This window comes from Microvirga sp. CF3016 (genome assembly GCF_036314085.1).
Classification (GTDB): Bacteria; Pseudomonadota; Alphaproteobacteria; order Rhizobiales; family Beijerinckiaceae; genus Microvirga.
In genome coordinates, this window is sequence record NZ_JAYGGM010000004.1 from 225126 (window position 1) to 280170 (window position 55045).

The 55045-nt window shown below is 62.6% G+C and carries 62 protein-coding genes and 2 tRNA genes (2 of these 64 only partly in view); 26 read left to right on the forward strand and 38 right to left on the reverse strand.

The annotated features are described in order from the left end of the window. The 6 genes from VB672_RS07520 to VB672_RS07545 all read left to right on the forward strand — a co-directional run. On the forward strand, positions 1-18 hold the 3' end of the coding sequence (locus VB672_RS07520; protein ID WP_329783556.1) for a DNA-binding protein. Its footprint begins 186 nt before the window's first position; 18 of the gene's 204 nt are visible here — the last part of the coding sequence; its start codon lies off the left edge, out of view; the stop codon is at positions 16-18. A 15-nt stretch (positions 19-33) separates the two neighbouring features. Further along, complete coding sequence (locus tag VB672_RS07525; RefSeq protein ID WP_329783557.1) at positions 34-951, forward strand: hypothetical protein; 918 nt, start codon at positions 34-36, stop codon at positions 949-951. 199 nt (positions 952-1150) lie between these two features. Then, positions 1151-1456 carry a DUF6074 family protein gene (locus tag VB672_RS07530; RefSeq protein WP_329783558.1) on the forward strand — a complete coding sequence of 102 codons (306 nt, stop codon included), beginning with the start codon at positions 1151-1153 and terminating at the stop codon, positions 1454-1456. Then, positions 1453-1860, forward strand: a complete 408-nt coding sequence (locus VB672_RS07535) for a helix-turn-helix domain-containing protein (RefSeq protein WP_329783559.1) — start codon at positions 1453-1455, stop codon at positions 1858-1860. Before VB672_RS07530 ends, VB672_RS07535 begins: the two co-directional genes overlap by 4 nt. A gap of 546 nt (positions 1861-2406) precedes the next feature. Further along, complete coding sequence (locus tag VB672_RS07540; protein WP_329783560.1) at positions 2407-2685, forward strand: hypothetical protein; 279 nt, start codon at positions 2407-2409, stop codon at positions 2683-2685. A gap of 140 nt (positions 2686-2825) precedes the next feature. After that, on the forward strand, positions 2826-3089 hold the full coding sequence (locus VB672_RS07545; protein ID WP_329783561.1) for a hypothetical protein: 264 nt from the start codon (positions 2826-2828) through the stop codon (positions 3087-3089). 72 nt (positions 3090-3161) lie between these two features. Here VB672_RS07545 and VB672_RS07550 read toward each other — a convergent pair whose 3' ends face one another. Continuing rightward, on the reverse strand, positions 3162-3317 hold the full coding sequence (locus tag VB672_RS07550; RefSeq protein ID WP_329783562.1) for a hypothetical protein: 156 nt from the start codon (positions 3315-3317) through the stop codon (positions 3162-3164). Between the two features lie 390 nt (positions 3318-3707). Further along, positions 3708-4409 (reverse strand): hypothetical protein, encoded by a 702-nt coding sequence (locus tag VB672_RS07555; protein ID WP_329783563.1) that lies wholly within the window; start codon positions 4407-4409, stop codon positions 3708-3710. Between the two features lie 492 nt (positions 4410-4901). On the opposite strand from VB672_RS07555, the gene VB672_RS07560 reads away from it, so the two are divergent. Further along, positions 4902-5225, forward strand: a complete 324-nt coding sequence (locus VB672_RS07560; protein ID WP_329783564.1) for a hypothetical protein — start codon at positions 4902-4904, stop codon at positions 5223-5225. Between the two features lie 359 nt (positions 5226-5584). Here VB672_RS07560 and VB672_RS07565 read toward each other — a convergent pair whose 3' ends face one another. The 7 genes from VB672_RS07565 to VB672_RS07595 all read right to left on the reverse strand — a co-directional run bounded on the left by VB672_RS07565 (position 5585) and on the right by VB672_RS07595 (position 9676). Further along, on the reverse strand, positions 5585-6139 hold the full coding sequence (locus VB672_RS07565) for a hypothetical protein (RefSeq protein WP_329783565.1): 555 nt from the start codon (positions 6137-6139) through the stop codon (positions 5585-5587). A 127-nt stretch (positions 6140-6266) separates the two neighbouring features. Continuing rightward, positions 6267-6557 (reverse strand): hypothetical protein, encoded by a 291-nt coding sequence (locus VB672_RS07570; RefSeq protein WP_329783566.1) that lies wholly within the window; start codon positions 6555-6557, stop codon positions 6267-6269. A 690-nt stretch (positions 6558-7247) separates the two neighbouring features. Continuing rightward, positions 7248-7670, reverse strand: a complete 423-nt coding sequence (locus tag VB672_RS07575) for a hypothetical protein (protein WP_329783567.1) — start codon at positions 7668-7670, stop codon at positions 7248-7250. Between the two features lie 89 nt (positions 7671-7759). Further along, positions 7760-8188: a hypothetical protein gene (locus VB672_RS07580; protein ID WP_329783568.1), complete on the reverse strand. Its 429-nt coding sequence runs from the start codon at positions 8186-8188 to the stop codon at positions 7760-7762. 68 nt (positions 8189-8256) lie between these two features. Next, positions 8257-8721, reverse strand: coding sequence for a hypothetical protein (locus VB672_RS07585; RefSeq protein ID WP_329783569.1), 465 nt, complete (start codon positions 8719-8721; stop codon positions 8257-8259). Between the two features lie 246 nt (positions 8722-8967). After that, positions 8968-9333, reverse strand: coding sequence for a hypothetical protein (locus VB672_RS07590; protein ID WP_329783570.1), 366 nt, complete (start codon positions 9331-9333; stop codon positions 8968-8970). 55 nt (positions 9334-9388) lie between these two features. After that, on the reverse strand, positions 9389-9676 hold the full coding sequence (locus VB672_RS07595; protein WP_329783571.1) for a hypothetical protein: 288 nt from the start codon (positions 9674-9676) through the stop codon (positions 9389-9391). Positions 9677-10815: 1139 nt separating this feature from the next. Here VB672_RS07595 and VB672_RS07600 point away from each other — a divergent pair. The 3 genes from VB672_RS07600 to VB672_RS07610 all read left to right on the forward strand — a co-directional run bounded on the left by VB672_RS07600 (position 10816) and on the right by VB672_RS07610 (position 12787). Next, positions 10816-11046 carry a helix-turn-helix transcriptional regulator gene (locus VB672_RS07600; protein WP_329783572.1) on the forward strand — a complete coding sequence of 77 codons (231 nt, stop codon included), beginning with the start codon at positions 10816-10818 and terminating at the stop codon, positions 11044-11046. Positions 11047-11056: 10 nt separating this feature from the next. Beyond that, positions 11057-11644 (forward strand): hypothetical protein, encoded by a 588-nt coding sequence (locus VB672_RS07605; protein WP_329783573.1) that lies wholly within the window; start codon positions 11057-11059, stop codon positions 11642-11644. 348 nt (positions 11645-11992) lie between these two features. Continuing rightward, a complete protein-coding gene (locus VB672_RS07610) occupies positions 11993-12787 on the forward strand; it encodes a hypothetical protein (RefSeq protein ID WP_329783574.1) in 795 nt (264 codons plus the stop codon). A 17-nt stretch (positions 12788-12804) separates the two neighbouring features. Here the strand turns inward: VB672_RS07610 and VB672_RS07615 are convergent, their stop codons facing one another. Then, complete coding sequence (locus VB672_RS07615) at positions 12805-12972, reverse strand: hypothetical protein (protein ID WP_329783575.1); 168 nt, start codon at positions 12970-12972, stop codon at positions 12805-12807. Positions 12973-12992: 20 nt separating this feature from the next. Between VB672_RS07615 and VB672_RS07620 the strand changes: the two genes are divergently transcribed. Next, positions 12993-13229 (forward strand): hypothetical protein, encoded by a 237-nt coding sequence (locus VB672_RS07620; RefSeq protein ID WP_329783576.1) that lies wholly within the window; start codon positions 12993-12995, stop codon positions 13227-13229. An 890-nt stretch (positions 13230-14119) separates the two neighbouring features. Here the strand turns inward: VB672_RS07620 and VB672_RS07625 are convergent. The 4 genes from VB672_RS07625 to VB672_RS07640 form a co-directional block, all read right to left on the reverse strand. Further along, positions 14120-15544: a pentapeptide repeat-containing protein gene (locus VB672_RS07625; protein WP_329783577.1), complete on the reverse strand. Its 1425-nt coding sequence runs from the start codon at positions 15542-15544 to the stop codon at positions 14120-14122. Positions 15545-15573: 29 nt separating this feature from the next. Continuing rightward, on the reverse strand, positions 15574-16218 hold the full coding sequence (locus VB672_RS07630; protein ID WP_329783578.1) for a hypothetical protein: 645 nt from the start codon (positions 16216-16218) through the stop codon (positions 15574-15576). 68 nt (positions 16219-16286) lie between these two features. Next, positions 16287-16637: a hypothetical protein gene (locus tag VB672_RS07635; protein ID WP_329783579.1), complete on the reverse strand. Its 351-nt coding sequence runs from the start codon at positions 16635-16637 to the stop codon at positions 16287-16289. Between the two features lie 523 nt (positions 16638-17160). Next, positions 17161-18006, reverse strand: a complete 846-nt coding sequence (locus tag VB672_RS07640) for an AbiU2 domain-containing protein (protein ID WP_329783580.1) — start codon at positions 18004-18006, stop codon at positions 17161-17163. A 587-nt stretch (positions 18007-18593) separates the two neighbouring features. Here VB672_RS07640 and VB672_RS07645 point away from each other — a divergent pair. Beyond that, positions 18594-19400: a DUF1828 domain-containing protein gene (locus VB672_RS07645; protein ID WP_329783581.1), complete on the forward strand. Its 807-nt coding sequence runs from the start codon at positions 18594-18596 to the stop codon at positions 19398-19400. Between the two features lie 132 nt (positions 19401-19532). Here VB672_RS07645 and VB672_RS07650 read toward each other — a convergent pair. From VB672_RS07650 to VB672_RS07680, 7 genes are all read right to left on the reverse strand, one after another. Beyond that, positions 19533-19608 (reverse strand) — tRNA-Phe (locus tag VB672_RS07650). Between the two features lie 102 nt (positions 19609-19710). Continuing rightward, positions 19711-19914 carry a DNA gyrase inhibitor YacG gene (gene yacG, locus VB672_RS07655; RefSeq protein ID WP_329783582.1) on the reverse strand — a complete coding sequence of 68 codons (204 nt, stop codon included), beginning with the start codon at positions 19912-19914 and terminating at the stop codon, positions 19711-19713. An 82-nt stretch (positions 19915-19996) separates the two neighbouring features. Continuing rightward, positions 19997-20647 (reverse strand): Maf-like protein, encoded by a 651-nt coding sequence (locus VB672_RS07660; RefSeq protein ID WP_329783583.1) that lies wholly within the window; start codon positions 20645-20647, stop codon positions 19997-19999. A 107-nt stretch (positions 20648-20754) separates the two neighbouring features. Next, the gene (locus VB672_RS07665) at positions 20755-21606 is read right to left on the reverse strand and encodes a CDP-alcohol phosphatidyltransferase family protein (RefSeq protein WP_329783584.1); all 852 of its coding nucleotides are present in this window, start codon (positions 21604-21606) and stop codon (positions 20755-20757) included. A gap of 138 nt (positions 21607-21744) precedes the next feature. Continuing rightward, positions 21745-22446 (reverse strand): phosphatidylserine decarboxylase, encoded by a 702-nt coding sequence (locus VB672_RS07670; protein WP_329783585.1) that lies wholly within the window; start codon positions 22444-22446, stop codon positions 21745-21747. Positions 22447-22500: 54 nt separating this feature from the next. Further along, on the reverse strand, positions 22501-24411 hold the full coding sequence (locus VB672_RS07675) for an ABCB family ABC transporter ATP-binding protein/permease (RefSeq protein WP_329783586.1): 1911 nt from the start codon (positions 24409-24411) through the stop codon (positions 22501-22503). Positions 24412-24751: 340 nt separating this feature from the next. Beyond that, the gene (locus VB672_RS07680; RefSeq protein ID WP_329783587.1) at positions 24752-26041 is read right to left on the reverse strand and encodes a LysM peptidoglycan-binding domain-containing protein; all 1290 of its coding nucleotides are present in this window, start codon (positions 26039-26041) and stop codon (positions 24752-24754) included. 126 nt (positions 26042-26167) lie between these two features. Between VB672_RS07680 and VB672_RS07685 the strand changes: the two genes are divergently transcribed. Continuing rightward, the gene (locus tag VB672_RS07685) at positions 26168-26776 is read left to right on the forward strand and encodes a TIGR00730 family Rossman fold protein (RefSeq protein ID WP_329783588.1); all 609 of its coding nucleotides are present in this window, start codon (positions 26168-26170) and stop codon (positions 26774-26776) included. Positions 26777-26786: 10 nt separating this feature from the next. Here the strand turns inward: VB672_RS07685 and VB672_RS07690 are convergent, their stop codons facing one another. From VB672_RS07690 to cysS, 4 genes are all read right to left on the reverse strand, one after another. Continuing rightward, the gene (locus tag VB672_RS07690; RefSeq protein ID WP_329783589.1) at positions 26787-27281 is read right to left on the reverse strand and encodes a DMT family transporter; all 495 of its coding nucleotides are present in this window, start codon (positions 27279-27281) and stop codon (positions 26787-26789) included. 210 nt (positions 27282-27491) lie between these two features. Continuing rightward, positions 27492-29087 carry a citramalate synthase gene (gene cimA, locus VB672_RS07695; RefSeq protein WP_329783590.1) on the reverse strand — a complete coding sequence of 532 codons (1596 nt, stop codon included), beginning with the start codon at positions 29085-29087 and terminating at the stop codon, positions 27492-27494. Then, positions 29084-29593, reverse strand: coding sequence for a GNAT family N-acetyltransferase (locus tag VB672_RS07700; RefSeq protein WP_329783591.1), 510 nt, complete (start codon positions 29591-29593; stop codon positions 29084-29086). The genes cimA and VB672_RS07700 overlap by 4 nt, the downstream gene beginning before the upstream one ends. Further along, on the reverse strand, positions 29593-31062 hold the full coding sequence (cysS, locus tag VB672_RS07705; RefSeq protein ID WP_329783592.1) for a cysteine--tRNA ligase: 1470 nt from the start codon (positions 31060-31062) through the stop codon (positions 29593-29595). The genes VB672_RS07700 and cysS overlap by 1 nt, the downstream gene beginning before the upstream one ends. Before the next feature lie 293 nt (positions 31063-31355). Between cysS and VB672_RS07710 the strand changes: the two genes are divergently transcribed. Next, a complete protein-coding gene (locus VB672_RS07710; RefSeq protein WP_329783593.1) occupies positions 31356-31679 on the forward strand; it encodes a hypothetical protein in 324 nt (107 codons plus the stop codon). Between the two features lie 13 nt (positions 31680-31692). On the opposite strand, the gene VB672_RS07715 is transcribed toward VB672_RS07710, so the two are convergent. Then, complete coding sequence (locus VB672_RS07715; protein ID WP_329783594.1) at positions 31693-32583, reverse strand: LysR family transcriptional regulator ArgP; 891 nt, start codon at positions 32581-32583, stop codon at positions 31693-31695. A gap of 93 nt (positions 32584-32676) precedes the next feature. Between VB672_RS07715 and VB672_RS07720 the strand changes: the two genes are divergently transcribed. Beyond that, positions 32677-33288, forward strand: coding sequence for a LysE/ArgO family amino acid transporter (locus VB672_RS07720; RefSeq protein ID WP_329783595.1), 612 nt, complete (start codon positions 32677-32679; stop codon positions 33286-33288). A gap of 12 nt (positions 33289-33300) precedes the next feature. Here the strand turns inward: VB672_RS07720 and VB672_RS07725 are convergent, their stop codons facing one another. Beyond that, entirely contained in the window at positions 33301-33807 is a 507-nt protein-coding gene (locus VB672_RS07725) for a CreA family protein (RefSeq protein ID WP_329783596.1), read from the reverse strand. Positions 33808-33870: 63 nt separating this feature from the next. After that, positions 33871-34254 (reverse strand): VOC family protein, encoded by a 384-nt coding sequence (locus VB672_RS07730; RefSeq protein WP_329783597.1) that lies wholly within the window; start codon positions 34252-34254, stop codon positions 33871-33873. 157 nt (positions 34255-34411) lie between these two features. Between VB672_RS07730 and VB672_RS07735 the strand changes: the two genes are divergently transcribed. From VB672_RS07735 to VB672_RS07745, 3 genes are all read left to right on the forward strand, one after another. Then, the gene (locus VB672_RS07735; RefSeq protein ID WP_329783598.1) at positions 34412-35533 is read left to right on the forward strand and encodes a DUF2865 domain-containing protein; all 1122 of its coding nucleotides are present in this window, start codon (positions 34412-34414) and stop codon (positions 35531-35533) included. 237 nt (positions 35534-35770) lie between these two features. Further along, entirely contained in the window at positions 35771-36742 is a 972-nt protein-coding gene (locus VB672_RS07740; RefSeq protein ID WP_329783599.1) for an ABC transporter ATP-binding protein, read from the forward strand. Continuing rightward, positions 36739-37500: an ABC transporter permease gene (locus VB672_RS07745; RefSeq protein WP_329783600.1), complete on the forward strand. Its 762-nt coding sequence runs from the start codon at positions 36739-36741 to the stop codon at positions 37498-37500. The genes VB672_RS07740 and VB672_RS07745 overlap by 4 nt, the downstream gene beginning before the upstream one ends. A 142-nt stretch (positions 37501-37642) precedes the next feature. On the opposite strand, the gene gltX is transcribed toward VB672_RS07745, so the two are convergent. The 5 genes from gltX to gor form a co-directional block, all read right to left on the reverse strand. Further along, positions 37643-38983 carry a glutamate--tRNA ligase gene (gene gltX, locus VB672_RS07750; protein ID WP_329783601.1) on the reverse strand — a complete coding sequence of 447 codons (1341 nt, stop codon included), beginning with the start codon at positions 38981-38983 and terminating at the stop codon, positions 37643-37645. A gap of 244 nt (positions 38984-39227) precedes the next feature. Next, positions 39228-40961 carry an NAD+ synthase gene (locus VB672_RS07755; RefSeq protein ID WP_329783602.1) on the reverse strand — a complete coding sequence of 578 codons (1734 nt, stop codon included), beginning with the start codon at positions 40959-40961 and terminating at the stop codon, positions 39228-39230. A 385-nt stretch (positions 40962-41346) separates the two neighbouring features. Continuing rightward, complete coding sequence (locus VB672_RS07760) at positions 41347-42732, reverse strand: class II 3-deoxy-7-phosphoheptulonate synthase (protein ID WP_329783603.1); 1386 nt, start codon at positions 42730-42732, stop codon at positions 41347-41349. 321 nt (positions 42733-43053) lie between these two features. Beyond that, positions 43054-43596, reverse strand: coding sequence for a hypothetical protein (locus VB672_RS07765; RefSeq protein ID WP_329783604.1), 543 nt, complete (start codon positions 43594-43596; stop codon positions 43054-43056). Positions 43597-43900: 304 nt separating this feature from the next. Further along, entirely contained in the window at positions 43901-45286 is a 1386-nt protein-coding gene (gene gor, locus VB672_RS07770) for a glutathione-disulfide reductase (RefSeq protein WP_329783605.1), read from the reverse strand. Positions 45287-45517: 231 nt separating this feature from the next. Here gor and VB672_RS07775 point away from each other — a divergent pair, with 231 nt between their 5' ends. The 3 genes from VB672_RS07775 (at position 45518) to VB672_RS07785 (ending at position 48541) form a co-directional block, all read left to right on the forward strand. After that, positions 45518-46489: a Bug family tripartite tricarboxylate transporter substrate binding protein gene (locus VB672_RS07775; RefSeq protein ID WP_329783606.1), complete on the forward strand. Its 972-nt coding sequence runs from the start codon at positions 45518-45520 to the stop codon at positions 46487-46489. Between the two features lie 68 nt (positions 46490-46557). Then, positions 46558-47031: a tripartite tricarboxylate transporter TctB family protein gene (locus tag VB672_RS07780; protein WP_329783607.1), complete on the forward strand. Its 474-nt coding sequence runs from the start codon at positions 46558-46560 to the stop codon at positions 47029-47031. 10 nt (positions 47032-47041) lie between these two features. After that, complete coding sequence (locus VB672_RS07785) at positions 47042-48541, forward strand: tripartite tricarboxylate transporter permease (RefSeq protein WP_329783608.1); 1500 nt, start codon at positions 47042-47044, stop codon at positions 48539-48541. 73 nt (positions 48542-48614) lie between these two features. Here VB672_RS07785 and VB672_RS07790 read toward each other — a convergent pair whose 3' ends face one another. The 3 genes from VB672_RS07790 to VB672_RS07800 form a co-directional block, all read right to left on the reverse strand. Further along, positions 48615-49121, reverse strand: a complete 507-nt coding sequence (locus tag VB672_RS07790) for a DUF2059 domain-containing protein (RefSeq protein WP_329783609.1) — start codon at positions 49119-49121, stop codon at positions 48615-48617. Positions 49122-49152: 31 nt separating this feature from the next. Then, positions 49153-49848, reverse strand: a complete 696-nt coding sequence (rpiA, locus tag VB672_RS07795; protein WP_329783610.1) for a ribose-5-phosphate isomerase RpiA — start codon at positions 49846-49848, stop codon at positions 49153-49155. Between the two features lie 128 nt (positions 49849-49976). Then, entirely contained in the window at positions 49977-50432 is a 456-nt protein-coding gene (locus VB672_RS07800; protein ID WP_329783611.1) for a hypothetical protein, read from the reverse strand. Between the two features lie 90 nt (positions 50433-50522). Between VB672_RS07800 and VB672_RS07805 the strand changes: the two genes are divergently transcribed. After that, positions 50523-51224, forward strand: coding sequence for an HAD family hydrolase (locus tag VB672_RS07805; protein ID WP_329783612.1), 702 nt, complete (start codon positions 50523-50525; stop codon positions 51222-51224). A 67-nt stretch (positions 51225-51291) separates the two neighbouring features. Here VB672_RS07805 and VB672_RS07810 read toward each other — a convergent pair. After that, positions 51292-51366 (reverse strand) — tRNA-Val (locus VB672_RS07810). 247 nt (positions 51367-51613) lie between these two features. Here VB672_RS07810 and VB672_RS07815 point away from each other — a divergent pair. Next, positions 51614-52198 (forward strand): L,D-transpeptidase, encoded by a 585-nt coding sequence (locus VB672_RS07815; protein WP_329783613.1) that lies wholly within the window; start codon positions 51614-51616, stop codon positions 52196-52198. 278 nt (positions 52199-52476) lie between these two features. On the opposite strand, the gene VB672_RS07820 is transcribed toward VB672_RS07815, so the two are convergent. Next, on the reverse strand, positions 52477-52845 hold the full coding sequence (locus VB672_RS07820) for a DUF971 domain-containing protein (protein WP_329783614.1): 369 nt from the start codon (positions 52843-52845) through the stop codon (positions 52477-52479). 93 nt (positions 52846-52938) lie between these two features. On the opposite strand from VB672_RS07820, the gene moaA reads away from it, so the two are divergent. From moaA to VB672_RS07835, 3 genes are all read left to right on the forward strand, one after another. Then, positions 52939-53976 carry a GTP 3',8-cyclase MoaA gene (gene moaA, locus VB672_RS07825; RefSeq protein ID WP_329783732.1) on the forward strand — a complete coding sequence of 346 codons (1038 nt, stop codon included), beginning with the start codon at positions 52939-52941 and terminating at the stop codon, positions 53974-53976. Positions 53977-53986: 10 nt separating this feature from the next. Continuing rightward, positions 53987-54787, forward strand: a complete 801-nt coding sequence (locus VB672_RS07830; protein WP_329783615.1) for a transporter substrate-binding domain-containing protein — start codon at positions 53987-53989, stop codon at positions 54785-54787. 200 nt (positions 54788-54987) lie between these two features. Then, on the forward strand, positions 54988-55045 hold the 5' end (the start) of the coding sequence (locus VB672_RS07835) for an NAD(P)-dependent oxidoreductase (protein WP_329783733.1). The gene runs 875 nt beyond the window's last position; the window shows 58 of its 933 coding nt (coding positions 1-58); the start codon lies at positions 54988-54990; the stop codon falls past the right edge of the window.

Genomic DNA, 55045 nt, shown 5'->3' on the forward strand with positions numbered 1-55045 from the left:
AGCGGCCGCGCAGCGTAACGGGAGAGACGACAGATGAAGAACTCCATTAAGTCCGCAGTGAAGGCCGTAGCGGCCGCCGTCACAGGCAAGCGCGGGAGCGCAGAGATCGAGGTCGAGCTCCACGCGGCGATCAAGGATCGGGATGCGAAGGCTTCGCGCCTAACGAACCTCACAGGCGATAAAGAGACCGCGTTCCGCCGTCTCGATCGCGAGCGCGTCGAGGAGCTCGACGCCGAGATCAAGGCGCTCGAGAAAGATCTCAATTACGCTAACCAAGCCGTCGCGAACCTCGAGGCAGAGGAACGCGAGGCGCTCGCTCGAGAGATCGTCGAGCGTTGGAACCAGAAGCGCGACGAGGTCCTCGCTCGGAAAGACCGAACCCGTAAGATCTTTCTCGAGAACGTTCCGGAGCTCTCGCGCGGCATCGTGCTTGCGGTTCGCGAAAAGGCCGAGACCGATATCGCGATCGAGGAGCTCAACGCGTCACGCCCCGACGGCGTCGAGCCGATCGCGACGATCGAGGAGGAGCTCACCAGGCGCTCGCTCCCTCGCGTTGTTCTCAGCGAGGAGCGCGTCGAGCTCTGGACCCATCCCACCGGCCAGATCCTCCCCGACGAGGCTCAGAAGCAAGTGCAGGACAACGGCGACGGAACGGGGACGCTCCCGGCCTCGCCCGATCGGTCGGAGCGGAAGCTCTATCGGCGTCGGTTTGTCCGCCGGAAGTTCCTCCCCGCGGTAAGCGCCGGCCTGATTGCTGATTACGAGACGGAGCTCCACCTCCCCGGAGTCGGAGACCAGCCTCCGTTCTTTGAGCCACTCCATAGCGGCGACTCCCGATCGGTCCTCGAGGCTCTCGCACGGCTTGAGGCTTACGCGAAGGCCGCGCCAGGTCGGACGCCACAGGTCGAGATCGTCCCCGTCGAGGACGAGCTCCCCGACGCGGCGGAGTAGCTCAATGAAATTGCGCGGCGAGATTTCCAGAGTTCCCCTTGCCGCGCCAGGCGCCGGCCTTCGGTCCTTGGGTGGAAACCCATGTGGCCGGCGCCTCTCTCCCTTCGGGAGTGGAGCGGCAAAGCCGCTCTCTCGCTCGGCGGCGGGGGCCAGGGCCATGCGGTCCCCGCCGTTTCCTTTCCCTCTAACGAGAAACCGCATGAGAACCGACCGAACCGATTTGGCGCCGAGGTCCTTCCCACGCCAGGCAAAGGCGAGCGTTTATCCATTCCCGCTCGCGCTCAATCGCAAGCTCGTCGAGCGCCTGGTCGACCGCTTCCTGGCGATCCCGCCGAGTGACGAGCGAGCCAACCTGTTCCGGAGGAGAGAGCTCGGCCCTCTCAAGAAAAAGCGCCTCCGCCAAGGGATTCCGCTCGAGCTCGTCGCCCTCGAGCTTAAAGCGGTCGAGCAAGCGATCGCGGTCCGCCTGGCGGCGATCTTCTCCGAGGAAGGGAGCAAGGCATGAAACCCGCCGCTCTCCTCAACGCTGATCCCATTCTGGATATCGACGAGTTCACCAAAGCCCCAGCGCCGTCGGCAACGGCCGGCAGGGCTCGAGCTCGAAAGCCCTCGGCCAAGCCGGCTCCGTTCAAGGTTCGCTGGTTGCTCCGGATCGCCGGCGAGAGAAACCTCACCGCTCTGGCCGTCCAGGCGGCGATCATCCTCGCCGACCACTACGACGAGGAAAAGGGCTGCGCCTGGCCGTCTCAAGAGCGGCTCTCGACCTTGCTCAACGCGAGCCGAGCCGGCGTCCGCCAGGCGATTAAGCGCCTCGAGGAGACCCGTTACGTCGAGTACATTCCGGAGAAGGGACGGACCAAAACAAACCGCTACTTTCTCCGCTTTCCGGACACCGAAAATGGCTACTAGCCTAGCCATTTTTCACGCCGGCTTTCCCCGCTGGAAAATGGCTACTCTGAGTAGCCACTACCCACTTACTATACAAACCTCCCAACCTCGCCGCTTTATGACGAGCGTTCCTGTCGGGATCATTCCGCCGACGTCTCTCGAGCTCGCGGGATGGGGGGCGCCCCTCAAGGGCGCGCCCCGCACCTCCCGTACCGCCGGAGAGGCTCCGAACGATCCAACGCTCTCCGCTTCACCTTCACCGACTGAGACTGTCCGCCAGGTCGAGCAATGACCTGGAATAGGGAGCGAGACGGACGCTCCTCGTCCTCATCATCAGCAGGAGCGCCATATGAGCACCGATTTAAGGTCGAGCCTCCACGCGCGAGACCGCGTCGAGCTCGGCCCCATACACCGCGACCAGGTCCTCGTCGCCGAGCGTCGCCTGGTTGAGATCGACGGTGAGGTCCTCCCTCTCCGTCTCCTCACAATCGAAACCGATCGCCCCCGGGGCGAACGATCGGCCGGCCTCCGTTCGAGGCCTAATCCCACCGCCCCCAGGAGAAAACCATGACCGCCAACGCTTCCATTCAGGCCGAGAACGAACGTCTCCGCCGCGTGATGAGCGACCCTCGTATCCTTGGCCTCGAGGTCGCGGCCGCAACACTGGCCCTCGGCTCTCCGTCCCTCTCGGCCGAGCAAGTCGTCGAGAGTGTCGCGAACGCCGCAGCGGCCAATGGATTCAACAGGACGGCCGGCCTCTCGGCAGCAATCGACGACGTGATCGCGAAGCATGGGACAAGGAGCTTAAGACAAGCTCAAGGCGATCTTTTTGAAGGAATGCATTAGCTCGGAACGCGGCGCGCTGACCGCGCCCCATCCCTTTAGGGACCGTACAAACGCCCTCGAGGGGTGCGGGCGCGCGCAACCCCGATAGTTGAGCGTATCTCGGTTTCCGATTTTCGGCTTTCGTTTCGTCGGAGGGCGCCATGAGCGAGGCCTCTAAACCGCTCCCTCGGCTCGTCTCAAGCGTCGGCGCGCGGAACATTCTTGACCTCCATCCTCAGACATTCGACAGGCTCCTCCGCGCCGGCGTCTTTCGCCAGGTTGGAGGCGCTCTCGAGGCCGCCTCTCTTAAGGAAAACTACGCCCGGGCGATCGAGATCGAGGCCGAGGCGAAAGCGCAGATCAACGCGATTAAAGACGAGACCCGCCGGCGCCTAGCCGTGATTGGAGAAGGCCTCGAGAATTGAGTAGGGGATGGTCGCGGAAGCCTCTGAGAATGCCAGGGGCCGGTCAATGATTTCGACCGGCCCCTTACGTGGTTAGTATCCAAGATCTTTACGCAGACGTTCGATCATCTCCTCGAGTCGCTTCCTTCTTTCGGGATCGCGTTCTGTTCGAAGCATATCTTCGAGCTCCGCCAGCTTGCGCATGAGTTTCAGGTCGAGAAGTTCGCTCGGATCTCTATAGAACGGCATGCTATTCTCCCAGAGAAAAAAGCCCGGCACTTGGCCGGGCTTTAGAAGGGAAGGAGTCCGCTTATTTGGTCGGGCCGCAAACGATAATGACACGGCAGCAGAAGTTGCACGAAGCCGCTTGGGCTGCCCCGAGGGGAAGCGCCGTGGTCGAGGCGAGAACCAGAGCCCCGAGGACGAGGGCGCTTACCTTTTTGGGAAGAGACTTGAAGATCATATTCAGTTTCCTTGTAGATGGTGGTTGATGATTACGCGCTCGCGGTTTCCCGCTTTGCGTACGGTGGTGGTCAGAGGAAGTGTCTCCATCAACATAGGGTTGACGGAGAGGAGACGGCGGACGGGCTGACTTGTTACAGGTAGTGAAACCCAGCTTTCGTATTAAGGAAAGCGATCCTACATGGATGGCGGGGGCGCCGGATTGCGGCCGAGGTGCTTCCTCAGCTCGTCGTCGGCATAGATCGAGGAGACGAACGCCGGAGCTCCCATCTTCTTGATAGTGGCGGGATCCGCGAGGCCTGCGGTGACTGCCCCAGAGAGTTTCGGTACGATGGTCTCGAACTCCGCGAGCTTGTTCTGCTGCCAATCGACCAAGCACAGGTAACGCCGACGACGGTCGGCCAGCTGAATGCGCGAGATGTAGCGCGCCCGGAGGGCGTAATCGATGTAGGGGTTGAACGCCTGGGGAGTGATCGCCTCCTTTTCCAACGGCCGGAGGCCCATATCCCTTTTGAGAAATCTGTCACCGTAGAACTCAACCAGTTCCTTGTTGAGTGGGTGCTTACCTTCCTCGCTTTCGAATAGGGCGATGGCGATCGGCATCAGGTAGACGTGCCTGGGCAGCTCCCTGTCCTTGCCCTTCTCGTTCTCCTTCTTAAGCACGAATTTGGGATAGACGTACTCGAGGACCCGCTGGTGGGCTTCGCCGAGGAGCCAGAAAGCCGAGTATGCAACGTAGCCGAGCCCTTTCGCCGGCTTTGGATCTTTTTTTAGGAAGTCTGGGAAGTGGTCCGGGAGGTACTTCGGGAGTGCCTGTTCCTTCGACTGGCCTATCTCGTCTGAACGGAACCAAACCGGTTGAACCGAGTGATCCATCATGTCCCGCCTCTGTTGAAGCCCCTGGAAACTCCAAACGCAACTTCCCTTATGCGAACCAACGCGCCCAAGTTTGGAATGGACGCAAAAAGTGTAATCACATTCTGTTTAACCCTAGTGGTCGGCATGGAGCGCAATACCTAACGAGAGCTCTCGAGAGGGGAACGGAGCGGAAAGAGCTCCGCGGCCACCTACGGTCAAACTGCGGAGGCCGAGATCATTCGCCGAAGCTCTCCAGTGCAATCGCTCCAGGCCTCGCCAATCTCGCCGCCATTAAGACGATCGGATCGCCCGCGTTCGTATCCTCGATCTATGCGGATAACGAGTTGAAGAAGCATCTCGGCCAATCCCGAGCGCGCATCCGTCCATGCTGCGATATAGGAATATAGGCAATAAAGCGAAAGCTGGCTTTCACAATCTGTAACCGAGAGGCCTGCCCGCCGTCTCCTCTCCGTCCACCCTTTGTTGTCCACGCCTTGTTGATGGAGATACTACATGAAACGCCGCTTCCTCATCCCTCTGGCCCCAGCTATCTTCGCCGCGACCTCCTTCGTCTCCGCCTCCGCCGAGGCGGCAGTCTCGACCCCTCTCCTCCAGGATCCGCACGTGCACGTTCACGAAGCGATCGAGCCCCCGTTCGCCACCCAGAAACAGGCTATCCTCATCCTCTTCTTCCTGGGCGGCAGCTCCCGCAGCGGCGCGGCGGTGACGAGCCTGACGCCGAGCTTCCCCAAGTCGGAAGTCGACCTTCCGATCGATCATCCCGGCGGGATGATGTTCACTAAGTCCAAGCGTTGGATCTGGTGGCTGATCATCTGACCGCTCCCCCTCCCCACTTACTTCATGGCCCGCTCGTCGGGCCTTTCTTTTGCATTGTCGGGATCGCTGGTGATCGTCCCGGCGCCGCTCGAGGGAGAGCCGTTAGGGAACATCGTGTTCCCTGGTGCCAAGGCCTAAAATTTGACCAAGGACGGCCGCGGAGTGTTTCCGCGGCCGTTTCACCTAGCGAGCCCTTAACGGCCGCCAGTGGCCGCGGGAGCAGCCCTTACGCGTTTGTTATGTCGGCTAGACTAACGGCGATTTACAGCGCGCCATCGACGCAACTCTCGCGAGATAGCGACGAAAGCTCCGGCTCTCGCCGATGCAAAACGAGATGATGACGGATCGGCGAGCGATCGTCAGGCATCGCGCAGCTTATCGCTCTCGTTGGGGATTTTCGCGCGAGTCTCCGCGAGCTTCTTTCTCAGGCCTGGCTCGAGAGGCCTGGTTATGATCTTGCCGACACTCGTCGAGACCTGAACTCGCATCATCCAAGCCGCGAGCTTCGGAAAGTTCGGATCTAGCTCTCCGGCCATTCTCTTCATCCATCCCCGATCCAAAGGGACGAAGAAGTTAGCTTCTTGGCCTGTTGTGAGTTGTATCGGCGGCACCTGGCCGAGGCCTATCTGGTGAAGCGTCTGAAATGCGTATTGCTTCCGGAAGATACCCCACCGCCATCCTACACTTGTAATAATGACGGGTTGTTGGCCGAGGTTCACAACGCGCACCGCGACGAACTCCGGAGTTTCTTTTTCGCCAGGAGTTACAACGATCCTGAGACCCGCTCGAACCGCGAGCTTTATAGCGGTTTGCTGTCTCGCCAGGTGCAACGAAACGACGACCGCAAGGAGAGTTCCGACCCCGGACAGCCAACTCCCGGCAACTTCCAACAAACGTAACGTGGCCTCATTCATCACGAATCTCGCTCCGCCCTTTCCTTACCCGCCCCGGCTTTGCCGAAAACTTTATCCGCTTGATCCTATCGTCTCTGGAAATCGCGGGTGCTGATCCGGCCGCGTCGAGAGATAGTCCCGATATGCCTCAATGACGCGCCGGCCGGCCGCGCCTCTGGTCGGTTCGGTTCCATTCGTCGGCCGGCCACCATAGCGCGGCCCAGGCAGAGAGACGGTCGTCGACCATTGCCAATGTCCGGATTGAGGTCCGCCCTCTATCCGGTGAACGTTCTATCCGGTGAACGTTGCCGGTCGTCTCGTCACCCGTCTCCATGTGAAAGCGCGGGAACCGTACCTCCGGATCGAACGCCATGAACCAGTCGGGACCATATCCGCCGTCCGGATATTCGTCGGCGGTTCTTTTCCAGTAGATCGACATTCCCGAATCTCACTCCGCCGGCGCCGTTAGACGTCCCCGTCTTTGCCGAGAACCCCTCTCCACAGCCGCTCCAATGCGTCCTCGAGGCGAGGGTTTGGCTCAAAGGCCGATGGAGGAAGGCCGCTTTTCTCTAACTGTCTCATAAGCACAGGGAATTCCGATTCGCTCTCGCTTTTAGGACACTTAGGCGAGGAGCTCGAAAAAGCGGCCAGGGACGGTCGCGGAGCCTGAGACCGTACAATCGACCTCCGAAAGCTAGAACGGCCGCCACGCGCCACGGCAGCACAGTTGTTCGAGGCGATAATGGCCTGAGCATAGTCGGAGCCGAATTGGAACAGGATCGGTTTCCGCCGAAGGCCATCCTCCGTCGCCTTGTAGCGAGAGCCCGAGGCTAGAGCTCGATCGAGAAAGCAGATCGCCTCAAGGACGCGGATTGCGCTCTGGACCTGGCGTTCCATCAATCGGAGATCCTCCCGGCTGCAGACCGACTCCGCTCTTCTGCGAGAGCATACGGAGGATCATGGATCGTCTTTTAAGAAATCCGCGCTTGCGGAATTACGACTGTACGGCGATACGATCCGGGAGATTCGGTTTGAGGCGGGTTAACGGATCTCAGGCAACGATCCGCTCTGACTTACCATTTGAGGACGCCAACGACGAAGGCGGGAGATGGTCGTCGGCGCCGGCCAACTAGATCTCAGTCCCGATCTTAGCCGGCACAACCTCATAATGAACGCGCGCTTTCATCCCCGCGATCCGGAAACGTAGACTCTCAATCCCTCCTGCGGCGGCCAGTTTCTTCTCCTGCCAACGGCTAAACTGAGTTGAGCTCGCGGCCTGAGGGGCGGCCTTAAGGCGCTTGTGCATAGGATGCTTTTGACGTGGCTTCCCTAGCCGGAGCGGTTTTGTGAGAGCCTCGAGTTCCGCCTCGCTAGTCTCCCGCTTAACCGAGGCCTGCGCGGTTTCGACCGCATTGTCATACAGGGCGGACCATCCGGAGCGGACCCTCTGGCCATCGACGAACACAGCCCACGCGTACGTGTAGGGCTTTCGGCTATCGATCGTCATCGTATAGCCGTTTGAGAACGTGGCCCAATAGATCAGTGCGGACACGGAGCTCCCCTTAAGCCGCGATCCTCGCCGGAGGAGCTCCGTCGGCCGCTAGGTGCCGGCGGAGCCGCTGGACGGACGCCGCGTCGAGATTATTGAACCGGCTCGCAGACGCCGGTTACAATCATAGATAGGCCGAAATAGATGAACCGAACACTGTGAACGCTTGGATCGATGGACCACGCTCGTATGCGGAGAACGTCCGTTGATGCAGATCTGAGGTTCGCCTGTCGCGACGCCACGAAGTCACCGTTGCTCGATCCGTTCTGGATCACGACCCATTGAGCGGAGGAGCCAGCGGACACGCCTTGGCCACTCCATCGAATAAGGCCGGTTGCGGTATCGACGAGGACGTCGGTCCAACGCTTGGTCCAGAAGTCGTTGTTAAACTGGCCGAGCGTTCCGTCGTCCGCAAACGCGGATACATTTCGCGCGGAGCAGCGATAGAGCTCGCCCTCAGCAATCGCCGGCGTTGCGCCGAGCAATAGGACCGCGCCGAGCGCGATTGTCGTCACTCTCATGTGAAGCCCCCCGGCTCGATTATCGCGAACGGTTCTCAGGTCGCAATCCTCGCCGGCGGAGGCGCTACCTATTCGTTTTCGGAGAAACCCAGCCTCACGTCATATGCTTTCAATATGAGCTTTGGAAATTCGTCATCAGAAACAAGCGCGCTGAATTCCTGACATTCCACCCATCGTTCGTTCGGCTTAATGATCCGGTCTGTGCCAAAACCCGTTTGTGCCAAGAAAATATGAGTGCTGTAGTTTGGCTTACGTGCTTGGATCTGAAAACGCGTATAATCGATTGCCTTCTCCGAACCGTTTATGATCTCAACAATAAGGGGAGAAGACTTGGGGCACGCTGCCAAGTCAATCATAACCTTGACCTGAACCTTCGCCGCGGGATCGTCGACGTTTGTCTCCTTCTGGCTCTCCTTCGGTTCCGGACTGGCCCACAGGCTCGGCCCGAAGAATAACCACGCTCCCATCAGAGCGGCACAAAACAATATCCCTATAACGAACCGGTCTAAGAACCGGTCTGTGGAGTCTGTCACTGAACGCCCCCTTCTCGGCTTAAAGGCCAAGTTTGCGGGGCATTATCCCTATCCTAGGGGAGGAGACAAGCCGGTCCGGATAGATAATAGTTTCGAGTATTGGCTCGTTCGCCCAGCCGCCAGTTTGACCACGTTTTACTGCATAGGCGCGGGCGGCGCGCCAGAACGGCCCCGAATACGCTCCGAACACTTTAAGACGCGTTCCATAATCGAGGTTATCGGAAATTCGCGGACGATTTTCCGCATCTACGGACCCCAATTGGTTACACCAGAGTCCAATATTTTACCGCACCGGTCTGTTGTGATGGACGCATCATAGGCATAGCTATCTGGTGATTTGTAATAAAAGCTAATATTCCAGCCCCGCTTTAGAATGCCGATATGTCCATAGATAGCTTTTACGCAAGTTGCGCAGGCAATTATTTCATCAAGTTCTTCTTGTGACTTAATATGCCTGCCATCATAATAATGCGAAACTAGAGCGTAAATCTTCCATTTCACATTCTCTATGGCAGCTGCACTGTCAGTGATTGGTGGATCCACCTTGCAGGTGTTTTGAACAACAGCGTAGTAAGAGGCATACGCGACGACTGCCCCGACGATCACAGCCATTACTCTCATGTTGATCGTTCCACACACGGCCTTATCGGAAATTCGCAGCGGGTTTTCAGGCGCGCGCGGGAGCCTCGGGGAGGGGGAGCAGTTGAGCGAACGGGCTATCCTTCCACCGCTCCCGCAGGCGATAGGCGGTCTCGATATGCCCCTCGGATAGGAACGTCAGCGCCTCGAGGTCCCTTAGATCAGCGTGCCAAGCGTCAGCCGCGATGATCAGATAAACCTCGCCGTTGTCTGGATCGAAGGGATCGGGAGCATGGCCGATCACGTAGCCTTCCTCGGAAATTATTTCGTCAAAGTCATATCGAACCAAATCGCCAATCTTAAACTCGCGCGTCACCCTGGCCTCCCTTTGATCGAATCAAGTGTCGTTAAAGGGCTACTGATTGTGCGCGCTGACCTTCAAGCTTGTTCTTCGAGCTTAACTCCGTTCCGGAACCGGCCGACGGCTAGAACAGGCGCCGGAGCTCCTCGAGGCCTCGCCTGGATAGACCGCGACCCTCACAGGTCGTTCAAAGTCGAGCGATCAGAGCTCATAGGATTCCGGTCGGCGTTAAGCGCAGGGGAGGCGACGGCTACAGGCGCGGGTTCCGCTCATTGCTCCATAAAACCTAGGAAAAACCCGCTCTAGGTGCGTCTTTTTGCCAAGCATGAGTCTTTGTCTTGCTGTCCGGGCTCGCGCGTGTTTGCATCTAGGGAGCCGAAACAAAATTCCCTGGGAGAGGCCTCCGTCGGCAAACCTCGGCCTCTCCCAGGGACGGATCACTCGGCCACGAAAGGAAACCCGCATGGCAAGAAGTAATCGCCGTGACGCTAACACACGCCCGAACAAAAGTGGTAGGGCAAAAAGGCGCAAGCCGCCTGACCGGCGGCCGAACTGGATCGAGTTTGCTTATCGTTTCGCGACCCTAGCAACTGCGATCGTAAAACTCGGATGCATTGGAGAGCCACGGATCGACCCTCCGGCTCTCGATCCTCCTGAAATCCATCATGACGAAATCGCCTAAAGCAAGCCAACGCCGATTGGTAATCGTTCACTCTCGGCGTGATCTCCCTTTGAGGGTTGGCGCGCGTCGCGGTCTCTTATCAGAACCCTTATCCACAAGGGGTTGTAAGCCGGCCCTCTGGCATCTAATTGCGCCGGATCCCGCTTGAGGAGCGCGGATCGGCTCTCAAACGCCGGCGGCGATCTCAGGATCGACCGTCGGCTAATTGTATGAATTTGAATCACTTTCTCGCAGTAATCGAGGCGCCGGATTAAAGATCGGAAACCGTTGGATCGTAAAATCGGAAACTCTCCGAAGCTCTCAAGGCCTTTCAGAGTCTATATTCCCGACAAATTCAAGCATTGACCCTCTAGCCGGTCGAGCAAAATCTAATTAGCTCTATTCCTACGCAGAGCCGACCAGGCCAGCGCGCGACATAACCTCGAAAATCTCCCCTACATCCCCCCATCTGTCCCAACTAGGGAGACGTTCAATGAACGCCGAAGGTGCGTCCGCGCGTCCGCGCGCGCCTCGCGGAGCTCTGCTCCGAGACAAAGAAGTTGCGGAGATCCTCCGCGTATCCGTCAGCACGCTCACCCTCTGGCGGAGCAAGCGAATAGGTCCTCCGTTCATCAAGATCGGAAACGGCGTCCGTTATCCGGAGGCCGATCTCGAGACCTATCTCGAAGCCGGTCGGCGCCCGTCGCCCAGCCAGGCGGCTTGAGGAGGCGCCGATGATGGATCTCCGAAAGCTCCTCCCCTCCGGCAAAACGCCAAAGACTGTCGATCTCGACCAAGCGATCGCCAATGCGAGGCTCGAGCGGTTCCGGATCGCCGCAGAGGCTGAGCGCCTGGTCGGCGAGCGCGAGAAACTCCTCCTTACAGCCGACGACGAGACGATCGCGAAACATGACCAAGCGATTGCCGCGGCCTGGCGCCAGCACGATCGAGCGGACGCCGTGATTGCGGAGCTCGAGCGCCAGGTCGCCGCGGCCGCAGAGCGCCAGGTCGAGACCGCTAACCGCAAGTTTTACGACGAGACAATCCGCGAGAGGGACGCCGTCGAGGCCTGGCTCCGCGACGAGTATTCACGCCACGCCGAGGCGATCGCGAAAGGGATCGAGCGGATTAAGGCTCTCGAGCTCCGGACCGCGGAGGCCAACCGACGGCTCCCGCCTGGCGCCTCTCCCCTGACCGATACGGAGTGGGTCGTTCGCCGGCCTCCTCGATCGGAAGCGGTCCTCCCTCTGGCGCAGACCGTGAACCTTCCCGGCCTGGTCGGCGGCGACCTCAATTTCTGGCCGCGGAACACGATCCAATGATCCGATCGCGCGGGAGTTTTCTCCGATCTCCCGCGCCAGGCGCCAGCCGCTCGATCATGGGCCGGCGCCTCCTCCCTTTCAGAGCGCCGGTTCGTTTCAACGGCCGGCATATCTCAACCTTTGAGGTCTCCCTCATGTCGAACCCGACAAACAAGCGCCATGGGATCAAGGCGCGCCTTTGGATCCGCTCCGGCACAGAGCCCGGGATCTCGCTCCACATTCCCGACGATCGGAAACCGCGGACGCTCGTCCTCTCACTCGAGGCCGCCGATCGCCTCCGTAACGTTCTCGACGCGAGGTTAATCGAGGCGAGAAAGCTCGAGCTCCCGATTGAAGGGAGCTCGCCTCATGCCTAAGACCAGCAACGCCAAGCGGCCGCAGCCGCTGATTTCGACCCTCCGGCTCGCGTCGATCCGAAAGCTCCTCGAGGATCGTCGCGGCGCTGGTTTCGCCGGCGCGACCCTCGTCGCAGAGGAGGAGCGTTGTTTCCGCGGCGCTCTGCCGTCGATCCTCGAGCTGAAAGGACGAGCAATCGGACCAGGCCTCGCGCTCTCATGGGCCGAGCTCTGGACGCCGGCGCTCCTCGCCGATTGTGCCGCCACGTGGGTTGAGGAGCTCGCTGCACAGCACCTAGCGCGGCCGCGGCATCTCAAGGCCGACGCTCTCGGACGGCTACTCGAGCTCTCCGACGAGGAGAGGACGCGGCTCCGGATCCGGACGATCGGGGCGATCGACAATAGCAAGCGCAAACGGGCGGCCGAGCGAAAGGCAAAGGATCGCGAGTACCAGAAGCGGAAGCGCCTCGAGAACGGCGCGACGCCGCGCGATCGGTCCCTCTCAGCCTCTAAACCATGGGAGGCCGCCGGCGTCTCTCGTGCGACGTGGTATCGCCAACAAAAGACGCTCGAAACGGCCGGATCCGCGTCTCATGAGACAGTTTCCTCGGCCATAAAAGAACCTTCGGTTCTGATACCTACACCGTCCGACGAATTTGTCTCACGACGGGAGGGAGTTCCCCTCAAGGGAACCCCCGCCTCTCGCGCCTCGCTCTCGATCGTTGACGAACTCAGATCTCTCCCCCTCCCCGCGATTGCGGCGATGGAGCTCCTTCGCTCCCGCTCATTCATGGAGCCCGCGCGATGAACCGGCGCCGACCCTCCTCAACTCCTATCCGCGTCGAGATCGGCCCCATGCACCGCGGCCAGTTTCTCGTCGCCGAGCGTCGCCTGGTCGAGATCGACGGCGAGCTCCTCCCCCTCCGCCTCCTCACCATTGAGGCCAGATCGTCCCGGGACGAACGATCGGCCGGCAGAAAGAGGCGCGACCACTCCGCCCCAAGGAGAAAACCATGACTGCAAAGACTAACGCCTCCATTCAGGCGGATAATGCTCGCCTCCGCCAGATCATGAGCAATCGGCGCGTCTTTGGCCTCGAGGTCGCGGCCGCGCGCCTGGCGCTTGATGCTCCGTCTCTCTCCGCCTCGGAGGTTGTCGAGGCGATCGCGAGCGCAGCAAAGGCCAACAGCTTCAATCGAACCACCGGACTCTCCGAATCCGTCGACAAGCTGGTCGAGGGGGCGCGATGAGCGCCCCCCTACCCCCACCCCCTATAGGGACCGTACAACGCCCCTCCTCCTATGCGGGTCCCTTGAGCCCCGGGTTTCGAGTGTGTCTCGGTTTCCGATTTTCGCGGTTCGCTTCGTAGGGGAATGGCTATGAACCAGGCTCAAAAACCGCTCCCTCGGCTCGTCTCGAGCATCGGTGCGCGAAACATTCTCGGCTTGCACCCGAGAACCTTCGACAGACTCCTCCGCGCCGGCGTGTTTCGCCGCGTTGGAGGCGCGCTTGAGACTGCTTCTCTCAAGGGAAACTACGCTCGAGCGATGGAGATCGAAGCCGAGGCGAAAGCTCGGATCGAGGAGATTCACGTTGAGACTCGACGAAATCTCGCGACAATCGGCGCCGCAAAGCCCGATAGCCCTTTCGAATGAACCGTAGTCCTCGAGCTTTGAGAGCTGGCCGACCGCGCTCTCATCCTCTCCGTTTGGAATATTCGGCGCGGATTTTCTGCTCGTTCTCGTAGATTCCTCGTATTTTCTCCGGATCTGGGTAAACCGGATCCATTTTGAGGAACGCTCGCAGCCTATTGTTTCGCGCGATATCGTAGGTACCACCGTTCTTATAAACTGAGTTCCTCATTCGCGGGACCACGTTGGCTTCAAGCAGCGGAAGCTTGCCTGTACTTTCATAAGTTGCGAGAGCGTCTCTAAACCCGCGAGTTCGCTTGCAGGCTGCGCAAGTGACTTCCGTAGGATCGAGGGTCATCTTATGGCCGAGATCATCGAGGTATTCGCTGTCCATTCCGTCCAAGACGCCGCAACTCGTAAGGCTCGCAGTAGTATAGCCGTCGGCAAAGATACTAATCTGCATAGGCCCATAATGTTTTTTCATATGGTTCAATCCGACCCAAATTGGTTCACTTCATTCGGAGGCGGTTACGCAACGCCAAACCGAAGAGGAAAATCAATGCTGCGCCAACCACAGTTTGCGCCGCAGCGAAGATTTTTAGGAGACCTGGCAAACCTTCCACCAGATGAGTGGGGACGAAATCTTTGCGAAAGCCAAAGACGCCAAATGTATTGGCTAGACTTAGACCAACAGCCTTTTTGAGTTTGAATGGTCCCAAATACATCCAGTAAGGCACTCCCCCAGGGAAGACCGTTAAGATCAACGCCAAAGTTGGCTTTGCGTAGCTTCGACCGTAGTCAGAGAGAAACCCGTAAATATAGAGGAAAAATCCGCTCCAAGGCCCATATAGGACCTGACGAGACCTCATCTCCAGGACGAAGAATCCAAGCTCGTCTTCGTGCTTTTTGAGTTTATCCATTTCGAGCTTCAATCGCTCATAGGCATGAACGAATTCGACTGCATAACGCTCGTTCCTCGGCCTCGTCGGCCATTTTGCTCCATACCAGCTGGTACCCTCGTGGAGCTTGGCACCGAAAAACTGGGGAGGCTCCGCCTCAAACGTCGCGGCGAACGATGACGTACCCTCTAGCGATGCATCCACGAATGACGCGGAACCTCCGAACGTTGCATCTTCAAAGTCGGCCCCGTCCTTAAACATTGTTTTGTCGAAACGAGCGCGGTCGTAGAAGGTTGTATTTGCGAAATAAGCTCTACCTGAGAACTCAGCTTTGCTGAAGTACACTGTGCCAGAGAACGTCGCTCGCGAAAACTCGCAGCCGTCGGCAAATTTCACTCCGCGGAAGGAAGCAATCTCAAGGAATGTGCCTCTTTTGAACCAAACGTAATCATTGAAGACCGCTCCGCTGAAAGTCGCTATATCCTTAAATACGGCGCGATCAAAATGGGCCCTCGAGAAAGTGGCATCCTTAAAGCTAACCTGACGAGAAAATATAGATGACCCGAAGCTAACCTCTTGCTGAAAGTCAACTTCGCTAAAATTTACTTCTCCCATGAATATCGCGTCTGAAAATATAGCTTCTTTATTGAAGATCGATTTACGGAAGTTCGCTTCGGTAGGGAATATGAATCCGGAAAAGATCGCAGCTGTCTCGAAGGTTAAATCGGACAAATCGATTGCGTCGGCTAAATTGGTTAAATTAAACCCCAGATAGGGAACCATATTGCCTTCCGCTCTGCGCTCTCTGAAAGTTTGGTTGTAGTATCGCCACTCATTGGGTGAACAAGGCTTCAAACTCTCAACGAGGTCGGGGCGCTCAGCGGCAAGTTTCGCTCGCTCCTCCTCACCGAGCCTACTCGCCATAATGCGGTTCCAAGCCGTCCGATTTTTGCTTTGCAGGTCTTCATCACCAATTGCAGGCTCTCCATAGAGAGTTGCCAGATGATACCAGGGATTTTGATTTGCTTCGGGCATTCTTGGTTACCTGGATTTTGTTCGAAGATTTAGGCCGATTGCGAGATGGCTCTGCTCTGGAGCCAGGCGGCCGCTTGATTGAGAGTGATGCGAGCGGGATCGGCCCCAATCGAGTTCGGCGAGAACAAAACGCCGGGTCCGGCCTGAGAGCGATCGACCTTCCACATCCCGTTCCGATGGACGATAACGAAGCGACGCCCCTCTCGCGCTGCCGGGAGTAGCTCATCTCTCAACCATTTGCGATGTATGACAACGGAGGGGAGAAGCTCCGCGACCTTGCGGTTTTTCGGTTCTTTCGAGAGAGAGGTCGAGCGGTACGCGACGGCGTTTACAATCGCAGCGACGCCCCGTTCTAGCCAAGGTCCGATCGTTCTCGCGCGATAGTATTGAGCCAGAGTATGCGGTGGTGGGTTTTCGCTATCGTGAAGCCAGTCGAGATAAGTCCGGACCGCGCTCTCGTCAGGAAATTCGAGCGGTGTCCTTTCCGGATCAAAGCCGCCGTTAGCCATGAGGACCATAATCGGCGCGCGATCCACGTCGCCGATGAAGGCCGGCGGGGGGAACCGAAGGTCAAAGGTATGGTCACGATGCCGGGCGAAGACGTCCGCATCTTGCGGATGGACAGGCCCTCGGAGCTCGCGCCAGAACTCCCGTATCATGGACAATTGCCGCAAGTCAGTTTCTCTTGAGTGAAGCGGCCAAGAATTTCATCGCGCTCCGTGGCTCCGTCCAAGCCAGCTATTTAACGCTTAAATGTTTTTGAATATTCTGTCGTTTCATCTCGTAGCTTATCATTGTCTACTAATTTAAACCCTTTTGTTATGAAACGATTTAGGTTAAAATTGCCAACAAGTTTCTTTGCATTTTCATCACCATTATCGACCATGACCTTGAGAATGCATGCAATATCATTGAAATTAGTTTGAATAATTATGTCTGAGGTCCGATCTCCCATCTCACCATTGAAGGTAAATATAGTCTGGACTGTCGGACCGCGCACAACATGGTACCCGTTTGGGTCAAATGAAAACGTAAATGATAGCGCCTCTGCGCTTCGACTTGCTCCCCGCCCTGGATATCGCAACAGCCACATTTTTCTTCATCTCATAGAGGTCAAGACGCCGACTCGCGGTTCCGAGCATGAAACTCGAAAGCTTAGAAAAGCAATTGAAGCGGGTGACGAATTCCACCGGAATCTTGTTAACCCCAGTTGTAGATTTCCCGTCGCATTCCCTGGCCCCGGCAAGGCGCGAAAATTGACCACAGGCGGCCGCGGAGCGTTTCCGCAGCCGTTTCATCTGGAATACCTCGATCGGCCGCCCCGGCTCGCGAGAGTGGCCTCGGGTGGCATAGGCTTAAGGAAATGAATATCTCCAGATCCGCTCCGCAACGAGCATGAGCGTAATCAGAGCAGCCGCTCGAAAAAGTTTTGCCTCGCCTTCAAGGTCCATGACCTTGATCTGAAGTTCAGCGATCATCTGCTGAACATCCTCCGGCAGATCCCCATAGTCCTCTAACCGCATAGCCGCCCGCCCCTTTTCGATCCCGCTATTCCCGTCGGCGCTCTGGCTCGGCAAACGCCTCAAGCGCTTGGCCGCCCCCGTTCGCCACTGCAACTATCGGAGAACCTTAATCGTCACGCCACGCCAAAGGTACTCAGCGTTTCGTCTCTCAATTTCCCGGCTATCATCCCACATGAATGAGACGCCCCGGACGCGTTGGTCGAGGCGCTCAATGATCTTGAGCGTCTTAACCAGGAGCTCCGTCTCGTCGCCTAGTTTCGGGATTGGGAGCGGTCCGTTTCCCTCGTCGCGCTCGCGGCGCGTGAGGCCGGTCGCGTGAGCGATGTATTTGTTTCGGAAATTGACGACGTTTCTCAGCGTCTCGGAGCGGGAGATCTCTCTCGCCTCCCGAATCGTGCGTCGTGTGACGACGCACGTGCGCCGGCGCTCCTGCCGCTCCTCGCGCTCGCCCATTCTAATCAGGGCCTTACGGATGATCTCCCGGTCCTCCTCCGTCTCGCCCAGCGGCCTTTCCGGATCGTGGACGTACCTCCGAGTTTCTCCCGCAAGTCGACTAATGCACTCAATCACGTCGTTGTTGTCGATCAGATCGATCACGGTCGGAATGCTAAATGCGTCCCGCTCGCCCCTGTCCCAAAGGCTGCAAAGCCGAACGAGCTCGATCTCCTGAAGGCCGCGAGTGAACGTATGGTAAGCATTGGCGGCGTATGAGCGGCCGACCTGGCTGCTCAATACGTCCGAATAGAGGACGATTTGATTCGTCGCGTGAAGCGAATTCAGGAAGTGAGCGACGTTGTTCACTCCCTCAAGCGCCTGGCGCGCATGGGTTAGGCGCTCGTCGAACGGGAGACCCTTAACCCAATCCTCGAACGAGATCCGTTTTGATTTCCGCGCCACTAGCCCCCACCCCATCCCGATCGCTTGAGACAACGCGTCCACGCTGGCCGACCAAGGCTAACTATATACGCAAGTTCGAGTGGCTCTTTCGATCAACTGCATTTAGAGGATTAATTCCCTCTCCCCTCTTTCTCCGTTCGGAGAGAGTTTCGCCGTCAAATGCATGCAACACTGATCAGAACGCCGAAAATGCTTACCGTCCCGGGAAAGTGGACGTCCGGCAAGATTCACCAGGGAGCTTTCCCCCTAAGCAGGAGCCCGATCAAACTCGGGACGGCATTCCGCTGGCGGATCGATGAACTTGAGGCACATGGACGCGCTTTTCGGCTCCTAACCTTCTTCCGAACCGATACAGAGAAGTTCGGGGCTTGGTTTGCCGAGGATCTTCCGGGGGGCGGGCTTGTAGTTATTGCTCGGCTTGAGGATCACGGAACCCACCCGGGTCTCCATATCCATGCCCCTTGCGACCCGAGTGTTACCCCGCCAGTGGGTCGTCAGGACTACGACGGGCTAAAGCGGATCCCCCGGCGGAGCTCCCGCCGGCGGGGAGCGTTTACGGAAGGGGACGCCTTGTCCTTGTCACACGGATTCTTCAAAGTAGTGGTACCAAAGACCCCGGGAGGTCTGCTGTGAACACCGTCGACGTCCTAAAGAAGGCCCTTTGTGGGACGATCACAACGCGGCGTCTCGCTAGTGGTGTAATCGCCGTCGGAACCGAGTTTAATCTCTCCGACGGAGATCAGATCGGCTTCTATGTATCTGGAAAAGAAGGTAATTATTGGATTGCCGATGATGGTTCAACGATTCCGTTTCTAGAAGCTCAAGGCGTTTCTTTCGAGAACAACACCCGAGGAAGCGCTCTTTCCGCAATGCTGGCCGAGTATGGCTTCTCCTACGACGAGGAGCGAGCAGAGCTCATAAGCGGCCCTTTTTCCGACGAGGAGCTCCCGAACGCCGCAATGCGGTTCGTGAGCCTTCGTCTCCGCTTGCAGGACTTTCTCCTCCTCCAACACCCGAAGACCGTCGCGAATACGTTCCGAGACGACGTTCGACAGGCGATAGAAGCAACATTCGAGGGCAAAGCCCGCCTAGCGTTCGATCAAGTGGTTAGCGAGAGTTTACCGGACATCGTCGCAGACGCGATCGTAGATCGGAACGGCGTGGAACCCGTCGCGGTGTTCTTTGGAACAAATGATATGCGCCTGACGGAGGCCCAAGTTTTGCGTCTGGAGGCTAAATACCAAGCCCAAGTCGCGGTCCGGGTCGTCTCGATCGTTGAAAGCCAACGGCCAGCCGCGGTTTCATCGCGGGTCCTCGGCCGCGCAATGAATCGGCTGGATAAGGTGCTCGTGTTCCGGGGAGAGGAAAAGTCCGCGATGCAAGCTCTCATGGAGCTCGTAGGGATCGATTCAACAGTCGTAGGTTCGAGCCACTAAACCCGCCTAAGCCAAACAATTTATTTCGTCCAACGCGCCGGGATTTGTGTCCCCGGCGTGTCCCTGGGGGAAAAAGCGAAAAGCGCCCAAAAGGCGCTCTTTTCATTTCATCAATCTATTCAAGGGGAAAGATGGTGCCCAGGGGCGGAATCGAACCACCGACACTGCGATTTTCAGTCGCATGCTCTACCAACTGAGCTACCTGGGCATCCGAGGCGCGGCGAGGCCGTGCGCGTCGTGGAGGGGTGTATAGTCAGACCTGCGTCGCATGTCCAGCGCTTCGAGCGACAAAAATTCCGGGAAATTTCGCTCACGCCTCCCGGCCGTCCTCATCGCTGTCGTCCTCCTCACTCTCGACTGCCGGAATGGCGTAGGTGCCGGAGAGCCAGCGGTTCAAATCCACATCGGCGCAGCGCCTGGAGCAGAAGGGCTTGTAGTCCGGCTGGGCGGGCTTGCCGCAGATCGGGCACTTGCCGGCTGACGCCAGAGGCTTGTTTTCGTTGGCGGCGTTCATCTCGCGCCTCCTTTTGTTTCAAACGGCAACGTGGTTGCCGGCGACCTGTCGTGCAAGACAGCTCCGAAATCAGGGAATGGCCTCAGGCCGCGTCGAGCCAGCTGGACCGGACGGGATAGCCCTCCCCGTCGAGCAGGGCCGCGGCTTCGTAGAGGGGCAGGCCCACCACGTTGGAATAGGAGCCGACCAGCTTGACCACGAAGGTGCCGGCGAGCCCCTGGATCGCATAGCCCCCGGCCTTGCCGCGCCACTCGCCGGAGGCGAGATAGCGCTCGAACTCGTCCCGCGACAGACGCTTGAAGCGGACTCGGGTCTCCACCAGGCGCTCGCGGACCGAGTCCTTCGGGGTGATCAGGCAGATGGAGGTGTAGACCCGGTGGGCACGGCCCGAGAGCAGCCTCAGGCAGCCGGCCGCCTCGTCCACGAGTTCCGCCTTGGGCAGGACGCGCTTGCCGACGACCACGACGGTGTCGGCGGACAGGATGTAGGAACCCTTCAGGTCGTCGCGGGCGCGGGCCACCTTTCGGGCCACCTCGGCCTTCGAGCGGGCGAGGCGCTTGGCCAGTTCCTTGGCGCCCTCGTTCTTGAGGGGCGTCTCATCCACATCGGCCGGCAGAAGGGCGTCGGGCTCGATGCCGGCCTGCTGCAGGAGGCCGAGCCTGCGCGGCGAGGCGGATGCGAGCACGAGCTTGGGCCGCCCACTGGGATTCGACACCTCGGAAGAAGACGCCACTTTTCTCTCCACACTCGCGGATCCTGCGGGATCCTTCAACGATACTCTTCGGGCCAATAGCTACGCCGGGTCACAACATGGCACCGGGGGCGATTGAATCAAGTCGATCAGACGATGGGCGGCTCCGCCCCGGGCGAGGACGGCCCGGCCTGCGGATCGCTCGTGGCGTCGAGCCGCTCGAGCTTGCGATAGCGCATCACGCTGACCGGGATCGTCACGAGGAAGACGACCGTGATCAGGCTCAGCATCTCCCAGGGGAAGCTGATGAGCAGGCCGAAGGCCGCGACCGAGAGGACAAAGATCGGCAGGACCCATTGGCGCGGCACGTACTTGCCCATGGTCTTTCCCGAATAGGTCGGGATCGTCGAGACCATGAGAAACGCGATGCCCACCACGTAGACGAGGATGACAGGCCCGACGGACGAGTCCTGGATGGGGATGCCGAGAAAGGACAGATAAAGCGGCAGCAGGGCACACATGGCGCCCATGGGGGCCGCCATGCCGACGAAGAAGTTCTTCTTCCATTCGGGCCGGTTGGGATCGTCGATCATGACGTTGAACCGGGCGAGGCGCAGCGCCGCCGCGATGGCGAGCACGATGGAGCCGATCCAGCCCACCCGCCCCAGTTCGTGCAGGACGAAGCTGTAGATGATGAGCGCCGGAGTGACGCCGAAATTCAGGAAGTCGGCCAGGGAGTCGAGTTCCGCGCCGAACCGGGAGGTACCCTTCAGCAGGCGGGCGATCCGCCCGTCGACCCCGTCCAGGAAGGCGGCCACGATCACGGCCACGACCGCCCGCTCGTACTGCCCGTCGAAGGCCAGCCGGATGGCCCAGAGCCCCAGACACAGGGCGATCAGGGTGATGATGTTGGGGGCGATCATCCGGAACGGAACCGGCTTGAACAGCCGCTTGCGCGGTTCGTTCGGATCCGGGGCAAAGGGCGGAAAGAGGTCACTCATGACACCAACCTAGGAGGAGCCAGCCAGAGCGGCAAGCAGAGCTGGGCAGTTTACGGCTGATGGAGAATCGCCGATCGCTGCGGGCGGTTCCGTCCAAAGGACCGTTGGGAGGGACGCCGCCCTCATGGGCAAAAGGGATCAGCCCACCCGGTACTGGCGTGCGGGCTCGTTGGCGGTCAGGTCCGCGAGCACCGTCTCGCCGGCGACCGCCGTCTGGCCGAGACCCACGAGAACCTGGGCGTTGAGCGGCACGAAGATGTCGAGGCGGGAGCCGAACCGGATCAGGCCGAAGCGCTCGCCGGTGCTCAAATGTTCGCCGATCTTCACGAAGGAGACGATGCGGCGCGCCACGAGGCCGGCGATCTGGACCACGCCGATCTTGGCATGGGCGGTTTCGATCACGAGGGCGTTGCGCTCGTTGTCCTCGCTCGCCTTGTCGAGCTCGGCATTGAGGAAGAGGCCCGGCGTGTAGAGGATCTGGGTGATCCGGCCCGTGACCGGCGACCGGTTCACGTGGCAGTCGAACACGTTCATGAAGACCGTGATGCGGGTCATGGGCTCGGGCGGCAGGTCGAGCTCGGCCGGGGGCACGGCGGTGGTGATGAGGTTCACCCGCCCGTCGGCCGGGGAGACCACGAGACCCTCCCGGATCGGCGTCACCCGCGGCGGATCCCGGAAGAAGTAGCAGACCCACACGGTCAGGATCGCGCCGATCCAGCCCAGAGGCGACCAGAGCCACGCCAGCACGATCGTCGCGAACAGCGCGATCAGGATGAAGGGATAGCCCTCCTTGTGGATCGGCACGAAGATGCGGCGCATCGATTCCAGGATATCGGTCATTCTTTCACAGCCCTAAGAAGGTTTGCGTGGGGATGGCAGGCTAAAACGTTTCCGTCAACCGGCCACGCTCTCGGGGCTGCGCTCCTCCTCCTCGGCCCGCTTGAGGGTCTCGCGCGCCTGATCCGCCTCGCGCTGGCGGTTCCACATGGCGGCATAGACCCCGCCGTGAGCCAGCAGGCTGGCATGATCGCCGCGCTCGACCACCCGCCCCTGGTCGAGGACGATGATCTCGTCGGCGCCGATGACTGTGGACAACCGATGGGCGATCACCAGGGTGGTGCGCCCGCGGCTGACCCGGTCGAGGGCGTCCTGAATTTCCTTTTCGGTGAAGGTGTCCAGCGCCGAGGTCGCCTCGTCGAGGACCAGGATCGGAGGAGCCTTGAGAATGGTGCGCGCGATGGCCACCCGCTGCTTCTCGCCGCCCGAGAGCTTCAGGCCGCGCTCGCCCACGGGGGTATCATAGCCTTCCGGCAGCAGGCCGATGAAGCGGTCGATCTGGGCGAGCCGCGCGGCCTCCCTGACCTCCTCCGGGGTCGCGTCCCAGCGGCCGTACTGGATGTTGTACCCGATGGTGTCGTTGAACAGCACCGTGTCCTGCGGGACCATGCCGATGACCTTGCGTAACGACGCCTGCTGCACCTCGGCGATGTTCTGCCCGTCGATGAGGATGCGACCGCTGGTGGGCTCATAGAAGCGGAACAGCAGGCGCGAGATCGTCGACTTGCCGGCACCCGAGGGGCCGACGATGGCGACCGTATGGCCGGCCGGCACCTCGAAGCTCACGCCCTTCAGGATCGGGCGCTCGGGAATATAGGCGAAATGCACGTCCTCGAAGCGCACCACGCCTTCCGTCACCTGCAGCGGCTTGGCGCCGGGCTTGTCCTGGATCTCGGGGTTGCGCTCGATGATCGCGAACATGTCGTCGATGTCGATGAGCGCCTGTTTGATCTCGCGGTAGAGCATGCCCATGAAGTTCAGCGGGATGTAAAGCTGCACCAGCATGGCGTTGACGAGCACGAAGCTGCCGATGGAGGCCTGCCCGGCCATGATGTCCCGCGCGGCCAGGACCATCACGACGGCCATGCCGATGGAGAAGATCACCGCCTGGCCGGCATTGAGTACGGCGAGCGAGGTATAGGTCTGCGTGGAAGCGCGCTCGAACTTCGCCATGGAGCGGTCGTAGCGGGCGGTCTCCCGCTGCTCGGCGCCGAAATACTTCACCGTCTCGTAGTTCAGGAGCGAATCGACCGCCTTGGTGTTGGCGTCCGTGTCGGAGTCGTTCATCTGCTTGCGGATCGAGATCCGCCACTGGGTCGCCTTGTAGGTATAGGCGAGGTAGACGACCACCATCACGAACACGACGGCGGAATAGAGCCAGTTGAACTCCCAGGCGAGCAGGCCCAGCACGAGGATGAACTCGAGGATCGTCGGGACCAGAGTGAGCACCACGAGGCGGGACAATTCCTCGATGCCCTCGCGGCCGCGCTCCAGCACCCGGGTCAGGCCGCCAGTTTTGCGCTCCAGATGGAAGCGCAGGGACAGGCGGTGCATGTGCTCGAAGGTCTGGAGCGCGAGGTTGCGCACCGCATGCATGGCGACCTTGGCGAAGAGGCCGTCGCGCAGCTGGGTCAGGACCGCCATGAGGATGCGGGTGACGCCGTAGATCACGGTCAGCAGGATCGGCGCCTTCCAGAGCCAGGACCCGGCCGTCGCCGCCGCCTCAGCCCCCTGGTTGCCGCCTGTGACGGCGACGAGCGCGTCCGTCGCCCATTTGAAGGCGAAGGGCGTGACCATGGTGACGCCCTTGGCCACGAGCAGAAGTCCGAAGGCCAGGAAGACCCGTCGCTGGAGATCCGGTCGTCCGTGCGGCCAGAGATAGGGCCAGAGCTTTGTCCAGGTCGCCGCCAAGCCGTTGGGCTGTGGCGCAGCAGCGCTCGTCGTCGGGACGGCGGTGGAGGGAGACATACGCGAGAATCCAATCGAAATATCGGACCTCGATATAGGCGATCGGCAGGATGAATTCACCCCGAGTCTGTAATTGTTCCAGGTTTAGGGCGAAGCACTCGTTGCGGCTATTCCGGCCTCCGCCCCTCCTCCCGGGAGTTGGGCCGGACATTCACCACTTTCGTCATCACCGGCCTTGTGCCGGTGATCCCGATCCCCTGGAACGCCGCACTCTTCCAATCGGGATGGCCGGGACAAGCCCGGCCATGACGTGGGGTGGCTATTCAGGATGGCTCGCGGTTCGTCTGGCGCAGTTCCCGGTCGGTCCTGAACGATTAGACTTAGCATCCTAAGGAAAGCCTCAGTTGCTCTTCGGCTCCTGGTCGCCCGGCAGGACGAAGACCTGGCCCGGATAGATCAGGTCCGGATTGCGGATCTGCTCCTGGTTCGCGCCGTAGATCACCGTGTAGCGCAGGCCCTTGCCGTAGACCCGCTGGCTGATCCGCCAGAGATTGTCGCCCCGAGACACGATGGTGGTGTTGATGTTGGGGATCACGACCATTCCGGCACTGGCCATCTGGCCTTCAGGCAAGGCGGAGGCCACCTCGCGCGACGGCTGGGGCGACGAACCGGTCGCCTGAGGCGATATCGGCGCCTGCGGCTGCGCCGAGGCCACCTGGACCGGCACGTTGAAGCCCACCTCGGCGCGGGACCTGACCTGGCCCGAGACCGGATCCACGTCGTCGAGGCGGATCCGGTAATCGCCGGGCTTCACGCCGCTGCCGATCGAGAAGGACACCTTGCCGTCGCCCCCGGCGCCGCCCGGAGCGATGAAGCTCTCGTTGAGGTAGAGGCGCACGGTCGCCCCCGGGGCCGACAGGCCGGACACGAAGAGTTTCCCCTCCTCGGATTCGACGGTCACGATCTTGATCTCGGGCCGCGCCGCCGACGGAGCAGGCGCCGGCGGGGGAGATACGGTCGGTGCGACGCCGGCCTGCTGCTGCGGGGCCGGCTGAGGCGCGACAGGCTGGGTTTCGGCGGTCTTCGTGTCCGGCTTCGGTTCTTCGGCCGCCTTTGTCGGCGGCTCGGGATTGGACAGAACCACCGTCGGCCGGTCCGGAGCCGTCAGGGTCACGAGAGGCCGGGTCTTGGCATCGGAGATGACTACCGTCACGCTTTGAGCCGAGCGCTGGCGGGTCCCGTCCGGCGCAATGGATTGCAGGACCACGAGATGGGAGCCGGGCGGCAGGGGCGGCGGCACGATGGCGAACAGGCCCGAGGCGTCGGCCGCGGCCCGGGCGTGAACCTGGTCGCCTCTCAGCAATTCGATCGTCGCCCCAGGGGCCGCGCGGCCGGCGATCACGCTCTCGCCGTCCGGCTCGACCCGGACCAGATCGAAGGACGGCGCGATGGGTGCGTCCTTCGGCTGCGGCGCGGCAGCCTCGGGGGCTGACGGCTTGGTGGCCTGCTGGCCCGGAGCCGCCTGGGTCGAAGCGGGGGCCTGGGTCGCCTGGGCGGGAGCGGCGTTCTGCGGGGCCTCGGACGTGCCGGACCAGGACCAGTAAAGCACCCCGAGAAGAACTGCGACAACGGATGCAGCAGCGGCGCCGAGCAACGCAATTGTACCTTTAATTTCCTTCGGATGCGCCATGGTGTTTTCTCGAACGCGGCACTTTCGTGCATTTAAACCGTTTATCTTTCAAAAGGCTACGGCCATAAAGGACAAATAATGCTCTACGACTCAGCGCGGGAGGCTCCCCGCCTCCCCGAAATGCCCATGCCATCCAACAGATCAATCAAATCCATTTGCGTTTATTGCGGCTCCGGTTTCGGGGACGACCCCGTTTTCGCGGAGAATGCGGCCTTATTGGGCCGCCTCATGGCCGAACAGGGGATCAATCTGGTCTATGGCGGCGGCAATGTGGGCCTCATGGGAACCGTGGCCCAATCCGTGCTCGATCACGGCGGTTATGTCACAGGGATCATCCCGGATTTTCTGAAGTCCCGCGAGAAGCTCCTCGACGACGTGCAGGAGACCATCGTGGTACCCGACATGCACACCCGCAAGCGCCTGATGTTCGAGAAGGCCGACGCCTTCGTCGCGCTGCCGGGCGGGATCGGGACCTTGGAGGAGCTCGTCGAGCAGATGACCTGGTCGCAGCTCGGCCGGCACACCAAGCCAATTCTGATGCTGAGTACCAAGGGCTTCTGGAAGCCGCTCCTCACCCTGATCGCCCACATGCGCGAACAGGGCTTCATCCGCCCCGGCCTGGAGCTCAACTATCTCGTGGCGGAACGGGTCGAGGAGGTCATCCCCATGGTCGAAGATTCGGCCCGCCGGATCGGAATCGTGGGGAACGAGGAAGCGATCGAGAGCCAGTTCTAGGGACGGCCTCCTAGCCTGTGCGGGACAGCACGAGCCCGCCCAGGATCATCCCGGCTGCCAGCAACCTCTGCCACGTAATCGCCTGCACGGGCAGGCCGAAGGCCCCCACGGCATCGAGAACCAGGGCAGCCGCGACCTGTCCGAAGATCAGGGCCGCAACGGTGCTGACCACGCCGAGCTGCGGCACGCCCCAGATCACGACGGCCACGTAGAAGGCCCCGAGAAAGCCTCCGAGCCAGGACCACCACGGGGCGGACGCCACGGCACCGCCCGATGGCCATGCGCCCCTGAAGGCGCTGATGACCGCCAGGATGACGAAGCCGATCCCGAACGAGATGCAGGCCGCGAGCACCGGATCGCCCAGGGTTTTCGCAAGGGCGGCGTTGATCGGCGCCTGAGACGCAAGGAACACGCCGCCCAGGAGGATGCCGAGGAGCGGCAGCAGGATCGAGACGTTCATGGAAAACCCAAGAGAAGCGTCGGCTTGAACGACAGGTAAATTCACACGCTCACCTCATCCTGAGGAGCCGCTGTAAGCGGCGTCTCTTAGGAGATTCCAGAGAGCGCGGGAACCCTCCTCCCCCTTGTGGGGAGGAGCGGAAGGTGGGGGTGTGAGCGATAGCCTGTGAAGGTGTGGCGCCACCACCCCCTCCCCGGCTGCTTTCGCAGCCACCCCTCCCCACAAGGGGGAGGGAGACAATCTCTGTGCCTCCCATCAAAGCGACGCGCCGCCCTTCAACAGCTTGTAGACCATGGAATCCGTCAGCGCCTGGAACGAGGCGTCGATGATGTTGGGCGACACGCCGATGGTGGTCCAGCGCTCGCCCGAGCCGTCCGTAAACTCGATCAGCACGCGCGTGACCGCATCCGAACCGCCCTGGTAGATACGGACCTTATAGTCGACCAGCTCCAGGTCCTGAATCAGGTTCTGGTACTTGCCGAGATCCTTGCGCAAGGCGACGTCGAGCGCGTTCACCGGGCCGTTGCCCTCGGCCGCGGAGATCAGCACCTCGTCGCCCACCCGCACCTTCACGATGGCCTCCGAGGCGGTGACGAGTTCGCCGACCGCATTGAAGCGGCGCTCCACGTTGACGGAGAAGCGCTCCACGTCGAAGAAGGCCGGCACTTCGCCCAGCATGCGCTTGACCAGCACGTAGAAGGACGCGTCCGCGCCTTCGAACGCGAAACCTTCAGCCTCCTTGCGCTTCACCTCGTCGAGCACGCGGCCGATGCGCGGATCGCCCTTCTCGAGCTCGAAGCCGCAGCGCTTCAGTTCGGCCAGGATGTTCGACTGCCCGCCCTGGTCGGAGACGAGAAGCCTGCGCGCATTGCCGACGGATTCCGGCTCCACGTGCTCGTAAGTGCGCGGATCCTTCAGGACCGCCGAGGCATGGATGCCGGCCTTGGTGGCGAAGGCGCTCGAGCCCACGAAAGGCGCATGACGGTTCGGCTGCCGGTTGAGGATCTCGTCCACCTGCCGCGACACATGGGTGAGCTGGCCCAAAGCGTCATCCGTGACGCCGAGATCGAAGCGGGCGGCATAGCCGTCCTTGAGCTTCAAGGCGCCGATGAGGGTGATGAGATTGGCGTTGCCGCAGCGCTCGCCGAGGCCGTTGAGGGTGCCTTGGATCTGGCGCGCGCCCGCTTCCACGGCCGCGAGCGAATTGGCCACCGCGCAGCCGCAATCGTCATGGGCATGGATGCCGACATGGGCGCCCGGCACGACATTCGTCACCGCCGTGACGATCTCGGTCACCTCGTGAGGCAGCGTGCCGCCATTGGTGTCGCAGAGCACGATCCAGCGCGCGCCCGCATCGTAGGCGGTCTTCACGCAGGAGAGCGCGTAATCGGGATTGGCCTTGTAACCGTCGAAGAAATGCTCGCAATCGACGAGCACTTCACGGCCCTTGGCGCGAGCGGCCTCGACGCTCTCGTGAATGCCCGCGAGGTTCTCCTCCGGCGTGGTCTCGAGCGCCACGCGCACATGGTAGTCCCAGGATTTGGCCACGAAGCAGATCGCATCGGCCTGTGCCTCGAGCAAGGCCGCGACGCCGGGATCGTTGGACACGGAACGCCCTGCCCGCTTGGTCATGCCGAAGGCGGTGAACTTGGCGTTCTTCGTGCGCTTCTCGGCAAAGAAGGCGGTGTCGAGAGGGTTCGCCCCCGGATAGCCGCCTTCCACGTAATCGATGCCGAGTTTGTCGAGGAGCGCAGCGATGGCCTTCTTGTCCTCGAGGGAGAAGTCGACACCCGTGGTCTGCGCCCCGTCACGAAGGGTGGTGTCGAAGAGGGTGATGCGCTCGCGGCTCATGACGACAACTTCCTGTCTTCCTGGGGCGCCAGGCGCTTTTCCATGGTGGTGGTGCCGAGCCATTCGTCGCCGAGCGGCATGGTGTTGCGGCGCTGCGGCTGGAAGCCGTGCTTCTGGAAGAAGGGCAGCGCATTGTCGCTGACCTCCGCCACGAGGCGTGCGGCGCCTCGCGCGCCGGCGAGCTTCTCGACCGCGTCGTAGAGCATGGTGCCGATCCCTTGGCCCGCCGCCGCGGGATGCACGTAGAACAGCTCGATCAGCTCGTTGTCCTTCAGCGCGATGAAGCCGACGGGCGAGCCTTCGACGGTGGCGATCAGGGTCAGGCTCTTCGTCAGCTTCTCGGCGAAGGCATCGTCCTCGGCGCGCGCGATCCACGCTTCCTGCTGGCTCTCGCTGTAAACTTCCCCGGTCAGCTCGGCGATGCTCTCCTCGTAGATGTCGACGAGGATCGGCAGATCCGCCGGCAGGAAGGGCCGCAGCCCCGGTTTCGGCAATGCCTGTCCCATCAGCGTGCAACCTCCCAGGTGGTCGTGCCGTCCTTGTTGTCCTTCACGACGACGCCGAGCGCCGCGAGCTCGTCGCGGATGCGGTCGGACTCGGCCCAGTTCTTGGCCGCGCGCGCGTCCTTGCGAGCCGCGATCAGCGCCTCGATCTGCTCAGGGTCGACGCCGAGCGAAGCCTGCTTGCGGGCCTTCCAGGCTTCCGCTCCTTCCAGGAGGAACCCGAGCGAACGAAGGTTGGCGCCGAGTTCCGCGTGAGCGCCTTGCCCGTCGAGGGCGTGAAGCTCCGCCAGCATCTTCGGCGTGTTGAGATCGTCCGCGAGCGCTTCGACGATGTGGTCCGAAAGGAAGGCCGCCTCGCCCCTGCCTGCCAGTTCATACCACCGGTCGAGGGTCTTCTCGCTCTCCTCGAGCCCCTTCTCCGTCCAGTCGATGGGTTGACGATAATGCGTGCGCAGCATGTTGAAGCGCAAAACCTCGCCTGGCCACTCCTGCAGGAGTTCGTTGATCGTGAAGAAGTTGCCCAGCGACTTCGACATCTTCTCCCCCTCCACCTGAAGGAAGCCGTTGTGCATCCACACATTGGCCATGCGCGGCGTGTCGAAGGCGCAGCAGCTCTGCGCGATCTCGTTCTCGTGGTGCGGGAAGACGAGGTCGATGCCGCCGCCGTGGATGTCGAAGATCTCGCGGGCCGTCGGGTCGGCGCAGGTGAGCCGCGTCTCGAAGGCCTGAACCAGGTGCCGCCATGCCATGGCCGAGCACTCGATGTGCCAGCCGGGACGGCCCGGCGTCGCGATGCCGGCCGGCGACGGCCAGGCGGGATCCTTTGGGCCGGAGGGCTTCCAGAGCACGAAATCCATCGGGTCGCGCTTGTAGGGCGCCACGTCCACGCGGGCGCCGGAGAGAAGCTCGTCGAGGGAGCGCTTCGAGAAGGCGCCGTATTGCGGAACGCCTTTGAGCGTGTGCATGGCCGCCACGGAGAAGAGCACGTGCTCCTCGGCCACATAGGCGGCTCCGCGGGCGATCAGCCGCTCGATGATCATCCGCATCTCGTCGATATGCTCGGTCGCCCGGGGCTCGATGAAGCGCTGAGGCTTGCCCGCCTCGTTCACGTCCTCCGGCATGAGAACGCCCAGCGCCCGGATATCGGCGTGGAACTGCTCTTCCGTCTTGCCGGTGACGACCCGTATGGCCTCGTTGGTGGCCAGATCCGGGTAATCCCGGGCGGCGCGGGCGTTAATCTTGTCGTCCACATCGGTGATATTGCGCACATACGTCACGGCTTCCGTGCCGTAAACATGCCTCAGCAGACGAAAGAGAAGGTCGAAGACGATGATCGGGCGGGCGTTGCCGATGTGGGCGTAGTCGTAAACGGTGGGTCCGCAGACGTAGAGGCGCACGTTCTCAGGGTCGATCGGGACGAATGCGTCCTTCGACCGGGTCAACGTGTTGTAGAGCCTCAAGCTTGCCGCCATGAAACCAAATCCCTGTCAGGCCGCAGGCCGGAGGGTGGTTTCGATCTTGGAATGAGAACGAGACGGCTCCAGCCAGCGAAATGCGCTAGCCGCAAATAATCCCGGAAATGAGGATCGTTGCCGTGTTCATGAAGCCATCAATGCCTTTTCAGGCTCGGAACGTCAAGATTTCCGATTCGGTAATCATGTTTAATTTGCACGGCCGCATGAAACGGGTTCTGGCCAAGCGCGTTAGAGCTTTGTTCACGCACACTCGTGGCATAATCGCACGAGTTCAAACAATGAGGTCTACGATGCGCCGCGCATTCGCCATGCTCGGAATGGGTACTGTCGTGTTTTTTGCAGCCGCGTCCTTGACGCTGCTCCCCAACGGATCCCAGGCCTCCTCGACCGAAGCCACCTTCATGGTTCCCGCCGCCGACGGCTATGGCGTCGCGGAATGCCTGATCACAAACCAGGCTTGTGGCCAAGTTGTGGCGAATGCCTGGTGCGAGGCGCATGGCTACACGAAGGCGGTCTCCTACCGGCAGATCACGCCCGACGAGGTCACCGGCAACATCCAGAAGGCCTCTCTCGGCCCCAAGGAGCCGCCGGTCTCCGTGACCTGCTCGAACTGAGGCCGCTTCCGGTTCAAGGCTCTATCGGCGCCAGCATGGCCCGGGCGGTCGCAAGGATGGCCCGGGTCAGGTCTGCCAGCAGGGGTCCGACGATCCGGCTCTGCTGCCAGTAGAGCGGCACCTCCAGGGGCTGGGACGGCTCCAACGCCACCAGCCGCCCGGCCCGGAGATGGTCCTTGACCAGGAGGTCCGGGTTCATCCCCCACCCCAATCCCGCCAGCGCCCCGTCGACGAAAGCCTGCGACGACGGCAGCCAATGGAGCGGCGGCTGCACCTCGCTGCCGAGAGCCTGACGCAGCCAGAGCGCCTGCAGCCGATCCTTCCGATTGAAGACGAGGCAGGGAGCGCGGGCCGCCGCCTCCCCGCTCAATCCCTCGGGAAACCAGCGCTCGACGAAACCGGGGCTCGCCGTCGCCACGTATCGCAGGGCGCCCAGGGAGTAGCAGTTGCAGCCCTGAACCGGCTGGCTGTGGGAGGTCACGGCGGCCACGACCTCGCCGCGCCGCAGCCAATCCGCACTGTGATCCTGATCGTCCACCACGAGATCGAACAGGAACCCCTCCGTCCGGGCCATGGCCGGGATGAGCCAGGTGGCGAGGCTGTCCGCGTTCACGGCAATGCGGAGGGTAACCGGCCGGTCTTCAGGCTCCAGACCCGGAAGAGTCTGACGCAGGGAGCTCTCCAGCAGGGCGACCTGCTCCACATGCTGGCACAGGCGCTGACCTGTTTCGGTCGCAAGACACGGCTGGCCACGAACGACGAGAACGGCCCCGATCCGCTCCTCCAGCAGTTTGATCCGCTGCGAGACCGCCGAAGGCGTGACGTTCAGCTGTTGGGCTGCCCGCTCGAAGCTGCCGGTGCGCACCACCGCGGCGAGAGCGGAGAGAAGGGCATAATCCAACATGGATCAGTTTTTCTAAATAAGCCTCAGAGACTTTAACTTTCCTAATCCTAGACCCGGACATAGAGAACGTCGATTCCTCACCGGATTATCGACATGACCGCTCCCCTTCTCGCCGGCTTCCTGCTCGGCCTCAGCCTCATCCTGCCCATCGGGGCGCAGAACGCCTTCGTGCTGCGCATCGGCCTGCGCGGCGAACATGTGCTCGCGGTGTGCCTCACCTGCGCGCTCTCGGACGCCGTGCTGATCCTGGCGGGGGTGTCGGGATTCGCGCAGCTCAGCGCGCGGGTGCCCTGGGCCGAGACGGTTCTGCTTTATGGCGGCGCGGCTTTCCTTCTGGCCTACGGCGGGCGCAGCTTCATGGCCGCCTTGGGATCGGCCTCCCTCCGACCGGCGGAGGCGGCCCCGGACAGCCTCGGCCGGGTGGTGCTCACCTGCCTCGCCCTGACCTGGCTCAACCCGCATGTCTATCTCGACACGGTCGTCCTGATCGGCTCGATCTCGACCCAGTTCGACGGAGGCAAGGGATGGTTCGCCGCCGGCGCCATGACGGCCTCCTTCGTGTTCTTCTTCTCCCTCGGCTTCGGCGCCCGGCTCCTGAAGCCGCTCTTCGCCCGGCCCGTCACATGGCGCCTTCTCGACGTCACCATCGGGCTCATCATGTGGGCGACGGCCGCACGATTGCTGCTCAACCGGAGCACAGGCTGATGGCTGTGGTCCTTACGACTTCAGCCATTCCCCGCAATTCGGCGGAACTTCGGTACCCCAGGGCATCAGCGGGACGGTCGAGGTGGAGTTCTTCGGCGAGCCCTCGATGGGCCGGTCCGAATAGACCATGTAGACCAGGGTGTTGCGCTTGGCATCGCAGCCGCGCACGATCTGCATCTTCTTGAAGATCAGCGACCGGCGCTCGCTGAACACCACGTCGCCCTGGCCGAACTTCTGCTTGAACTTCACCGGCCCCACCTGCCGGCAGGACAGGGAGATGTCGGAGACTTCCTCGGCCACGCCGAAGGTGCCGGAAATGCCGCCGCGCTCGGGCGTCGTGTAGTGGCAGGCCACGCCCTCGACCAAGGGATCGTCGATCCCGTAGACCGCGAGCTTGTCGTCCGGCGTCAATGCCCGCCAGACCGTGGACTTCTTGAAGATCAGGTCGGGCTCCTGGGCGGCGGCACCGGTCACGGCGGCCAGGGTCACAGCCAGAGCCAGGGCAATTCGGGCAAGCATCGTTCCAATCGTCTCCCACGGTTACGCTGTCATGTGGGGATTGTGCGAGCCTTTGACGAGAGGCTACTCCGCGTGATGGGTGACGATGCAGATCTTGTTGCCTTCGAGATCCCGAAAATAAGCGCCGTAATAGTTCCGATGATAATGCGGCCGCACGCCCGGCCCGCCCTCGTCCGTCCCGCCCTGCTCGAGGGCTGCGGCATGGCAGGCGTCGACGAGGCTGCGCTTCGAGGCCAGCAGCGCGATCATGGACCCGTTGCCGGGGCTCGGCTCCCGGCCGTCGAACGGGCGCACGACCAGGAACTGCGGCCGTCCGCCGGGCAGGCCCCATCCGATGATTCCGTCGTCCGAGTAGCGTATCTCGAGCCCCAGGGGAGCGAGCACCGCATCGTAGAAGCCCCTCGCCCGGGCGAGGTCATTTGCCCCGATGGTCGTATGAGAGTACATGCTGGGTCTCGTTTCGGAGTCGCTGTTCGGTGCAAAGCTAGACAGCTTCCCCCGAAGGCGACAAGGCGTTAATCACAATAGGGTCAAATTCCACCGGCACATGACCAGCCTACCCAGGCATTCGACGCCGCAACGGACCGGTTCTGCGATCAGCTCTATGGCAAAGACATCTTTTCTCCGCTCCCTCATCGCCGTGACGGCCTTTCTGGCCGCCGGCCAAGCGGCCTATGCCCAGTCGGCCCAGTGCCAGCGCTTCCAGGCCGAACTGGCGGCCCTGGAACGCAGCGGCGGGAGCGCGCCGTCCGGCCAGATGCAGGCCCAGCGGGCGGAGATCAACCGCCTCGTCGGCTATTACCGCAACATCGGCTGCGAGCGCGGACCGCTCGGCTTCCTGGCCGGCCCGGCGCCGGCCGAATGTGGCTCGATCGCCGGACAGATCCGCCAGCTCGAGGCCGGCTATGCGCGCCTCGCCTCGCAGGCCGTCGATCAGGGCCAGATCGAGGCCCGCCGCCGTCAGCTCCAGGTGGCCGTCCAGCAGACCTGCTCCACGGAACCCCGCGGCTTCTTCGAATCCCTGTTCGGCGCTCCCCGCCAGCAACAGCAGCAGGAGATCATGCCCGAGGGCCAGCCGATCATCGCCGACGACGGGCCGCCCTCCATGGGCGGCGGACGCCTGATCTGCGTGAAGACCTGCGACGGATCGTTCTTCCCGCTGACCACGCCTCCGGGCGGCGGTCAGAGCGCCAACGAGATGTGCCAGGCCCTCTGCCCCGGCACGGAAACCCTGGCCTTCGCCTATCCGGGCGGCGACCAGGGCCTCAACCGGGCCGCCTCGCTGTCCTCGAACCAGCCCTATACGTCGCTGGCGAACGCCTTCAAGTTCCGGAAGACCTTCGACGAGAGCTGCGCCTGCAAGAAGCCGGACGAGAGCTGGGCCGTGGTTCTGCGCAAGGCCGAGAGCATGCTCCAGCAGCGCAAGGGCGACCTGATCGTCACCGCCGAGAAAGCCGAGGAGCTGTCACGGCCGAAGACGCAGGCGGCCCGCAAGGCCGCCGACAAGAAGGCCGACGACGAGACCAAGGAGGCCGCCGAGATCGCCGCCGCCGCTCCGACCGCCAGCAAGGAATCGGCCGGCATCGGGCCGCAATCGATCGAGACCAGCGCCGTGGTCGGCCAGGGCGAGGGCGCGAAGCAGGAAGTCGTCGTGGGCAACGGCCAGAAGAAGACCGTGCGGGTGATCGCCCCCAACCTGATCCCGGTTCCGCACGCGCAGAACTGATTCCTTTCAGGACGGTGTTATTCCCGGCCGGAGCGTCAGCGGAGGGGAAGGAAATCCACCCGCATGCTTAAGCGCTATGGATTCCCTTCCCTCGCCTGCGGCTCGCCGGGGATGACATCCACAATGTCATGGCCGGGCTCGTCCCGGCCATCCGGTCAAGCGCCCCGGGAAGACCTCCCCATCAGGGCAGGCAGCGTGCGCATTCCGCACGGCCTACGGCCATGCTATGACGCCCGCATGAAACCGCTCGATTCTCTCGAGATGCCCCGGCCTGCGGGCGCATCGGATCCGATCATTGCCGTTTCCGGCCTCAGCAAGACCTATTCATCGGGCTTCCAGGCCCTGAAGACGGTCGACCTGGAAATCCGCCGGGGCGAGATCTTCGCCCTGCTCGGCCCTAACGGTGCCGGCAAGACGACGCTCATCAGCATCATCTGCGGGATCGTCAACCCGAGCACGGGCAAGGTCACGGCCGACGGCCACGACATCGTTCGGGATTATCGCCCCGCCCGCACCAAAATCGGCCTCGTGCCGCAGGAACTGACCACCGACGCCTTCGAGAGCGTGTGGGCCACGGTCACGTTCAGCCGGGGCCTCTTCGGCAAGAAGCCCGATCCGGCCTATATCGAGAAGATCCTGAAGGATCTCTCGCTCTGGGAGAAACGCGACAGCAAGATCATGACGCTGTCCGGCGGCATGAAGCGCCGGGTCATGATCGCCAAGGCTCTCTCGCACGAGCCCAAGATCCTGTTCCTCGACGAGCCGACCGCCGGCGTCGACGTGGAGCTGCGGCAGGACATGTGGAACATGGTCCGTCGGCTGCGGGAGAGCGGGGTCACGATCATCCTGACCACCCACTACATCGAGGAGGCCGAGGAGATGGCCGACCGGATCGGGGTGATCCGGAAGGGCGAGATCATCCTGGTCGAGGACAAGCACGTCCTCATGCAGAAGCTCGGCAAGAAGCAGCTGACACTCCATCTCCAGAGCCCCCTTTCGGGCCTGCCGCCGGAGCTGCGATCCGACAACCTGCAGCTTTCCGCCGACGGCAGCGAACTCGTCTACACCTTCGACACCCAGACGCAGGAGACGGGCATCGCGGGACTTCTGCGGCGCCTGAACGAGCACGGCATCGATTTCAAGGACCTGCAGACCTCCGAGTCGTCGCTCGAGGAGATTTTCGTCAGCCTGGTCAGGGGGCGCGCATGAACGTCTATGCCATCAAAGCCATCTATCTCTTCGAGATGGCACGCACCTGGCGCACGCTGATGCAGAGCATCGCCTCGCCGGTGCTCTCGACCTCGCTCTACTTCATCGTCTTCGGCTCCGCCATCGGGTCGCGCATGGCCAATATCGACGGCGTCAGCTACGGCGCCTTCATCGTGCCCGGCCTGATCATGCTCTCCATCCTGACGGAGAGCATCTCGAACGCCTCCTTCGGCATCTACATGCCGAAGTTCTCCGGCACCATCTACGAACTCCTCTCCGCTCCGATCTCGGCGCTGGAGACGGTGATCGGCTATGTGGGGGCCGCGGCCACCAAATCGGTGATCATCGGCACCATCATCCTGATCACCGCGCGGCTGTTCGTCGATTTCTCGATCGAACATCCGGTCTGGATGATCGCCTTCCTGGTGCTGACCTCGATCACCTTCAGCCTGTTCGGCTTCATCATCGGCATCTGGGCCGACAGCTTCCAGAAGCTGCAGATCGTGCCCCTGATGATCGTGACGCCGCTGGCCTTCCTCGGCGGCAGCTTCTACTCCATCAACATGCTGCCGCCCTTCTGGCAGACGATCGCCCTGTTCAACCCGGTGGTCTACCTGGTGAGCGGCTTCCGCTGGAGCTTCTACGGCGTCGCCGATGTGGGCGTGGGCTTGAGCCTCGCCATGACGCTCGTGTTCATGCTGATCTGCCTCGGCGCCGTCTGGTGGATCTTCCGGACGGGGTACAGGATCAAGGCGTAACCACCGCACGTCATCACCGGCCTTGTGCGGGTGATCCCGATTGCCCGAAGCGCCGCGCCATTCCGGATCGGGATGGCCGGGACAAGCCCGGCCATGACGTGGCGGGTGTTGGCCGCGCCGAGAGCAAGATAACCTGGAGTCCTTACGCTGCCTGCCCCGCCAGACGCGCCCTCGCGCGCTCGGGGCCGATCAGCGGCAGCAGCGCGCCCAGCTCCGGCCCGTGATCGAGCCCGGTGAGCGCGAGACGGAGCGGCATGAACAGGGCCTTGCCCTTCACGCCGGTCGCCGCCTTCACGGCTTCCGTCCAGGTTTTCCAGGTCGTCGCATCCCACGGCCCCTCCGGCAGGACGCCCGTGGCCGCGTCAATGAAGGCTTTGTCCTCGATCACCGGCGTCACCGGACCGCGCACGACCCTGGCCCATTCAGCGGCATCGCGGACCTTCGTCAGGTTGCCGCGCACCGCATTCCAGAAGGCCCCGCCCTCGTCGGCATCGAGCTCCGCCAGCCGCTCGCGGGCGGCCTCGTAGGGCATCTCGTGGATCAGGCGGGCGTTCAGGTGCTCCAGCTCGCTCTCGTCGAACTTCGCCGGCGCGCGGGAGATGTGGGAGAAGTCGATAAGCCGGGCGAGTTCGCCCAGATCCGCCACAGGGCGCACGGCCTCGGCCGAGCCCACGAGCACGGCGAGCGAGGCCACCGCCTGCGGCTCGAGTCCGGAATCGCGCAGGCCCTTGATCGAGAGATGGCCGAGGCGCTTCGACAGCCCCTCGCCGCTCGCGGTGATCAGCAGGCTGTGATGGGCGAAGGTGGGAACGGCAGCGCCAAGCGCCTCGAAGATCTGGATCTGCACTGCCGTGTTGGTGACGTGGTCCTCGCCCCGGATCACGTGGGTCACCTTCAGTTCGATGTCGTCGACCACGGAGGGCAGCGTGTAGAGATAGGTCCCGTCCTCGCGCACCAGCACCGGATCCGAGAGCGAGCTGCAATCCACGTGGCAGGGGCCGCGCACCAGATCGTCCCAGGTGACGTTGGTGGGTTCGAGGCGAAAGCGCCAATGAGGCTTGCGCCCCTCCTCTTCGAGCTTGGTCCGGTCCGCGTCGGTGAGCTTGAGGGCCGCGCGGTCGTAGATCGGCGGCAGGCCGCGGGCGAGCTGGCGCTTGCGGCGGAATTCCAGCTCCTCCTGCGTCTCGTAGCAGGGATAGAGCCGGCCCACCGCCTTCAGCCGCTCGGCGGCCGCGTCATAGAGGTCGAACCGGTCCGACTGGCGGACGATCACGTTGGGAGGGATGCCGAGCCAGCGCAGATCGGATTCGATGGAATCCGCATATTCCTGCTTCGACCGCGCAAGGTCCGTGTCGTCGAAGCGCAGGATGAAGGTGCCGCCTTCCCGCCGCGCATAGAGCGCGTTGAGCAGGGCCACGCGGGTATTGCCGATATGGATGTGCCCGGTCGGGGACGGGGCGAAGCGAACGATGGGCTTGGACATGCAGATGCTATGGCGAAGGGAACCCGGCGGCGCAAGGGGTGATGGGATTTTGACAGCGCTCGGACCTTATTCCCTCCCCCTTGTGGGGAGGGGTGCCGGCGCCATAGCTTGATAGACTATCGCTCACACCCCCACCTCCAACTCCTCCCCACCGCAAGTCGGGTGTTCCCGACTTGCGGCAGACAAGGAGCAAGTCTCGGGCAAGCCCGAGGCTTGTGGGGGAGGAGAGCATGTGGAGCGTGTCCTAAACGTCCTGCGGCCCCACCCGCGGCTTGCCCATGGCGCGCTCCAGGGCCTCGTCCTTCTGGTGGGCGACGAGGCCCTGGTCGCGGAAGCGGTTGACGATGGGGTAGCGCCGGTCGCGGCCGAAATTCTTGCGCGTCACCTTCACGCCGGGGGCCGCCTGGCGGCGCTTGTATTCGGCGATGTAGAGCAGCCGCTCCACCTTCTTGACGATCTCCAGGTCGTAGCCCTTCGCGACGATCTCGGAGACCCGCAGCTCCTCCTCCACGAGGCCGCGCAGGATCTCGTCGAGATCCTCGTAGGGCGGCAGTGAATCCTGGTCCTTCTGGTTCTCGCGCAGTTCGGCGGTCGGCGCCTTGGTCAGGATGTTCTCGGGGATGACGATGCCGTCGGGCCCCAGCGCGAACTTCGGCTTCCAGCGGTTGCGCAAGGCCGAGATCCGATAGACCTCCATCTTGTAGAGGTCCTTGATCGGGTTGAAGCCGCCGTTCATGTCGCCGTAGATGGTGGCGTAGCCCACCGACATTTCCGACTTGTTGCCCGTGGTCACCACCATGGCGCCGAACTTGTTTGAAATCGCCATGAGGATCGTGCCGCGGGCGCGGCTCTGGAGATTCTCCTCCGTGATGTCCCGCTCCCGGCCGGCGAACAGAGGCTGCAGGGCCGCCTCGAAGCCCTCCACAGGCTCGGCGATCGGCAGGATGTCGTAGCGGACGCCGAGGGCCTTGGCGCAGTCCTCCGCGTCCTTCAGCGACTCGCCCGAGGTGTAGCGGTAGGGCAGCATCACGCAATGCACCCGGTCGGGCCCGAGCGCATCCACCGCCATGGCGGCGCAGATGGCGGAATCGATGCCGCCCGAGAGACCGAGCACCACGCCGGGAAAGCGGTTCTTCTCCACGTAATCGCGAAGACCAAGAACACAGGCGGCATAATCCGCCTCCCTGCCCTCCTCGACCGTGGCCATGGGCGCTTCGCGGCACGCCCAGCCGTCCTCCCCCTTCTCCCAGACGGTGAGGACGATGCATTCCTCGAAGGCCGGCAGCTGGCCGGCGAGCGAGCAATCCGCGTTGAGGATGAAGGACGCGCCGTCGAAGACCAGTTCGTCCTGGCCGCCGACCTGGTTGAGATAGACGAGTGGCAGGCCGCTCTCCGTCACGCGAGCGGTGGCAATGCTGAAGCGTTCATCCGTCTTGCCGCGATGATAGGGCGAACCGTTCGGCACCAGGAGCAACTCGGCTCCCGTCTCGGCGAGGCACTCGACCACGTCGCCGGTCCAGATGTCCTCGCAGACGGGCACGCCGATCCGGATGCCGCGGAAATTGACCGGGCCCGGCAGAGGGCCGGGATCGAAATTCCGCTTCTCGTCGAACACGTCGTAGTTCGGCAGGTCGACCTTGTAGCGCAGGGTGATCGCGCCGTTATCGAGCAGCGCATAGGCGTTGTAGAGAGCATCGCCCTCCCGCCAGGGCAATCCGATGAGCATTCCTGGGCCGCCGTCGGCCGTCTCGCGGGCCAGGCGTTCCAGCGCGGCGCGGCAAACATCCTGGAAGGCGGGCTTGAGCACGAGGTCCTCGGCCGGATAGGCGGCGAGGAACTGCTCCGTGAACATCACCAGGTCGGCCCCGAGGCGGGCCGCCTCGGCACGGGCCTGGCGCGCCTTCTGCTCGTTGCCGGCCACGTCGCCGACGATGGGGTTGAGCTGCGCGAGAGCGATCTTGAGCGTGTTCTGAGCCATGATACCTGCAGATCTAGCGCGCCACGGAGGGCGCAACAACGCAAGCGTAAAGCTTTCCCGTGAACTCTTAAACGCTCACGGAGCAGGGCTGATCCAGGGACTTTGCATAAGTCGCGCGAAGGCCGGATCCGCGTGTTTCAAAGACACGTGCAAAGCTCAAGCTTTGTGGGAACCCGCAACAGTTCAGTTCGTTATTTTCACACGAAACACTGGGAGACTGACATGTTGAAAGGCGGCCTGCTCTGGCTCATCGGCATTCCTCTGCCGATCATTCTTATTCTCTTCTTCATGGGCTGGCTTAGTTAAGCCCAAATACGAGTAGAGTTGCGTATGCGTAAAGAAAAGGGGCGCTTTTGACGCCCCTTTTCTTAATTCGACCAATCCGTCATTCCGCCGCGAGGGCGGCCGGTTGTTCCCTTGACTGACGCTCCCGCTTGATGAGCTCCGAGGTCAGGAAGGCGATCTCCAGCGCCTGCTCGGCGTTGAGGCGCGGATCACAGTAGGTGTGGTAGCGGTCGCGCAGGTCCGCATCGGTGAGCGCCCGGGCGCCGCCCGTGCATTCCGTCACGTTCTTGCCGGTCATTTCAAGGTGGATGCCGCCCGCATGCGTGCCTTCCGCCTGATGGATGGCGAAGAAGTCCTGCACCTCGCCCATGACCCTCTCGAAAGGCCGGGTCTTGTAGCCCGAAGCCGCCTTGATCGTGTTGCCGTGCATCGGATCGCAGGACCACACCACCGTGCGCCCTTCCCGCTGCACCGCGCGGATCAGGCCCGGCAGGTGATCGCCCACCTTGTCGGCGCCGAAGCGGCAGATCAGGGTCAGCCGGCCGGCCTCGTCCTCGGGGTTGAGGGTGTCGATGAGCTTGAGCAGCCCATCGGCCGAGAGCGACGGACCGCACTTGAGGCCGATCGGGTTCTTGATGCCGCGCATGTATTCCACGTGGGCATGGTCGAGCTGGCGGGTGCGGTCGCCGATCCAGAGCATGTGGCCGGAAGTGGCGTACCAGTCGCCCGTCGTGGAATCGACGCGGGTCATGGCCTCCTCGTAGCCGAGGAGAAGGGCCTCGTGGCTGGTGTAGAAATCCGTCGAGCGCATCTCGGGATGGGTCTCGGGGTCGATCCCGATGGCCCGCATGAAGTTCAGGCTCTCGGTGATGCGCTCGGCGAGTTCGCTGTAGCGGGAGGATTGCGGCGAATCCTTCACGAAGCCGAGCATCCAGCGATGGGCGTTCTCTAGATTCGCATAGCCGCCGGTCGCGAAGGCGCGGATCAGGTTGAGGGTCGCGGCCGACTGGCGATAGGCCATGAGCTGGCGGCGCGGGTCGGGCGTGCGCGCCTCCGGCGTGAAGGCGATGTCGCTGATGATGTCTCCCCGGTAGCTCGGCAGCTCGACGCCGTCGATGGTCTCCGTCGGGGCCGAGCGAGGCTTGGCGAACTGGCCGGCCGCACGGCCGACCTTCACCACCGGCGAGCCGCCCGCATAGGTGAGCACCACGGCCATCTGGAGGAACAGGCGGAAGAAATCGCGGATGTTGTCGGCCGAATGCTCGGCGAAGCTCTCGGCGCAGTCGCCGCCCTGGAGCAGGAAGGCTTCGCCCTTGGCCACCTTGCCCAGCGTCCGCTTCAGCTTGCGGGCCTCGCCCGCAAAGACCAGCGGGGGAAAGCCGGCGAGCTGCTGCTCGACGCTCTCAAGCGCCTCAAGGTCCGGATAGGCCGGCACCTGCTGGATCGGCTTGTTTCTCCAGCTGTCGGGCGTCCACCGCTCGGTCATGACACTTACCCCCGTGTCCTTTCTCAAAATCCTCGTCGTTCACCGCAACAAGCGGCACGAAACGGCACCTATACACGACATAAACAAAAAGGCGAGTGCGTTAGCTAACAGACATGCAGCAGGGGACCGCATGCCGCGGCTCCTCGCATCGGGCCCGAAATCGCGGGAAATGGGAGAACGGCGCGTCTCAGCACGCGTGATGATGACGGCTCTCGCGCCGGGACATCCAAAGGGCGCCGAGCCCCATCGCTACCGCGATGATCGGGATGCCGAAATAAGCATAGGCTTCCAGGAGGGTCATGGCCGCGGATATCTAAGTTGCTAAACGTGAGCTGCGACACGCATGAAACGGCTTACGGCACCTTGTATTTCTCTGGATGTCCCACGCAACCCAAACACAAGAAGCGAAAGAGGAAGTATGGGAAGAGAAAGAGCCATAGCGAAAAATGCGGCCACAGGCCGTCTTATCCATCCAATGAGCGTGCTCAGCTTGTGCAACTGACGAAACCGAACGTCTGAACCAATTCGATCGCCCACTTGCGGGTAAGACGAAGACGGAGGCTCCTGATGGCCGGAAAGCCCACGCAGAGCATCTCCTAAGATGATCAGAGGGAGGATGAGGGGTGTTACTGCCAAGATGACAGCATTCATTGGATCTCCCCGCCCTGCACGCGCGAAGATCAACTCTTCTTCAATAGCCTCTCGATCCCGATCAGTAAATTTCGGATCTGACTGAAGTTCCGCGGCAAGTGCCTTCAATCGAACGCGACTCGAGCGAACAACAAGGACCGATATGAGCTGAATCAGCGGCCAAGCAATGAGGGCAATAAATGCAAACAGAACTGGCGCAGGGATATTATTCATTTGTCGCGCTCCTCCAGCCAGTCATACATTCCATATACAATGAACGATAAAGTCAGAACGATCGTAACTAAAGATCGGTTCTCTACCACCCAGATCTTCACCTCATCCTCAAGCCCATAAAGCCAAGTCCATCCCTGGGCAGCGGCAATTACAGAAGCACTGAAAATCGCATACCGCCTAAGAAATCTGGAAAACCGCCGCCCCATAGGAAACTTAGTATCATATATTTTGAGACTTAGTCGACAGGTTTCAAGTTCTGCTCAGGATATACACCTTCTTTGCATACGAGTCGGTACAAATATAACTACCCCACCGCCACCGGCTTCTTGACCACCACGGGCGTGCGCATGGTGACCAGTTCCTCCGCGGCCGTTGGGTGAACCGCGACGGTGCGGTCGAAATCGGCCTTGGTGGCCCCCATGGTGACGGCGATGCCGGCGAGCTGGATCATCTCGCCCGCATCGTGGCCCATGACGTGGACGCCCACGACCTTGTCGGTGGCCTTGTCGACGATGAGCTTCATGAAGACCCGGTCCTTGCCGCCCGAGAGCGTGGCCTTCATGGGCCGGAAGGCAGTCTTGTAGACGTCGATCTCGCCGTAGATCGCCCGGGCGGCGGCCTCGCCGCAGCCGATGACGCCGATTTCCGGCGTCGAGAAGACCGCCGTGGGGATCAGGTCGTGGTCGACGATGGTGGGCTTAGCCCCGAACACCGTGTCGGCAAAGGCGTGTCCTTCGCGGATGGCGATGGGGGTCAGGTTCGCCCGGTTCGTCACGTCGCCCACCGCGTAGATCGAGGGCACGAGGGTCTGGGAATAGCCGTCGACCGGAATGGCCCCGACCTCGTCGACGGTGATGCCCGCGTTCTCCAGGCCGAGCCCTTTCGTGTTCGGGCGCCGCCCTGTGGCGACGAGAACCTGATCGACCGTAAGGCTCGACCCGTCGGACAGGGTCGCGGCAATGCCGTCGGGTGTCTTCTCCAGGCTCGTCAGCGTCGTGCCCAGAGCCAGTTTGATGCCGCGCTGGGCATAGGCCTCGCCGAGCGCATCCCGGACATCCTCGTCGAAGCCGCGCAGAAGCTTGTCGCCCCGGTGCAGGAGCGTGACCTCGCTGCCGAGGCCGGCGAAGACGCCCGCGAACTCGACGGCGATGTAGCCGCCGCCCACCACGAGGATGCGCTTGGGCTGGGTTTCCAGATGGAAGACCTCGTTGGACGTGATGCCGAGTTCGCCGCCCGGAATGACCGGCTCAAGGGTCGGATGGGCGCCGACGGCCACGAGGATGTAACGGGCGCGGATGCGCGCGCCGGTCTTGAGCACATGGACCGTATGCGCGTCCTCGATCACGGCGCGGCTGTCGACGATCTCGACGCCCGCCTTGTCCAAGTTCGCCCTGTAGATGCCCTCGAGCCGGTCGATTTCCCTGTCCTTGTTGCGGATCAGGGTCGTCCAGTCGAAGCGCGTCTCGCTCAACGTCCAGCCGAAGCCTTGCGCATCGTGAAAATCATCGGCGAAGCGGCTGGCATAGACCATCAGCTTCTTCGGCACGCAGCCGCGGATGACGCAGGTCCCGCCGACCCGGTATTCCTCGGCCAGCATGACCTTGGCGCCGTAGCCTGCCGCGATCCGCGCCGCACGCACGCCGCCCGATCCGCCTCCGATCACGAAGAGGTCAACGTCGAATGAGGACATGGGGCGGTCTCCGCTCAATTCTGCAACTCGGATTCATTCATATAAGGACGGTTTTCGCCGAAGCCGCCCGCCAGCCCTGCTCGGGGCACATGGCTGCTCACCCGGATCGTGAAGCTCTTACGCCAAGGTTCGATAACGATAAAGGTGCAAGCCGCTTGCCGCTCTCCTGTTCCCTCATTAGGGTCTGCCGCTGACACGCCGACCGGACGTCGGCGTCAACGGAGGAAATCGATGAGCCAGTTTCGTAAAGGTCTTTGGCGCAGCGCTCTCGCTGCGGCAGCCGTGGCAGGATTCGTGACATCGGCGGCAGCTCAGATGGAGCTCAAGATCATGGCTCCGGCGGCACCGGGCGGCGGATGGGACCAGACGGCCCGCTCCATGCAGCAGGCCCTGACCCAGTCGGGCATCGCCAAGAGCGTGCAGGTCACCAACGTTCCCGGCGCCGGCGGCTCGATCGGCATCGCCCAGCTCGTCAACAACTCCAAGGGCGACGGCAACCAGCTCATGGTCATGGGCTACGTGATGGTGGGTGCGCTTCTCACCAACAAGTCGCCCGTCACCCTTGAGCAGACGACGCCGATCGCCCGCCTGACGACGGAGTACGAGGCCATCGTGGTGCCGGCGAACTCGCCGATCAAGACCGCCAAGGACCTCGCGGACGCCATCAAGGCCGATCCGTCCAAGGTCACCTGGGCCGGCGGCTCGGCCGGCGGCGTCGACCACATCGCCGCGGCGCTCTTCGCCAAGGCTGCGGGCGCCGATGCGACCAAGATCAACTACATCCCATTCTCCGGCGGCGGCGAGGCCCTGGCGGCCATCCTGGGCGGCAAGGTGACGGCGGGCATCTCGGGTTATGGCGAGTTCGAGAGCCAGGTGAAGGCGGGCAAGCTGCGCCTCATCGGCCTGACCACCCCGGCCGACAAGGCCACCGCCGACCTGCCGTCCATCAAGGCGCAGGGCGTCGATCTCGAGATCGCCAACTGGCGCGCGGTCGTCGCCCCTCCCGGCATCTCGGCCGACCAGAAGAAGGCCCTGACGGACGCCATGGACAAGATGGCCCAGTCGAAGGAGTGGCAGGAAATTCTCAAGGCCAAGGGCTGGGAGAATGCCTACCTGTCCGGCGACGCCTTCACCAAGGTTCTTGCCGACGAGCAGGTCCGCACGAAAGAAGTGCTCACTGCAGTGGGGCTGGTGAAGTCTTAAATTTCAATATAAAGCCGCTTGGAAGCGCCGCGTTCTCGGAGCGCGGCGCTTCTTTTTTGGGATATACCATGACCACATCTCCCCAGCGGCGCATCGACGTGGCAGGCCTCGTCATCGCGCTCATTCTTCTCGGACTGGCCGCTCTCGTCTGGTGGGACATGACCAAGCTCCAGATCCTGTCTCCTTACGATCTCGGCCCGAAAGTCATGCCCATCGTGGTCTCGGTCTGCCTCACGCTGCTCGCCATCGGCAACGGCATCGGGGCCCTGCGGGGCGATCTCCCGGCCCGCGACAGCCTGGACTGGAAGCCGATCATCCTGATCCTCGGCGGGCTCGCCTGCCTGATCGTCCTTATCCGCTTCGGCGGTGGTTTCATGATCGGAACGGCCATCCTGTTCGCCACCACATCGGCTGCCTTCGGGCGCCGCGCGTTCCTGACCGATCTCTTGATCGGCGCGGTCATCGCCGTCTTCGTCTATGTGCTCTTTGCCAAGCTCCTGACCCTGTCCCTGCCGGCCGGGCCGCTCGAGCGCCTGTTCTGAGGCCTTGCCAATGGAAGCCTTCACGTCCCTCGCAAGCGGCCTCGCCGTCGCCATTCAGCCGATGAACCTGCTGTTCGCCCTCATCGGGGTCCTTCTCGGCACGGCCGTCGGCGTTCTGCCCGGCATCGGCCCGGCGCTCACCGTCGCGCTGCTCCTGCCGATCACCTTCAAGCTCGATCCGGCGGGCTCGATCATCATGTTCGCCGGCATCTATTACGGCGGCATGTATGGCGGCTCGACCACCGCGATCCTGATCAACACGCCGGGAGAGAGCGCCTCCATGGCAACGGCGCTCGAGGGCAACCAGATGGCCAAGTCCGGCCGCGGCGGCCCGGCTCTCGCGACGGCCGCCATCGGGTCCTTCGTGGCGGGCACCATCGCGACCCTCGGGCTGACCTTCCTGGCGCCGTATCTCGTCGACATCGCGGTGAGCTTCGGGCCTGAGGATTACTTTGCCCTCATGGTGGTGGCCTTCGTGACCGTCTCGGCCACCTTCGGCGATTCCCCCGTCCGCGGCCTGACGAGCCTCTTCATCGGCCTCCTGCTCGGGCTTGTCGGCATCGACATCCTGTCCGGCCAGTCCCGCCTGAGCTTCGGCGTAGCAGAGCTCTACGACAACATCGAGGTGACGACCCTGGCCGTCGGCCTCTTCGCCGTGGGCGAGGCGCTCTACGTCGCCTCCCGCCGCCACGTTCACGAGGAAAAGCTCGAAGCCGTGCGCGGTTCGCTCTGGATGACCAAGCAGGACTGGAAGCGCTCGTGGAAGCCCTGGCTGCGCGGCACCGCCTTCGGCTTCCCCATCGGGGCTCTGCCGGCCGGTGGCGCGGAAATCCCGACCTTCCTGTCCTATTCGACCGAGAAGCGCCTGACGAAGCACCCGGAGGAATTCGGCAAGGGCGCCATCGAGGGCGTGGCCGGTCCCGAAGCCGCCAACAACGCGGCCGCGGCCGGAACCCTCGTGCCCCTGCTGACCCTGGGCCTTCCCACCTCCGCCACCGCCGCCATGATGCTCGCCGGCTTCCAGCAATACGGCCTCAACCCGGGTCCCCTGCTCTTCGCCGATCAGCCGAAACTGGTGTGGGGCCTGATCGCGAGCCTGTTCATCGCCAACGCCATGCTGCTGGTGCTGAACCTGCCACTGGTCGGCCTCTGGGTCCGGCTCCTGAAGATCCCGCAGCCCTGGCTCTATGCCGGCATCCTGGTCTTCGCCACCATGGGCACCATTGCGGCCAATCCGTCCCCGGTCGAGCTCATCATGCTGGCGGTGTTCGGCGTGCTCGGCTTCCTGATGCGGCGGTTCGACTTTCCCATCGCGCCGGTCGTGGTCGGCCTGATCCTGGGGCCGATCGCCGAGAGCCAGCTCCGCCGAGCCCTCTCGATCAGCTTGGGAGACCCGATGGTGCTGCTGCAGAGCCCGATCTCGGCGACCCTGCTGGCCATCGCCCTCGTTGCCCTGGTCCTTCCCTTCTTCCTGAAGGGCCTGGGGCGCTTCAAGGCGGTCGAGGATTAGCCCTTCGAGAGCCCAGCTCACAAAAAGAAAGGCCCGGGAAACCGGGCCTTTTCGCATCGGAAAGCAACCGATTTCAGTTCAGCTGATGGCCGCGCTTTTTCATTTCCTCGCGGGCGCGGGTCAGGATGAACTCGGAAGTCCTCTGGGTCCAGATCGACATGTCCCGGACCACGTCGTCGAGGACGCCGGGCTGGATCTGCACGTATTTCTGGCCGACCGCGGACTTGTAGAAGGCCGCAACTTCCTTCAGCTCCGCCTCGGTCATCCGGGTCGTGAAGATCCGCGCGGTGGCCTCGACCATTTCCTGTTTCTTCTGCTCGACCTCGGGCCGGATGAGGGTCACGACCTGCTCCAGATCCTGGCGGATCTCCGGTCGGGTCACGTTCATCTGCTGAAGCTGGTTCAGAAGAGGCCCGGTCATGGCATCGAAGGCGCCCGTCATGCCGGAGCTGATGGCGACCTCACGGGCCGCGGCCAGGTGACCGGCGCTGGGCTGCTGGGCCTGTTGCGCGAAAGCCGGGCTCGCAAGCATGAACAGCGCGACCGAGGTCGCGGCCAGGCGGGAGGCGTTGCGGATCATAAGTGTGGCTCCAATCGTCATGGCTTCAGGGTCAGAGCTGACCGAGTTCAACGAGCCCGTCGGCCGTTGCGAGGATCGCCCCGGTGGCCAGGCCCAGGAAAAGACCGTGCTCCACGACGCCGGGGATGTTGTTCAGCGTCGAGGCAAGCACGTTCGGCTTGTCGATGCGCCCGAGATGCGCATCGAGAATGAAATGGCCCCCGTCCGTGACATAGGCGGCCCCGTCGGGCGCATGCCGGAGATGCAGCTCCCCGGTCATGCCGAGGCTGTCCAGAAGCCTGATGATGGCCCGCTCGGTGGCCGTGAGGCCGAAGGGCACGACCTCGATGGGCAGGGGGAAGCGGCCGAGCTTCGGCACATGCTTCGATCCGTCGGCGATCACGATCATCCGCTGGCTCGAGGAGGCGACGATCTTCTCGCGCAGGAGCGCTCCGCCGCCGCCCTTGATAAGGCGAAGGTCGTCGTCGAGCTCGTCGGCTCCGTCGACAGTGAGGTCGAGGTCCGGGGTCTCGTCGAGGGTCGACACGGGAATGCCCTCGCGCTGCGCCTGGTCGCGGGTCGCCTCGGAGGTGGGGACGCCCACCACCCGGAGCCCGCCGCGGACGCGCTCGCCGATGGCCGCGACGAAATGCGCGGCGGTCGAGCCGGTGCCCAGGCCCAGCCTCATGCCATCGGTGACGAGCTCGGCAGCCCTCTCGGCTGCAGCGCGCTTGAGATTGTCGCTCACTGAGATCCTCTAAGAATGCGTCCGCCCTGGCGTGCGACGAGCCGTTTTGCTCGCCTCTAGCATGTCAGGACGGCAGGAAGAAAGAACGTTTCACCTCTGATCGGCCGCGGATTGCCTTGCCGGGCCTCTCAGGGACGCTGCGGCGAGGCACCGGTGCCCGAACTGACCGTCGGCGTACCGGCGGTCGGCGCAGCCGTCGACGCGGCCGGGGACGGGGTCATCTGAGGCGTGCAGACCACCCGCTCGTCGAAAACGTAGCAGATGCTCATCTGGCCGGTCCGGTAATTGACCCGGAATACGCCGCCCTCCCGCTCATGGCGCGACGCGACCAGCCCGTATTCCCCTGGAGCCTGAGCGCCGGCGCCTTCGCCGGCGCTGTAGCAGAGGGTGACCCCGACCGTGCCTTCTTGTAGCCCATATTGGCAGGAACTTACCTCGCCTGTGATCCGATCGATCCGATAAATCCTGTTCAGGTCGGTCTGAGGCGCAGGCACGAAATCATACGATGCGGCCGTGGCGGGGCTGGAAAGCCCTCCCAGCGCCAGGACCGCCAAAATCAACGCCGCGGAACCAAGGAACCGCATTCAACACTCCATCCGGTAAGAACGAATCAACCATAGGCACCATATCATCCCAGGCTTGATTCCCTTGCCTCCAGCAGGTAGCCGACCTTCATGGCCATTGATACCCCGCACATCGTCTCGCCCATCGCGGTCTTCGACCTCGATGGAACCCTGGCAGATACGGCCGGCGACCTCGTCGGGACCCTCAACGTGATCCTCGGACGGGAGGGGCTCGCTCCTCTGCCGTTGGCGCAGGCGCGCGACATGATCGGCGCAGGCGCCCGGGCCCTGATCGAACGCGGCTTCGAGGCCGCCGGCAAGGAGCTCACGCCTGGCCATCTCGACGAGCTGTTCCGCCAGTTCATGGTCCATTACGGGGAAAACATCTGCGTCCGGACGCAGCTCTACCCGGGCGTGGCCGCAGCCCTGGACCGCTTGGAGGAGGCAGGGTTCATCCTGGCGGTGTGCACCAACAAGGTCGAGGAGCATTCCGTCAAGCTCCTCGACGAGCTCGGCATCGGCCATCGCTTCGCGGCCAATTGCGGCCGCGACACGTTCCCCTACTTCAAGCCCGATCCGCGTCATCTGACCCTGACCATCGAGCGCGCCGGCGGAAGCCCGGGCCGGGCGGTGATGATCGGGGATTCTCGGACCGATATCGTCACGGCGAAGAATGCCGGCATTCCCGTGGTCGCGGTCCCGTTCGGCTATACCGAGGTGCCGGTCCGCGATCTGGGACCCGATCTGGTCATCGATCACTTCGACGACCTGTTCGCTGCCGTGCAGGGCCTCCTGCGGCCGCTGGCCGCCTGACGCACAGCATCGTTCCTGTGCGACGCGTCGCACACGAAAATGTGAAGCTTGGCTTGTCAGGAAGGAATGGTGGGCGCGACAGGGATTGAACCTGTGACCCTTCGCGTGTGAAGCGAATGCTCTCCCGCTGAGCTACGCGCCCTGACAAGGGCCTTCTAAAGGCGCAGAACCCTCGGCGTCAAGCCAAAGTAGCGCGCGCTGAACCAAGTATTTTGTTACCTGGATTGTGGCACCCCGGCTTTAACGGCTTGCTTACGATGCGGCGGAAATGAGGCATTTCTGCACTAGGATTGTATAGCAGAACCTTGATAAAGCTTGGATCCGAAGCGGGGCTGTTGCGTTGAACAGTGGCAGAACCCGCCATCAACCGTGTTTTCTCTGAGGCAATAATGGGACGCACCCGCGCTGCCCTGTCCGGGCTCGCCTGCGCCTTCGTCGCCCTCGCGACGCCGGCTGCGGCATTTACGGCAATCGATCCACTCACCCGTCAGCCGCTCTACAGCGCGGAAGAGGCCCTGAAGGCCCAGGCCGCGCCGGTTCCGCGCGAGGTCGTGACCTTCACGGGCCGCTACGCTCCCGGTACCATCGTCGTGTCGACCAGCGAGCGCCGGCTCTGGTACGTGCTCGGCAACGGCCAGGCCATTCAGTACGGCGTCGGCGTGGGCCGCCCGGGCTTCACCTGGTCGGGGAGCCACTCCATCACCATGAAGCGCGAATGGCCGGATTGGCGCCCGCCGGCGGCCATGCTGAAGCGCCGCCCCGACTTGCCCCGCTACATGAGAGGAGGCCCGGACAACCCGCTCGGCGCTCGCGCCATGTATATCGGCAGCACGATCTACCGCATCCACGGTTCGAACGAGCCGGAGACCATCGGCGAGGCTGTCTCCTCAGGCTGCATCCGCATGACCAACGAGGACGTGACGGACCTCTACAACCGCGCCAAGGTGGGCGCCCGGGTGGTTGTGCTTCGATAAAGCATCCCTTTCTGCCGTCATGGCCGGGCCTGTCCCGGCCATCCGATCATGTGAGGCGGCAGCGCCGAGGGAAGCGCTCCGGTGTCATCCCCGGCGGCCGTAGGCCGGGAAGGGGATCCACTCATTGGTGCTGCGGGTGACACTGGATTCCCTTCCCCTCCGCTGCGCTCCGGCCGGGAATGACACTGCGGCCCTTCTCATATCGGGATCACCGGCCCTGATCCCCGGATCAAGTCCGGGAAGGTAATGACGTGCAGAGGAGACGAACGGCTGCCCTGTCACCTCACCCGATCCCGCGACAGCCCCTTGGCGGCGAGCTCGTCGAGATAGGCCTGCCACTTCTCCCCCTGCTCGGCCCCGAGCCGATAAAGATAGTCCCAGCCGTAGATCCCGCTGTCGTGCATGTCGTCGAAGATGAGCTTGACGGCATAATTGCCGACGGGCTCCACCCCGACGATCTCGACCTCCCGCTTGCCCGGCACGGTCTTGCGTTCGGCGGGGCTGTGACCCTGGACCTCGGCCGAGGGGCTCGTCACCCGCAAATACTCGGCCGGCAGGTCGAAGGCCGTCCCGTCGTCGAACGCGATGCGCAGGCTGCGCTTGTCCCTGGCGAGGCGGAGTTCCGTGGGCCAGCGCTCGGATGTCATAGGCCTCGCCCCTTTCCTGGTTTGCGATTTCACGCTAACTGCTTGAAGATCAAGTTGAAGGCAAGCATTCGCGCGAACAAGGATTTCTCCGCCATGGAGCCCTTCCCGGCTCATCCCGAGAACTCTGATACCGACCGGTCCCTCCTAGACCCGTTTGGCCGGGCGATCACCTATCTTCGGGTGTCGGTGACGGACCGCTGCGATTTCCGCTGCGTCTATTGCATGTCCGAGGACATGGCCTTCCTGCCCAAGCGCGACCTGCTCACCCTGGAAGAGCTCGACCGCATCTGCTCGGCCTTCGTCGACCGGGGCGTGCGCAAGCTGCGGATCACCGGCGGTGAGCCCCTGGTGCGCCGGGACATCATGACCCTATTCGGATCGCTCTCCCGCCATCTGGCGTCGGGTGCCCTCGATGAACTCACCGTCACCACCAACGGCTCGCAACTCGCCCGCCATGCGCAGGAGCTCGCCGCCTGCGGGGTGAAGCGGATCAACGTGTCGATCGACACGCTCGATGCCGACAAATTCCGCCGCATCACCCGCTGGGGCGACCTGACCAAGGTGCTGCAGGGGCTCGATGCGGCTCAGAATGCCGGCCTCAAGGTCAAGATCAACACGGTCGCCCTCAAAGGGGTGAACGAAGACGAGATCGAGACCCTCCTCGCTTGGGCGCACGGGCGCGACATGGACCTGACCCTGATCGAGGTGATGCCGCTGGGCGAGATCGACGGTCAGCGCATCGACCAGTTCCTGCCCCTCTCCCTGGTGCGCGCACGCCTCGCCGCGCATTACGCGCTCGAGGATCTTGCCGACCGCACCGGCGGGCCGGCGCGCTACGTGCGGGTGAAGGAGACCGGCGGACGTCTCGGCTTCATCACCCCGATGACCCACAACTTCTGCGAAAGCTGCAACCGGGTGCGCCTCACCTGCACCGGTCAGCTCTTCATGTGCCTGGGGCAAGAGGACGCCGCCGACCTGCGGGCGCCGGTGCGCGCATCCGAGAGCAACGATCTTCTCGAACGAGCCATCGTCGACGCCATCGCCCGCAAGCCGAAGGGCCACGACTTCATCATCGACCGGCGCCACGCCCGCCCTGCCCTTTCTCGCCACATGAGCGTCACAGGGGGCTGAGCGCAATTCCATGAGTGTGAGAGTTCCGATGTTCGCGCGACGGCTGGCGCTCCTGGCGGGTGTGCTCCTCGCGTTCGGAGGGCATGCCTGTCTCGCGCAGGATGCCGCGCCGAAGCCCGCGATCCGCATCGCCGTCGAGGGCGCCTACCCGCCCTTCAACTTCATCGATGCCAACAACGAGCTTCAGGGCTTCGAGGTCGACCTCCTCAAGAGCCTCTGCGACGCGATGAAGGTCACGTGTGAACTGGTGCCCCATGCCTGGGACGGCATCATCAAGGGGCTTGTGAACCGCGAATACGATGCGGTCATGTCCTCGCTGGAGATCACGGAACGGCGCCAGAAGCGGATCGCCTTCTCCGATCCGTACTACCGCATCCCGGCGGTCTTCATCGGTTCGAAGGAGACGGCTCCCGGCGACGTCACGCCGGCCGCGATGGCAGGAAAGAAGATCGGCACCATCGAGCGCACCGATCACGAGACCTACCTCAAGACCTTCTACAAGGAGTCCGAGATCATCCTCTTCGCCAAGGCGGAAGAGGCCAATCTCGATCTTCTCGTCGGCCGCATCGATGCCGTTTTCGCCGACGAGCTGCTCCTCTCGAAATTCCTGGAGAGCCGCGAGGGAGCCTGCTGCCACATCCTCGGCGATGCGCCGGCCGAGCCCGCCTACAAGCGCGAGGCCTATGGCATCGGCCTGCGCAAGGAGGATGCGGGTCTTCGCGAGCAGTTCAACCGCGCCATCGCGCAGGTGAAGGCCGACGGCACCTACGACCGGATTCGTGCCAAGTATTTTTCGTTCGACATTAAGTAGAGGCGTGCGGTCAAACCTCCTCTTGTCACGGCCGTCCCCGGACTTGATCCGGGCATCAGTCCCGGCCATCCCGATCGGAAAGGTGCGACGTCTCGCGCATCGGGATCACCGGCACAAGGCCGGTGATGACGTGGTGAGTGTCATTCCGACCTGCGGCAGTCCGCGATGCCCTAGGCGTCGTTCTGCACGAACCAGAGTTCGTGAAAAACCGGGTCCACTTTTTCGCGCGATGCGCTAGAACCGAACGGCAATTCAGGG

Coding starts and splice junctions, on each gene's coding strand:
- moaA (WP_329783732.1), top strand. CDS start 52,939: ATGGAGCCCTTCCCGGCTCATCCCGAGAACTCTGATACCGACCGGTCC.
- VB672_RS07670 (WP_329783585.1), bottom strand. CDS start 22,446: ATGACCGATATCCTGGAATCGATGCGCCGCATCTTCGTGCCGATCCAC.
- VB672_RS07680 (WP_329783587.1), bottom strand. CDS start 26,041: ATGGCGCATCCGAAGGAAATTAAAGGTACAATTGCGTTGCTCGGCGCC.
- VB672_RS07710 (WP_329783593.1), top strand. CDS start 31,356: ATGCGCCGCGCATTCGCCATGCTCGGAATGGGTACTGTCGTGTTTTTT.
- cimA (WP_329783590.1), bottom strand. CDS start 29,087: ATGAGCCGCGAGCGCATCACCCTCTTCGACACCACCCTTCGTGACGGG.
- VB672_RS07740 (WP_329783599.1), top strand. CDS start 35,771: ATGAAACCGCTCGATTCTCTCGAGATGCCCCGGCCTGCGGGCGCATCG.
- VB672_RS07580 (WP_329783568.1), bottom strand. CDS start 8,188: ATGAGAGTGACGACAATCGCGCTCGGCGCGGTCCTATTGCTCGGCGCA.
- VB672_RS07730 (WP_329783597.1), bottom strand. CDS start 34,254: ATGTACTCTCATACGACCATCGGGGCAAATGACCTCGCCCGGGCGAGG.
- VB672_RS07720 (WP_329783595.1), top strand. CDS start 32,677: ATGACCGCTCCCCTTCTCGCCGGCTTCCTGCTCGGCCTCAGCCTCATC.
- VB672_RS07565 (WP_329783565.1), bottom strand. CDS start 6,139: ATGAATGAGGCCACGTTACGTTTGTTGGAAGTTGCCGGGAGTTGGCTG.
- VB672_RS07625 (WP_329783577.1), bottom strand. CDS start 15,544: ATGCCCGAAGCAAATCAAAATCCCTGGTATCATCTGGCAACTCTCTAT.
- VB672_RS07605 (WP_329783573.1), top strand. CDS start 11,057: ATGATGGATCTCCGAAAGCTCCTCCCCTCCGGCAAAACGCCAAAGACT.
- VB672_RS07675 (WP_329783586.1), bottom strand. CDS start 24,411: ATGTCTCCCTCCACCGCCGTCCCGACGACGAGCGCTGCTGCGCCACAG.
- gor (WP_329783605.1), bottom strand. CDS start 45,286: ATGTCCTCATTCGACGTTGACCTCTTCGTGATCGGAGGCGGATCGGGC.
- VB672_RS07665 (WP_329783584.1), bottom strand. CDS start 21,606: ATGAGTGACCTCTTTCCGCCCTTTGCCCCGGATCCGAACGAACCGCGC.
- VB672_RS07635 (WP_329783579.1), bottom strand. CDS start 16,637: ATGTGGCTGTTGCGATATCCAGGGCGGGGAGCAAGTCGAAGCGCAGAG.
- VB672_RS07570 (WP_329783566.1), bottom strand. CDS start 6,557: ATGTCGATCTACTGGAAAAGAACCGCCGACGAATATCCGGACGGCGGA.
- VB672_RS07530 (WP_329783558.1), top strand. CDS start 1,151: ATGAGAACCGACCGAACCGATTTGGCGCCGAGGTCCTTCCCACGCCAG.
- VB672_RS07620 (WP_329783576.1), top strand. CDS start 12,993: ATGACTGCAAAGACTAACGCCTCCATTCAGGCGGATAATGCTCGCCTC.
- VB672_RS07830 (WP_329783615.1), top strand. CDS start 53,987: ATGAGTGTGAGAGTTCCGATGTTCGCGCGACGGCTGGCGCTCCTGGCG.
- VB672_RS07525 (WP_329783557.1), top strand. CDS start 34: ATGAAGAACTCCATTAAGTCCGCAGTGAAGGCCGTAGCGGCCGCCGTC.
- VB672_RS07715 (WP_329783594.1), bottom strand. CDS start 32,583: ATGTTGGATTATGCCCTTCTCTCCGCTCTCGCCGCGGTGGTGCGCACC.
- VB672_RS07610 (WP_329783574.1), top strand. CDS start 11,993: ATGCCTAAGACCAGCAACGCCAAGCGGCCGCAGCCGCTGATTTCGACC.
- gltX (WP_329783601.1), bottom strand. CDS start 38,983: ATGTCCAAGCCCATCGTTCGCTTCGCCCCGTCCCCGACCGGGCACATC.
- VB672_RS07760 (WP_329783603.1), bottom strand. CDS start 42,732: ATGACCGAGCGGTGGACGCCCGACAGCTGGAGAAACAAGCCGATCCAG.
- cysS (WP_329783592.1), bottom strand. CDS start 31,062: ATGGCGGCAAGCTTGAGGCTCTACAACACGTTGACCCGGTCGAAGGAC.
- VB672_RS07545 (WP_329783561.1), top strand. CDS start 2,826: ATGAGCGAGGCCTCTAAACCGCTCCCTCGGCTCGTCTCAAGCGTCGGC.
- VB672_RS07550 (WP_329783562.1), bottom strand. CDS start 3,317: ATGCCGTTCTATAGAGATCCGAGCGAACTTCTCGACCTGAAACTCATG.
- VB672_RS07560 (WP_329783564.1), top strand. CDS start 4,902: ATGAAACGCCGCTTCCTCATCCCTCTGGCCCCAGCTATCTTCGCCGCG.
- VB672_RS07815 (WP_329783613.1), top strand. CDS start 51,614: ATGGGACGCACCCGCGCTGCCCTGTCCGGGCTCGCCTGCGCCTTCGTC.
- VB672_RS07800 (WP_329783611.1), bottom strand. CDS start 50,432: ATGCGGTTCCTTGGTTCCGCGGCGTTGATTTTGGCGGTCCTGGCGCTG.
- VB672_RS07725 (WP_329783596.1), bottom strand. CDS start 33,807: ATGCTTGCCCGAATTGCCCTGGCTCTGGCTGTGACCCTGGCCGCCGTG.
- VB672_RS07555 (WP_329783563.1), bottom strand. CDS start 4,409: ATGATGGATCACTCGGTTCAACCGGTTTGGTTCCGTTCAGACGAGATA.
- VB672_RS07755 (WP_329783602.1), bottom strand. CDS start 40,961: ATGGCTCAGAACACGCTCAAGATCGCTCTCGCGCAGCTCAACCCCATC.
- VB672_RS07540 (WP_329783560.1), top strand. CDS start 2,407: ATGACCGCCAACGCTTCCATTCAGGCCGAGAACGAACGTCTCCGCCGC.
- VB672_RS07805 (WP_329783612.1), top strand. CDS start 50,523: ATGGCCATTGATACCCCGCACATCGTCTCGCCCATCGCGGTCTTCGAC.
- VB672_RS07745 (WP_329783600.1), top strand. CDS start 36,739: ATGAACGTCTATGCCATCAAAGCCATCTATCTCTTCGAGATGGCACGC.
- VB672_RS07685 (WP_329783588.1), top strand. CDS start 26,168: ATGCCATCCAACAGATCAATCAAATCCATTTGCGTTTATTGCGGCTCC.
- VB672_RS07780 (WP_329783607.1), top strand. CDS start 46,558: ATGACCACATCTCCCCAGCGGCGCATCGACGTGGCAGGCCTCGTCATC.
- VB672_RS07790 (WP_329783609.1), bottom strand. CDS start 49,121: ATGATCCGCAACGCCTCCCGCCTGGCCGCGACCTCGGTCGCGCTGTTC.
- VB672_RS07700 (WP_329783591.1), bottom strand. CDS start 29,593: ATGGGACAGGCATTGCCGAAACCGGGGCTGCGGCCCTTCCTGCCGGCG.
- VB672_RS07535 (WP_329783559.1), top strand. CDS start 1,453: ATGAAACCCGCCGCTCTCCTCAACGCTGATCCCATTCTGGATATCGAC.
- yacG (WP_329783582.1), bottom strand. CDS start 19,914: ATGAACGCCGCCAACGAAAACAAGCCTCTGGCGTCAGCCGGCAAGTGC.
- VB672_RS07785 (WP_329783608.1), top strand. CDS start 47,042: ATGGAAGCCTTCACGTCCCTCGCAAGCGGCCTCGCCGTCGCCATTCAG.
- VB672_RS07600 (WP_329783572.1), top strand. CDS start 10,816: ATGAACGCCGAAGGTGCGTCCGCGCGTCCGCGCGCGCCTCGCGGAGCT.
- VB672_RS07765 (WP_329783604.1), bottom strand. CDS start 43,596: ATGAATAATATCCCTGCGCCAGTTCTGTTTGCATTTATTGCCCTCATT.
- VB672_RS07735 (WP_329783598.1), top strand. CDS start 34,412: ATGGCAAAGACATCTTTTCTCCGCTCCCTCATCGCCGTGACGGCCTTT.
- VB672_RS07775 (WP_329783606.1), top strand. CDS start 45,518: ATGAGCCAGTTTCGTAAAGGTCTTTGGCGCAGCGCTCTCGCTGCGGCA.
- VB672_RS07590 (WP_329783570.1), bottom strand. CDS start 9,333: ATGGCTGTGATCGTCGGGGCAGTCGTCGCGTATGCCTCTTACTACGCT.
- VB672_RS07820 (WP_329783614.1), bottom strand. CDS start 52,845: ATGACATCCGAGCGCTGGCCCACGGAACTCCGCCTCGCCAGGGACAAG.